A 55629-nucleotide genomic window follows, 5' to 3' on the forward strand; every position below is an offset into this window, starting at 1 on the left:
TGGAGCGCGAAGTCGAGCGCGATCTCCAGTCCCTGCTCCTTCGCCTGCTCGACGAACCAGGCGAAGTCCTCCAGCGTGCCCAACTCCGGGTGCACCGCGTCGTGCCCGCCCTCCGGCGAGCCGATCGCCCACGGCACGCCCACGTCGTCGGGCTCGACGGTCAGGGAGTTGTTGCGGCCCTTGCGGAAGGTCGTCCCGATCGGGTGGATCGGCGGCAGGTAGACCACGTCGAAGCCCATCGCGGCGATCGCGGGCAGCCGCCGGGCGGCGGTCCGGAAGGTCCCGTGCGGACGCTCCGGCGTCCCCTCCGAGCGGGGGAAGAACTCGTACCACGAGCCGTACAGGGCCCGTTCGCGCTCCACGAGCAGGGGCACCGGGGTGCCGGCGGACACGAACTCCCGGAAGGGGTGGCGGGTGAGAACCTCGTCCACTTCCGGTGCCAGCGCGGCCGCGTACCGCTCGGACACCGGCAGCGAGTCGTCGAGCAGCTTCCTCGCCGCCTCCCGCACGACCGCCCGCGCCGGTCCGCGCGGCACGCGGGCGGCGGCCCGTTCGTAGAGCCGGCCGCCCTCCTCGAGGACGAGACCCGTGTCGATGCCCGCCGGGATCTTGATCTCCGCGTGCCGTCGCCAGGTCGTCACGGGGTCGCTCCAGGCCTCCACCGTGTACGTCCAGCGGCCCACCTCGTCGAGCGTCACCTCGGCGCCCCAGCGGTCGGTGCCCGGAGCGAGTTCCCTCATCGGCGTCCACGGTCCACGGCGACCGTCCGGGCTCTTGAGGACCACGTTCGCGCCGATGGCGTCATGGCCCTCGCGAAACACCGTCGCGGTGATCGGGAACGTCTCCCCGCTCACGGACTTGGCCGGTCGCCTGCCGCACTCCACAAGCGGCTGGACGTCCCGCACCGGGATACGGCCGATCGCCTTCGTGGACCTCACGCTGCACCTCCGCTGTACCGAAACACGTGACTGGAAACGGCTTCTGCCGCCCGCTGCCGGACACCGGATGCCGGATGGCCGGGGGCGGGCGCTCCCTGCTAACGCTCGGCGGCCACACGCGGCACGGGTCGCGCCGACGTGAACCGCGCGACGCCGTTCCCGCGCTGTGGCCCGCCCCGCCGGGGCCGGGCGTCCACGGCCCCGCGCAGGTACTGCTCGGCGGCGTCCGCGGCCTCCCGCGCGCAACGCTTGCCCATCAGCACGCAGAGGGTGTAACCGCAGTCCTCGAAGGTGGCGCGCACCGCGCGGTCGCCCGGGCACGCGAGCATCGCGCGTTCCCAGGCGCGGTAACTGCGCAGACGTCTGGCTACTTCGGTCTTCGCTGGCAGCAGCATGGCGCTGTTCACCTTCCGGGAGTTCGAGAGGTACGTCGCCCCGCGACGAGCGGGTCGGCCCTGTAAGCAGAGGTGCGAAACCGTCAAACCTCCCGAGGCCTTCACTTATGGTGCACGGCCCACCACTCAACGTCCTGTTGGATCTTGGTCGTGGTGTGCTCGTGTTGCACGAATGGCGTAGCGGCCGCACTGTGGTTGTGACTCAGGAGCGATCAACGCTCACGCTTCGTGTTCGGGGTGCGGTCCGCGGACCGCGAACGAGCGGGAGCCTCGCCGGTGAGGAGCGAACGACGATGAAGACCGCAGTGCCCTGCTACTACCACCTCGACGTGGATGTGAGCCCGGAACGGGTCGGACAGGTCAGGCGCATACTGGCCGCGCACCTCCGGTACTGGGACCTGGAGACCCTCGTCGAGCCCGTCTGCCGCGGCGTCGAGATGCTGCTGAAGGCCATCGACGAGCACGCCACGGACAAGCACACGTCGATCGAGATGTGGTGGAACGGTCAGCACCTCATCACCGCCGTCGGGGGCGACGACCGGGACCTGCGCCCGGACCAGGACCTGCGCGGCTGCCTGGAACACATCGCCGCGATGAGCGACGGCTGGGGCTGCTGCGCCACCGACACCGGCAGCAAGGTCATCTGGTTCTCGCAGCGTGCCCGCGCCGGCGAACGCGTCCCGCTCGTGCCGACCACGCCGGAGCCGAAGCTGCGCGAGATGCTCCAGGTGCCGCGCGACCTGCCGGTGACGGCCCTGGCCACCCCGGCGGACGAGGCGGACGGCGTCCTGGAGGGCGCCCGGTGACCTCGCGGCCGAACCGCAGCGCAGGGGTGCCCGTGTGGAGCGGGCACCCCTACCCGCTGGGCGCCGACTTCGACGGCGAGGGCACCAACTTCGCGTTGTTCAGCGAGGTCGCCCAGCGCGTCGACCTCGTCCTCGTCGACGACGACGGCAGCAGTCGCAGCGTGACCCTGAACGAGGTCGACGGCTTCGTCTGGCACGCCTATCTGCCCGGCGTCGGCCCGGGGCAGCGCTACGGCTACCGGGTGCACGGGCCGTGGGACCCGGCCTCCGGGCACCGCTGCAACCCGGCCAAGCTGCTCCTCGATCCGTACGCACGGGCCGTGGACGGCCAGATCGACAACCACGCCTCCCTCTTCGAACGGGCGGGCGACCGCCCCGACCCGAAGGACAGCGCCGGGCACACCCTGCTCGGCGTGGTCACCGACCCGGCCTTCGACTGGGGCGACGACCGCTCACCGAGGCGCCCCTACGCCGACACCGTGATCTACGAGGCCCATGTGCGCGGCCTGACCCGCACCCACCCCGACGTCCCGCCCGAGTTGCGCGGCACCTACGCCGGCCTCGCGCACCCCGCGGTGACCGAGCACCTCACCTCGCTGGGCGTGACCGCGATCGAGCTGATGCCGGTGCACCAGTACGCCCAGGACGGCGTCCTGCGGGACCGGGGCCTGTCCAACTACTGGGGTTACAACACCATCGGCTTCTTCGCCCCGCACAACGCCTACGCCGCCCACGGCGTCCGGGGGCGACAGGTCGCCGAGTTCAAGGCGATGGTGAAGGCGCTGCACGCGGCCGGACTCGAGGTGATCCTCGACGTCGTCTACAACCACACCGCCGAGGGCAACGAGAAGGGCCCCACCCTCTCCTTCCGCGGCATCGACAACTGCTCGTACTACCGCCTGGTGGACGGCGACTGGTCGCACTACTACGACACCACCGGCACCGGCAACAGCCTGCTGATGCGCCACCCCTACGTCCTCCAGCTGATCATGGACTCGCTGCGGTACTGGGTGACCGAGATGCACGTCGACGGCTTCCGCTTCGACCTCGCGGCCACACTGGCCCGGCAGTTCCACGAGGTGTCCCGGCTGTCGGCGTTCTTCGACCTGATCCAGCAGGACCCCGTGATCAGCCGCGTGAAGCTGATCGCCGAACCGTGGGACGTCGGCGAGGGCGGCTACCAGGTCGGCAACTTCCCACCCCTGTGGTCGGAGTGGAACGGCCGCTACCGCGACGCGGTACGGGACTTCTGGCGCGCGGAACCGGGCTCGCTCGCCGAGTTCGCCTCACGTCTGACCGGCTCCTCCGACCTGTACGCGCACAGCAGGCGGCGACCGCGCGCCAGCGTCAACTTCGTGACCGCGCACGACGGGTTCACCCTGCGCGACCTCGTCTCGTACAACGACAAGCACAACGAGGCCAACGGCGAGGGCAACCGGGACGGCGAGAGCCACAACCGGTCCTGGAACTGCGGGGTCGAGGGCGAGACCGACGATCCGGACGTGCGGGAACTGCGCGCCCGTCAGCAGCGCAACCTCCTCGCCACGCTGCTGCTGTCGCAGGGCATCCCGATGCTCTGCCACGGCGACGAACTCGGACGCACCCAGCGCGGCAACAACAACGCCTACTGCCAGGACAACGAGGTCTCCTGGATCGACTGGCGGCTCACGGGGGAGCAGCGCGACCTGGTGGCCTTCACCCGGCACCTGGTCGCCCTGCGCGCCGCCCACCCCGTGCTGCGCCGGCGCCGTTTCTTCCGCGGCGAGACCGTGACGCACGCCGGCCAGCCGCTGCCCGACCTGGTGTGGCTGCTGCCGGACGCGCGCGAGATGAGCGACCGGGACTGGCAGCGCTCCGACGCGCACTGCGTCGGCGTCTTCCTCAACGGCGACGCCATCGCCGAACCCGACCCGCAGGGCCGGCCCGTCGTCGACGACTCCTTCCTGCTGCTGCTCAACAGCTACTGGGAGCCCGTCGTCTTCCGGCTGCCCGGCGCCGAGTACGGGGAGCGGTGGACGGTGTGCGTCGACACCGTGCAGTGCGACGGCGACCCGGACGAGACCGAGTACAAGGCGGGTGCCGCGGTGAGCGTCGAAGCCCGCAGCCTGGTCGTGCTCTCCCGTCCCCCGAAGCGCTCGGAGTGAACCCGGAGCGCTCGGAGGGACCCCGAAGCGCTCGCAGTGAGAAGGGCGCCGGAGCCCGGTGCGGGGACGGGCCGCGCTCAGCGGTCCCGGTGCGAGGTCACCGTGAACTGGGCGCCGTCCGGGTCCCGCAGCACCGCCTCGTCGACGGCCTTGCCCAGCACGCTGCCGCCGTGCCGCTCCGCGGCCCGCGCGCAGGCCGCGACGTCGGCGACGGCGAAGTGGACCTGCCAGTGGGGCCGGATCGTCGGGTCGGGTGCCGCCTCCAGCGCACCCGACTCGATCCGGGCCACGATGTCGCCCCGGCTGCGCAGGACGACCTCGCCGCCCTCGTAGTGGACCTCGCAGCAGCCGGGCCGGTCGGAGGCCCAGTCGAGGATCTCGCCGTAGAAGATCGCGGAGTCGAAGGCGTCACGGGTGTGCAGCCGTATGAAGGTCGGGGCGGCCTGCCGCCAGGTCTCCCAGTTGCTGTTCAGTGCCCCCTCCCAGACGCCGAAGGTCGCGCCGTCCCGGTCGGCCAGCAGTGCCGCCCGGCCGGGCGGCAGCGAGATGGGGCCCACGGCGACCGTGCCACCGCGTTCGCGCGCCCGGGACGCGGCCACGTCCGCGCTGGGCACCGCGAAGTACGGGGTCCAGGCGACCGCCATCTGCCACATCGCGGCGACGGCGGCGACCCCGGCGACCGGGACGTCACCGACCAGCGCGGTCCGGAAGTGGTCGCCGAGCGCGCCCCGGCGCCATTCCCAGCCGAGGACGGCCGTGTAGAAGTCCTGGGTGGCTTCCAGGTCGCGGCTGGTGAGGCTCACCCAGCAGGGTGCGCCGAACACGGAGTGCGTGGAGACGACCTCCTTCGCACGGCGGGCAGATGTCGGATGATCGTTCATGGCACTCGCGTCCTGCTCTCTCGGCGGCAGCCGGGGTCTTCCCCCAGTGTCCGGCCGGAACCGTCCACGGCGCCTGCCGAGAGACTCGGTGGCACGATGGAGGAGTGCCACGAGTACCGCGCGGATCCGGCGACGAAACGGACCGGATCTTCGAACTCCAGCGAGAGGTCGACCAGCTCAAGGAGGCCATCGCCTCCCACGCCGTGGTCGACCAGGCGATCGGTGTGGTCGTCGCCCTCGGACGGATGACTCCGGACGAGGGATGGACGGTCCTGCGGGAGGTCTCCCAGCACACGAACATCAAGCTGCGCAACGTCGCGGAGATGATCCTCGTCTGGGGGCGCACCGGGGACATTCCCGAGGTCATCCGTGTGGAGCTGGAGGACCTGATCGACCGCCACGGCCCCACACAGATCCCGGGCGCGCCCCCGTTGGACCGCGCGCGCCCGCGCCCTCAGTGAGCTTCGGGGGCGACCTCCTCGCGCAGCCGCGCGAAGCAGCCGCTCAGCAGCCGCGAGACGTGCATCTGGGAGATGCCGAGCTGCTCGGCGATGCTGCTCTGGGTCATCCCGCCGAAGAAACGCAGGTACAGGATGGTCCGTTCGCGCTCCGGCAGCGCCCGCAGACTGGGCGCCACGGCCACCCGGTCGACCACCGTGTCGAAGCCGGGGTCGGGGTCGCCGAGGGCGTCCTCCAGGGCGTAGCCGTCGGTGCCGGGCATCTCGGCCTCCAGCGACAGCGCCGTGAAGCACTCCAGCGCCTCCATCCCGGTGCGCACCTCGTCCTCGCTCAGCTGCGCGTGCTCGGCGATCTCGGCGACGGTGGGGGGCCGTCCCGGGGTGCTCTGGGACAGCTCCTTGGCGGCGTGCCGCACCCGGTTGCGCAGGTCCTGGACCCGGCGGGGCACGTGCAGCGTCCACATGTGGTCACGGAAGTGGCGCTTGATCTCGCCGGTGATGGTCGGCACCGCGTACGCCTCGAAGGCGCGGCCACGGTCCGGGTCGTAGTGGTCGACGGCCTTCACGAGCCCCAGGGCCGCCACCTGGTAGAGGTCCTCGAGGGCTTCGCCGCGCCCCCGGAAACGGACGGCGATCCGTTCGGCCATGGGCAGCCAGAGCCGGACCAGCTCGTCCCGGAGCGCCTGACGCTCCGGCCCGTCGGACAGTTGCGCGAGCCGAACGAAGGACTCGGCGGTGTCCGGGGCGTCGTCGTGGGGGTGCTGCTTGGTTCTGACGGTGGTACGCATCACGCGCGCCTCCCTCAGGAGGGTGCCGGGGGATGGACGGACACCGTGGGACGACGCGCTCGGACCTGGCGCAGAACACCCGGGGCCGGCCCTTTCGACGGATCCCACGGACGTGCCTCCTGTCCGAAGCACATTGCTGCACATGCCCACTGTGTGGGCTTCTGAAACAGTTACATAGTATTTGTCCACATTCTATGTCGCGGCCCGGGAAGTGGGACCCGCAAGGTGGGGGCTCGCGGGGAGAGGCCCATGCGGTCGTGCCCTCCTTGACCTCTCCTTGGTGCCATTACCTCTGCTACAGAGCTAATCTCGGTCGCGTGGACGAGGAGACCTTCCCGGAAGAACTGGCCGACGCGCTCGTCGGCGTCCAGCGACTGCTCAGGCGCCGGTTGCGCGCGGGGCTGACCGAGCCACGACTGCGGGGCGCCGGGGTCGAGTTGCTCCGCCTCGTCGAGGCCCGCCCCGGCATCGGTGTGTCGGACGCCGCCAAGGAGCTGTACCTCGCGGGCAACTCCGTGTCGACGCTCGTCAACCAGCTGGTCAGGGACGGCTACCTGGTCCGCGAGACCGACCCCGCCGACCGGCGTGCAGCGCTCCTGCTGCTCACCGGGGCGGCCGAGGCCCGGCTGCGGGACTGGAAGCAACGGCGCACCGCGCTCGTCGGCCGTCATCTCGCCCGTCTCGACGCGGCCGACCAGGAGGCGCTGCGCGCCGCGCTCCCCGCCCTGCGCACCCTCGCCGACCACCTGCACGAGGAAGCCGAGGAACCATGACCACCACCACCGACGACGCCGACGCCGTCGCCTGCACCCGGCTCACCTACGCCTTCGGGGACGCGAAAGCGGTCGACGGGCTCGACCTGACGGTCCGCGAGGGCGAGGTCTTCGGCCTGCTCGGCCCGAACGGCGCCGGCAAGACCACGGCGATCCGCTGCGTCACCACCCTCCTGCCGGTGCCCGCCGGCAGGGTCCGCGTCTTCGGCCACGACGCGGCCGAGGAGCGCATGGCCGTACGACGGCTGCTCGGCTACGTGCCACAGCAGCTGTCCGCCGACGCGGGCCTCACCGGCCGGGAGAACGTCTCCCTCTTCGCCCGCGTCTTCGACGTGCCGCGCCGCGAACGCGCCGAACGCGTCGCCCAGGCCCTGGCCGCCGTCGACCTCGCCGACGCCGCCGACCGGCTCGCCGGCACCTACTCCGGCGGCATGGTCCGCCGCCTGGAACTCGCGCAGGCACTGGTCAGCGCGCCGAGGCTGCTGATCCTCGACGAGCCGACCATCGGCCTCGACCCGATCGCCCGGACGAGTGTCTGGGAGCACATCACCGCCGTACGCGAGGCCACCGGCATGACCGTCCTGGTCACCACCCACTACATGGACGAGGCCGACCACTACTGCGACCGGGTCGGTCTGATGCACCACGGCCGCATCCGCGCCCTCGGCACCCCGTCCGACCTGCGCCGGGGTCTCGGCGCACGCCGCGGCGCAGCGGCCACGGACCCACTGCCGACCCTGGAGGACGTCTTCCGTGACGTCGCCGGCAGCGGCCTCGACGACCAGTCAGGAGACTTCCGCGATGTCCGAAGCACCCGCCGTACCGCTCAGCGCGTCGGCTGACCGCGCCCGCGAGCAGGGCATCGACCTGCTCCTGCGCCCGCCCGAGCCGCGCGCGGGCCGGCTGCTGCTGCCGGCCCGCGTCGCCGCGATGTGCGCCGTCGAACTGCAGAAGCTGCGCCACGACCGCACCGAGCTGTACACGCGGGCGGTGCAGCCGGCCCTGTGGCTGCTGATCTTCGGTCAGACCTTCACCCGGATCAAGGCGATCCCCACCGGCGGCATCCCCTACATCGACTACCTGGCGCCCGGCATCATCGCCCAGTCCGCGATGTTCATCGCCATCTTCTACGGCATCCAGATCATCTGGGAACGCGACGCCGGCGTCCTCAACAAGCTGCTCGTCACGCCCACTCCACGCTCCGCCCTCATCACCGGCAAGGCGTTCGCGGCCGGGGTGAAGTCGGTGATCCAGGCGGTCGTCGTGATCGTCATCGCCGCCCTGCTCGGCGTCGCGCTGACCTGGAACCCGCTCAAGCTGCTCGGCGTCGCCCTGATCGTCGTCCTCGGCTCGGCCTTCTTCGCCTGTCTGTCGATGACCATCGCCGGCATCGTCCTCAGCCGCGACCGGCTGATGGGCTTCGGCCAGGCGATCACGATGCCCCTGTTCTTCGGCTCCAACGCCCTCTACCCGGTCGACGTCATGCCGGGCTGGCTCCAGGCGGTCAGCAAGGTCAACCCCCTCAGCTACGAGGTGGACGCCCTGCGCGGCCTGCTCCTCGGCACACCGGCGCATCTCGCGCTCGACTTCGGGGTGCTGATCGCGGCCGCCGCGCTCGGTGTCACGGCGGCGTCCGCGCTCCTGGGACGGCTGGCCCGCTGATCTTGCCCGGACGTGCCGGCGGGACGTGATGTGCGGCACGCCCGCGAACCACCTCCGCGCGGCCGCGGGGCGGATTGTGCCTGCGCACGGCTTGATCAACGATCAAAAGGGGTGAATTCCCTGGCCACAGCGCATTCTGCTCATTTGACAGTGCACTGAGTACACGGATAGGAAGCAGCCCGTAGCAAGTCGAGAGGTGGACTGTGTACGAGCCGAACGTGGTCGGGGACTGGCAGGAGTACGACGAGCATGCCGGTCTGCGGGTCCGCGTCCACCGCCTGGAGCGCGCCGAGCCGCCGCGCGGGCGCGACGACGCGGCCGAGGGCCTGACGTACTTCCGCCTGCGGGTGACCGTCGAGAACCGCGGGGAGCGCAGCTTCGGCGTCCACCTCGAGGACGGGCAGATCGACGTGCGGATCGGGCCGGACGGGGAGAGCGCCTTCATCGACTGGCGCAACTCGCAGTTCATCGAGGGTTTCGACGTCTACCCGCTGCGCCGCGCCACCGCCGTCCTGTACGCCGCCGGACCGGAGGCCTCGCTCGGCCAGGTGGACGTCCAGGTCCAGCTGCGCCTGGACGACGAATGGGCCGGGCGCCGGATGTGGGTGGGCGGCGTCGACCTGCACGAGGGGGCGGCCGGCGCACCGGCCGGCACCGGCCGGGAGACCCTGGCCCGTCAGGTGAGCAACTTCCTGCGGGACCAGGCCGAAGAGGGCACCGCCTGACACCCCTCCCGCCCCGGCGTCCGTCGGCCGGGCGTCCGCCCCACGGCTGTCTGCCGTCTCAGTGCGGGATGCCGTCGATGATCTCGCGGGCGCCCTGACGCAGCAGCGCGACGGCCACCGACGTGCCGAGCGTGGCCGGGTCGAGACGGCCCGCCCACTCGTGGGCGTTCAGCCGGGTCTTGCCGTCCGGGGTGAACACACAGGCCCGCAGGGACAGTTCGCCGCCGCGGTCCACGCGCGCGAACCCGGCGATCGGGCTGTTGCAGTGACCTTGCAGCACGTGCAGGAACATGCGCTCCGCGGTGGCCTCCCGATGGGTGGCCGGGTCGCCGAGCCCGCTCACGGCGTCGATGAGGTCGGTGTCGCCCTCGCGGCACTGCAGGGCGAGGATGCCCGCGCCGATCGGCGGCATCATCGTCTCCGGCGACAGCACCTCGCTGATCACGTCCGGCCGGCCGATGCGCTCCAGCCCCGAGACCGCGAGCAGCAGCGCGTCCGCCTCGCCCGCCGCCAGCTTCTCCAGCCGCCGGTTGGCGTTGCCCCGGAACGGCACGCACTCCAGGTGCGGGTGGGTGGCGGCCAGTTGGGCGACCCGGCGGACCGAGGAGGTGCCGACGCGTGTTCCGGCCGGGAGTTCGTCGATGGTGAGCCCGCCGGGGTGTACGAGGGCGTCCCGGATGTCGTCCCGCTTCAGGAACGCGGCGAACACCGTGCCCGCGGGCAGCGGCCGGTCCGCCGGGACGTCCTTGACGCAGTGCACCGCGACATCCGCCTCGCCGGCCAGCAGCGCGGCGTCCACCTCCTTGGTGAACGCCCCCTTCCCCTCGACCTTGGACAGGTCGCCCATCCACTTGTCACCGGTCGTCCGCACGGGGACGACCTCGGTGCGCACACCGGGATGCAGGACGGCCAACTCGGCGCGGACGCGCTCCACTTGGGCCAGAGCCATGGGCGAGTCGCGGGAGACGATACGGATGAGTTCCGGGACGGACATGCGGGACACGATAGACCCTTGGCAGGGTCGTTGCCCGACGGTCGGGGTGAAGCGCGCCCTCTCCCGGACACGGGCCCCCAGCCGGTCGTGGAAGCGTGCTGGACGGCGAGTCCGGCCGTCCGGAGCAGGTCTCCGGGCCGGGGATGCCGTATCGGGGATGCCGTAATCGGGGACGCGTCGCTCATCGCACGGTTCCCTCGACGGTCGCCGCACTCCAGGCGGCGAGGCGGCCGGGGACGGGACCGGTGCCGTCCAGAACGTGCCGGGAGAAGGCGTTCCGCTCATGGGCCGGCAGCGTTTCCTCCCACACGCGGGGCGCGAGCCCCGAGCGGCCCGCCGCGGCCCTCCGCTGTCTCCGGCCGGGCCGGTGAAGACGGCGAGGTCCGCCATGTGGCCCTCGGCCCAGGTGCGGACCGGCACGCGGTCGCCGTCGCCGCCCGCGTGCACGCTCAGCGCGGTGAGGCGAGCGACCCCCGCTGCCGGCCGGACGCCAGATGGCCCGCGGCGATCCGCGGCACCGCCTCGGTGTCCCGTTCGGTGACCGCGGGGCCGGGCCCTCCAGGGCGTACACCGTCACCGGACGCCCGGCGGCTCCCGCGTCTCCAACGGCCGTCCGGCACGGTCGTGGTGGCCGTCGGACAGGGCGAGCAGCGCCTCCGCGTCCACCGGGTGCGGCAGTTCCCCGTGAAGGTCCATTCGGACCTCGTGGGCCATCGGGGCGAGGTCACACCAGGGGACGGCTGAGGTCGACCGCGCGTGACGCGGCGTCCAGCGCCCGCTGGTCCCCGACGTCCAGGGCCGTGTCGGTCAGCTTGATGACGTGTTCGTCGCCGTGGGCGAGGGCGCGGTCGACGACCTCCTCGGCGCTGAGGCGGGCGGGCGGCACGTAGTCGACCGGTTCCGCCGGCGCGTACATCGCGGTGACCGCCGCCGACGCCGTCCAGGCCGCGTGCAGACTCGGGGCCCACAGGCCGCGGGGGAGTGCGTCGAGGGTGCGCAGTACGGCGTTGGGGGCCGTCGCCGCGTGCACCAGCATCGTCTCCTCGCCGTGGCCGTGGGTGGTGTAGCGGTGCGTCGCGGCGCGGACCAGCTCGGTGAGGCGGGTGCGGGCGGTGTCCGGGTCGGTCACGTCCGCCGCCCACCCGGGCAGGGCGCGCACGACCGCCAGACGGTCCGGGAACGCCCGGCTGCGCGTGTGCACCGCGGGGACGGCGTCCAGGGACGCGGCCGCCGTCGGCGCGCCCGGCAGGACGGTGACACCGGAGACGGGGCGGTGCCGGGCGGCCCAGTACCCCAGGGCGTGGGCGAGTTCGGCGAGCCGGGGCGCGTTCTCCTCGGCTTCCAGGGCGCGTACGGCGTGGCCCACCCGGATCACCGGGTGCGTGGCGGCGCCGTACAGGCCGGGCAGCAGGCGGGGCCACCACGCGGCGAGGACGTCGCGCCACGGGTGGTCGGCGAGGGCGCGGGCGAAGAAGGCGACCCAGTCGGCGGCGCGGCGGATGTCGCCCAGCGCGTCCCGCCAGTCGGCGTCCGTGATCGGCGACACGGGGGCGGGGAACTCCTCGAGCCTGTCCTGGTAGCGGTCCAGCCAGCGGTGCACGGCACCGGCCCGGCCGCGGGCGGCGAGGGACTCGACCACCATGGGGGCGTGGTTGGAGAGCCGCCCCAGCCGTTCCGGTCCGCAGGCGTGGAGCCGTTCGAAGGCCTCGTCGAGCCGTCCGCTCGTGTCGTTCGTGGTCATGCACCGGACACTACGGTCCGGGTGACGCTCCGGGATCGGGCCCGGGGCCGAACCCGCGCACGGCTCGGGTCCTACGCCCCGGGACCGATCCCGGTCACCGGCTCAGGCGTTGGGGTCGAAGGCGATCCCGGACGGCTTCGCCGACGCGAGGTGGTTGCTGAACCGGGCGTCCTTGAGGCCGAAGTTGGCGCTGCCGAAGTCGTGGGCGCTCAACTTGTCGCGCAGGCCCGGCGGGTAGCCGTTCCAGCCGACCAGGGGCGGGTACTGCCAGGTGCGCTTGTGGTTCTCGGGGGGTTCGTCGCCCGAGTTGGCGAGACGGAAGCAGTGCGTGCTGATGCCGTCCTTGTGGTACACGATCTTCGCGTGCGTGCCGTCGAAGCGGACCTTGGACGCCGCGGTGATGGTGAAGGAGCCGTGGTTGGACGTCGAGACGTACTGCACCTGGTTGTTCTGCACCCAGATCACGACGTGTTCCCAGTCGTGCCGGTGCCCGCCGATGCTGCTGCCCGCCACCGCCTGGTCCTTCTCGAAGTAGAGGCCGTACATGTAGGCGCACCAGCCGTTGTTGCACTTGTAGCGCGAGTAGCTGTTGGTGTTGTCCAGGTCGGAGGCGTCCCGGCAGTTGCCGCTGAGCGAACCGGTCGGGTTCAGGCCGCCGTTGACCGTGCCGTCGGGGCCGATCGCGGGGGTGGAGTAGCAGCCGTCCGTGTCGTAGTCGAACGCGGGCTGGTACGTCCGCTCGGCGGCCTCGGCGTTGGCCGGCAGCGCCTGGGGCGGGGCGGCGAAGGCGACCGTGGGGAAGGCGACGACGAGCGCGGCGGCACCGGCGAGACCGGTGAGCCATCTCCTGCGGTGTGACATGGACTTCGGTGACGACACTGCGTCCTCCTCTGGGCTGCGGGCGCAGCCCAACGGCTGTGGGGGAAAAGGCGGTTCAGCTTCCCCGGTTTTCCGTTCCGCGCCAAGAGACCGCAGGCGTATCGGTGGTGAAACGCAACCCAATACTCGGCATGTGACGGAGCATCAGACGGGATTGTCCGGGATGTCGGCCGCGGATTCCTCGGGCGTGAGGTCGGTGCGCAGTCGCAGCCAGGACGGCTGGCGCAGCAGTCCGGCCCGGGTGCGCGTGCTGAAGCGGACCTCACCGACCAGCCGGGGCAGCACCCAGTGCGCGCCCGGCGCCGCCGGTACCGGGTCGAAGGGGCACACGTCGGTCGCGGCGGCCCTCAGCAGTGCCGCGAGTTCCGCGCGCTCCGCCTCGCTCCAGCCGGTGCCCACGCTGCCGACGTACCGCAGGGCGGAGCCGGCCCGCTGGCCCACCAGGACGGCGCCGGGCAGCCCGGTGAGCCGGCCCTTGCCGGGCAGCCAGCCGCCGACCAGGACGTCCACGCTGCGCATGTTGCGGATCTTGATCCAGGCCCGGGAGCGCACGCCGGGCTCGTACACGGAGTCCAGCCGCTTGCAGACGAGCCCCTCCAGACCGTGCGCGCGGGTCGCCTCGAGGGCCTCCCGCCCGTGCCCGACGAGCGCGCCCGGAGTCGACCAGTACGGCCCTTCCAGACCGAGTGCCTCCAGCCGGGCACGCCGCCGCAGATAGGGGAGCCGGACGAGGGAACGGCCGCCCAGGTGCATGACGTCGAACAGCACCAGGTGGACGGGCGCCGTCGCCGCGAGGCGCGCCGCCCTGACCGGCGCCTGGACCAGCCCCATCCGGGACTGGAGCAACTGGAAGTCGGCGCGGCCCTCCTCGTCCAGTGCGAGCACCTCCCCGTCCAGCACGGCGGGCGTCCGGCCCAGCGCGCCGCCCAGCGGACGCAGTTCGGGGTAGGCGGCGGTGATGGTCTCCCCCGAGCGGGCGCGCAGCACGATGCCGCCGTCCCCGGCGAGGTAGACCACCGCCCGCTGCCCGTCCTGCTTGGTCTCGTAGGCCCAGCGCGCGTCCTGTGCCGCGGGCGGGAGGGTGCCGGGGGTGGCGAGCATGGGGGCGATCAGCGGCAGGGTCACGGGTGAGTTGTCGACTGGCCGGCCCCGCTCCACGCGTGCCGTCCGGGGGTTTCCCCTGAACGGAGGGGAGGGGGCTCGGTCGCCGGAGGAGCCGGGGGCACCAGGGGGTGGCGGGGCGGATCCCCGGCGCGGGGCCGACGGCAACCGGACCGCGGGTCGCGCGGCCTCGGTGCTCCGCCGACAGCGGCGGTGCGGACTCGGCAGGCGGGCCGGTCACCGCCGCCGTCTTCCGTCCGGCGGGCCGGTCGCCGCCGCCGTCTTCCGCCCGGCGGCACCCGTCCGCTCGGCGCCGTCGCCCGTGTGGGTCGCCCAGCGTTGCCGTCCGCCCACCGTCGCCGTGCGCCCACCGTCGTCGTCCGGCCGGCATCGCCGGTCGTCAGGCGTACGGCTTCCTGTGCGGACACGACGACCGGAGCCGGTGGCGCCGTGGGACTTCCGGGTTCAGCCGAGCCAGGCGACGCGTCACCGCGTCACCGCGTCGGCGCCGTTCTCACCGGCGTGCTCGTCGTCCACGGCCACGCCGTACACGGCCTCGCGGACGCCGATGGGAGGGAGGCGGGAGAAGCGGGTCATGCGCCCAGCAGGCGCGTCAGGCCGTCGGCCAGGCCGACCTGCCAGCAGGCGTAGTCGTCGCCGCCGTTGAACTCCGTGTACGTGACCCGGTGGCCGGCCCCGCGCAGCACCTCGTACAGGGCGCGGCCGTGCTCGACCGTCGGACCCTCTTGCAGGCCGACCTCCAGGTGGACCGCCACCGGCCCCGGGCCGGACGCGGCGTACCGGGAGACGAGCCAGGGCACGCCGAACACCGGGGGTTCGGGGCCCCGGGGCGGCGGCAGACCCGGCCGCCACCACAGGGACGGGGACTGGGCGAGGACGTTGCCGAAGCGCTCCGGCCGCCGGTGCGCGGCGTGCAGCGCCGTGATCGCGCCCAGGTTCTGGCCCGCGACGACCGTGCGCGCCGGGTCGGTGGTCAGCGGCCAGCGCCCCGCCGCCCAGGGCAGCAGTTCGTCCGCGAGGAAGGACACGAACGGCTCGCGCGCGCCGAGTTCGCGCCAGCGGGTGTCGCGGTCCACGGCGTCCGGCGCCAGCACGGCCAGCGGCGGCAGCGCCCCGTCGGCGACCAGCGCGTCCAGCGTGCCGCCGAGACCGAGCCGCCCGAACCACATGTCGCCGTCGCACAGCACCAGCACCCGCAACGGTGCCCGGTCCGGGCGGTCGTGCCCCGGCGGCAGGTAGACCCAGGTGTCGCGGTCGCCGCCGAGCACCGGGGAGCCCACCCGGTGCCGCTCCACCCGCCCCGCCGGTCCGTCGCCGGGCCGGTCGGCCCACGGCTGCGGCGGGGCGTCGGGCAGGGCGAGGACCGAGCCGTCCCCCGCTCCCCAACGATCCGGTACCCGGCGTGGGTTGAGCGGGTCCGCGGCGGCGTGCGCCGACAGCGACCGCAGCCGCTGCTGGAGCGCGGCCGGGTCCGCGGGCGGCTCCTTGGCCGAGACGTCGGCCACCAGGCGGTAGGAGCCGCGGTGGTCCGCCCGCAGCCGCAGCCCCAGGTGCCAGACGTCGGTGCCGGGCACCCGCTCCAGGAGCGAGTCGGCCAGACGGTCGCGGTCGACGAGGCGGTTGGCGTGCAGCAGCACCTGCCGGGTGGCCCGGTGCCCGCGCCACAGGAAGGTGACCGCGCGATGGGCCGGCCACCCGTCGAGCTCCTCGACGAGCGGGGTGCCCAGCTGCTCGACGTCGGTCCAGAACTCGGCCGACAGCGCCGCGCGCCGCGCGTCGTCGGCGCACTCCAGGTCTTCCAGGAGCCGTGCGATCCGCGGGCCGGTGACGCGCACGGGCCGTACGGCGTGGTCGGAGGCGTCCCGGCGTGCGGGGCGGGTCTCCAAGGCGGACATCTCTCCCCCTCCGGACTGTCGGCGGCGGTGCGGAAGGCAGCGCGCCGAGGCAGTCGGGCAGACGAACAGAAGCGGCGACAAAATCGCCGACAAGTGAAGTTAGGTGAGCCTAAGCTAAGCACATGTCCGCTGGGGTGCGTCCCCATCTCGGGGGGGAAACGGCCGGTGTCCCCGGTTCCGCCCGCCTCGACGTGCTGCCCGCCGCCTTCCCTGCCGCAACTTACTTGACTTACGCAACAAGATGGTAGCGTGGGGTACATGGCCAACGAACCGCTCCCCGCCGCCACCGCCTCCCCGGAAGTGATCGAGATCGAGCGAGCGCTCAACCGGATCACCTACCTGAGCACCCGCGCTCGCCGGCACGACCGGCTGATGGCGCTGGCCGGCGTCCCGCTGGACCGCGCCGCCGTGGCCCTTCTGCGGCAGGTCGCCGACTCCGAACCGCTGCGGCCGGGGGAGCTGGCCCAGCGGCTGGGCGTGGAGGCCTCGCACGTGACGCGCACGGTGCAGCAGTTGCAGAAGTCCGGCCACGTCACCCGGGTGCCCGACCCCGACGACGGCCGGGCCCAGCGGATCCGGCTCACCGACGCCGGCCGCGCCGCGGTCGACCGCATCCGGGACGCGGGCGCCCGCGGGATGCAGATGGCCCTGTCCGAGTGGTCCCCCGAGGAACTGCGCCAGCTCGCCACGCTCTTCCACCGCATGGTCGACGACTTCCTCTCCCACGCCGTCGACGAGGAGACCGAACAGCCGGCCGGAGCGCCCGCCGACCCCGCCTGACGTCAGGTCCGCTCCAGCGCCCGCCCGGCGGGAACGGGCTCCCGCAGCCCCCGCAGCAGCAGCCAGGCCACCACGGGCGGTACGACGAGGGGGGCCGACCCCACCCGCAGGGACGTGGCGTCCGCGAGCGCACCGAGGCCCGGAGCCACGACACCTCCGACGCTCACCGCCAGCCCCAGGGTGACACCGCTCGCGGTGCCCGTGCGCCGGGGTAGACAGTCCTGGCCCAGCGTCACGTGCAGCGAGAACGGCACGTACAGCCCGGCCGAGGCGAGCCCCACGAACACGTACAGGGCCGGACCCGGCACGCACACCACTCCGGCCACCGCGAACACCGTCACCAGGTACGACCGGCGCACGACCACCAGCCGCCCGTACCGTCCGGCCAGCCGGCTCTCGGCCGGCGTCCCCACCGCGCCGCCCGCGTAGAACACGCACAGGGCGACCGTGCCGGCCACCGCCCCGCCGCCGGCACGCTCACGGACGTACAGCGCGACGAACGCGCTCAGGCCGACGAAGACGATCGACCGGCACACCACGGCACCCGACAGGCGCAGGAACGCCGGCCAGTCGTCGGCGCCCGCCCGCTCGGCCGCGGCGGCGCCCGCGGTACGCACGCCCGGCGAGCGCACCGCGGCCGCGCACAGCACCGCCCCCGCCAGTGCGGGCACGACCAGCAGCCACGTGGCCCGCAGACCTCCGCCGCCGACCACCGCCGAGACGAGCAGGGGAGCGAGCGCGAAACCCACGTTGCCGCCGAGCGCGAACCAGCCCATCGCCGTGTGGCCGCCCGCGACGGCACGCGCCGCCCGCGCGGCCTGCGGATGGTGGGCGGCGACACCGGCCCCGGACACGGCCACCGCCGCCAGCGTGAGCGCGTACGAGCCGCCCACCCCGCTCACCGCGACGCCCGCCCCGGCGGCCAGCGCGCTCAGCGGCAGCAGCCACGGCAGCGCCCACCGGTCGGTGACCACCCCGAACAGCGGCTGCGCCACCGACGACAGCAGCGAGGCCGCCAGGACGTTGCCGGAGGCGGCGGCGTAGGAGTAGGCGCGCTCGGCGACGAAGCTCACCGTGAGGTCCCACCGGCGGTGCGGGCCGGGCCAGTTGCGAGGCCCCGCCGCGGGAGCGCTTCCTACCCTCCAGTAGGATCGCGCGCCAGGCCGTCAGAGGAGGAACCGTGTCCCGGTCCGAAGGCTCACCCCTGCTGCTCGCGGGCCTGCTGGCCGGCGCGGGCATCGCCCACTTCGCCGCGCCCCGCACCTTCGACGCGATCGTGCCGCGCGCGCTGCCCGGCTCGCCCCGGACCTGGACGTACGCCAGCGGCGTCGCCGAGCTGGCCCTGGCGGCGGGCGTGACGCTGCCGCGGACCCGGAAGGCGGCCGCGCTGGCCACGGCGGCGTTCTTCGTCGGCGTCTTCCCCGCCAACGTCAAGATGGCGCTGGACTGGCGGCACCGGCCCACCCCGCTCCGGGCCGCCGCGATCGGCCGGCTGCCCCTGCAGGTGCCCCTCGTGCTGTGGGCCCGCAGCGTCGCCGAGCACGCCGGGACCACGGAGGGACGCGCGTGAGCCAGGCACTGCGGGCCGGTGACCCGGTCGAGGACTTCGCACTGCCGGACGAGAGCGGGACGGTGCGCCGCCTCACCGAACTGCTCGCCGAGGGGCCGGTGGTCCTCTTCTTCTACCCCGCCGCCCTGACCCCCGGCTGCACTGCGGAGGCCTGCCACTTCCGCGACCTGGCCGCCGAGTTCGCCGCCGTGGGCGCCCAACCCGTCGGCATCAGCGGCGACTCCGTCGACCGCCAGCAGGAGTTCGCCGGCCGCCACACCCTCGGCATGCCGCTGCTGTCCGACGCCGACGGCGCGGTGCGGGAACGGTTCGGCGTGCGGCGCGGCTTCTCCCTGGCCCCCACCAAGCGGGTCACCTTCGTCATCGGGCAGGACCGCACCGTCCTGGAGGTCGTCCGCAGCGAGCTGCGCATGAACACCCACGCCGACCGCGCCCTCGAGGTGCTGCGCGCCCACCGCTCCTGAACGTTTCGCTCCCCGTCCGCCCGCCGCCCCTGACGCTCCAGGCCCCGTCCCGCCGCGGTTGATGCGGCGGGACAAAGGGACCATTCTGGACGACATGGACCAAGTCGTCGCTGCGGCTGTCATCGATGCCCAGGGCGTCGTGACGGGCTGGAGCGAAGGTGCCCGACTGCTGACGGGCCATACGGCCGAGGAGGCGGTGGGCAGGCCGGCCGCAGAACTGCTCGCCGATGCCGTTCCGGCACGCATGGACGGGGCCTGGACCGGCCCCGTCGTCGTCCGGCACCGCGACGGCCACCCGGTCACCGTCACCGTGACCGCCTGCCCGGTCACCGGTCCCGGCGGCGAGCCCGTCGGCCTGACCCTCACCGCCGTACCGCGCCCGGCCACGGAGCCCACCCTCGCCGGAAGCGCCTTCCAGCAGGCCTCCATGTCCATGTCGGTCTTCGACATCCGCCAGCGCTATCTGCGCCTGAACGACGCCGCCTGCAAGGTCATGGGCGTACCCGAGGAGGTCCTGCTCGGCCGGCACTACCCGGAGACCGTGGAGGACGCCAAGCACAGCCGCGGCTTCAACTACCACCTGCGCCAGGTCGCCGAGACCGGCCGCCCGGTCCGCTACGAGAGCTTCACCGGCGCCCCGTCCCTCAACCGGGAGCACGCCTGGAGCATCGAGATGTGGCCCCTGCGCGACACCGACGGAGAGGTCGGCGCCGTTGCCCTGGCGGCTTTCGACAGCAGCGAGCAGTACTGGGCCCGTCGGCGCCTGGCCCTGTTGAACGAGGCCGCGGCCTGCATCGGCACCTCCCTCGACGTGGTGCGCACCGCCGAGGAACTCGTCGAACTCCTCGTGCCGAAGTTCGCAGACTTCGCCAGCGTCGACCTGCTCGACTGGGTCCTCGGCGCCGACGAGCCGCCCGCCGTGTCCGACGACGGGATCGTGCTGCGCCGCGTCGCCCACGGCTCCGTCACCGAGGGCACCCCCGAGGCAGGCGTCCACCTGGGCGACCTGGACGCCTACCCGGCGTACAGCCCGCCGGCCCGCGCCCTGCGGGAGGGGCGGGCCGTCCTCAGCCAGGCGGGCGAGCCGGACTTCGTGCGCTGGATCGCCGAGCGCGACACCCGCACCCCCGAGGGCCGCCGCCACCGCCTCGGCGTCCACTCCCTGGTCGCGGTGCCGCTGCGGGCCCGCGGCACCACCCTCGGCGTCGCCGTCTGCATCCGCATCACCGACCCGGACGACTACGAGCCCGACGACGCCCTCTTCGCCGAGGAACTCGCCAGCCGCGCCGCCGTCTGCGTCGACAACGCGCGCCGCTTCGCCCGCGAACGCACCACCGCCCTCGCCCTCCAGCACAGCCTGCTGCCGCGCGGCCTGCCCGGACAGGCGGCCGTCGAGGTCGCCCACCGCTACCTGCCCAGCGGCTCCACCGCGGGCATCGGCGGCGACTGGTTCGACGTCATCCCGCTCTCCGGCAGCCGGGTCGCCCTCGTCGTCGGCGACGTCGTGGGGCACGGCATCCCGTCCACGGCGACCATGGGCCGCCTGTGCATGGCCGTACGCACCCTCGCCGACGTGGACCTGCCGCCCGACGAACTCCTCACCCACCTCGACGACCTCGTCACCCACCTCGCTTCCCACGACGGCGGCGACGACGTCGCGGAACTCGGCGCCACCTGCCTCTACGCCGTCTACGACCCCGTCACCCGCCGCCTCATCCTCGCCGCCGCCGGCCATCCGGCACCGGCCCTCGTCCTGCCCGACGGCACCGCACGCCTCGTCCCGGTGACCCCCGGACCCCCGCTCGGCGTCGGCGGGCTGCCCTTCGAGGCGGTCGAGCTGGAACTGCCCGAGGACACGGTCGTCGCCCTCTACACCGACGGCCTGGTCGAGGACCGCGACCGCGACGTCGACCGCGCCACCGCCGAACTGTGCAACGCGCTGACCGCGCCCGCCGCCACCCTCGACGCCCTCTGCGACACCGTGCTCAAGGCCGTCCTGCCGGAGGAGCCCGGCGACGACGTCGCCCTCCTGCTGGCCCGCACCCGCGCACTCGGCACCGAACAGGTCGCCACCTGGGACGTGGACCGCGACCCCGCGCACGTGGCCACCGCCCGGCAGGCCGCCACGGACCGACTCGCCGCCTGGGGACTGGAGGAGGCGGCGTTCGTCACCGAACTCGTCGTCAGCGAACTCGTCACCAACGCCATCCGCTACGGCGAACCCCCCATCACACTCCGGCTGATCCGGGACCGCACCCTCATCTGCGAGGTGTCCGACGGGAGTTCCACCTCCCCGCATCTGCGCCGCGCCCACTACGACGACGAAGGAGGGCGCGGTCTTCTCCTCGTGGCGCAGCTCACCCAGCGCTGGGGCAGCCGGCAGACGACCCGCGGCAAGACGATCTGGTGCGAGCAGGCCCTGCCGCCGCCCCTGTGACCACTCACCTCACGCACGTGACGGCAGCACGTCCAGCACGCCGAAACCGCGGCCGAGGCGCGCACAGCGGGGCTGGGCGGGCTCCCGGAGGCCGTGGTGGTGTCGGCCCCGGGGCCGGGCGGCGTCGCGTGTGCCGGGGCCGGGCCGGCGAGGCGAAGGGGACCGGCCCGCTTCCGCCGTGGACAACGGACGAACGACCCCGTCCATGACTTCCGCTCGAACACCCACCAGCCGGAGAACTGCCGCCGTCGCCCAGCGTGGCCGCCATCGGCCGGGCCGCCCGCTCCTGCCCCGGGACGAGCGTCGCCCAGCGACCGGCGCTCCCCGTCGATGGCTGAGGAGCGGACCGGTCACCGCCGCTCACTCCCCGGCGGCCACCTGGGCGAGCGTCCGCCCACTCCGCACGGAGCGCGCCCGGCGCGGATCCGGAGCCCCGTGCCCACGCCCACCGCCCGACTTCACCAGCAGCCACGCCTCCTCGCCCCGGAACCGGGTGAGGGCATACGTGCCGCGCAGCTTCGACCCGTGCAGCCGGAACGACACATGGCCCCGCCGCAGTGCCTCCCCGAAGTCGACCGGCCGCCCCTCGGCATCGTGACTCAACGGCTCGTACGTCCCCCGGTCCCACACGATGACGGTCCCACCCCCGTACTCGCCCTTCGGGATGACTCCCTCGAACTCCTCGTACTCCAGCGGATGGTCCTCCGTCGGCACGGCCAGCCGCTTGTCCTTCGGCCGCGCGGAGGGACCCTTCGGCACCGACCACGACTTCAGCACGTCGCCCACCTGGAGCCGGAAGTCGAAGTGCAGCGTGCTCGCGTCATGGATCTGCACGACGAACCGCGGCTCGCGACCGAGGGCCTCCCCGCTCCCCTCCGGCTCACCGGTCCGCCCGAAGTCGCGCTTCCCGCGATACTCCCCCAACCGCTCCCGTTCACCCACCGGACCCTCCTTCCCGAGCGTCCCGGGTACCCCGCCGGGCGGCACGCCCCACGCGGGGGCGGCCGCCTCGGAGCTCGCCACGGAACCCGCCTCAGAACTCCTCGTGCGCCTGCGGGTCCCCGCCCAGCCGCCGGTGCGCCCGGTCCGTGAGCGCGCGCGTCTGGGCCGGGTCCAGCTCGAAGCCGAAGACGTCGAGGTTGGCGCGTTGGCGGTCCGGGTCGGACGACTTCGGGATGGGCACCGCGCCGAGCTGGAGGTGCCAGCGCAGGACGACCTGGGCCGGGGTGACCCCGTGGGCCTTCGCGACGGAGGCGACGGCCGGATCGTGCAGGAGCGCCGAGCCGCGGCCCAGGGGGCTCCAGCTCTCCGTGACGATGCCCTTCGCCTCGTGGAAGGCGCGCAGGTCGTCCTGCGGGAAGAACGGGTGCAGCTCGATCTGGTTGACGGAGGGGAGGACGCCGGTCTCCTTCTCCAGCCGCTCGATGTGCTCGGCGGTGAAGTTCGAGACACCGATCGAGCGGACCAGGCCGTCCTCACGGAGCTTGATCATGGCCCGCCAGGAGTCGACGTACCTGTCGACGCGGGGGAGCGGCCAGTGGATCAGGTAGAGGTCCACGTGGTCGAGGCCGAGGCGGCGGCGGGATTCCTCGAAGGAGGCGAGGGTCTCGTCGTAGCCGTGGTGGCGGCCCGGGAGCTTCGTGGTCACGACGATCTCCTCGCGGGGCACGCCGGCGCGGGCCACCCCGCGGCCGACGCCGGTCTCGTTGCGGTAGTTCGTCGCCGTGTCGATCAGGCGGTAGCCCAGGCCGAGCGCCGCGGCCACCGCCTCCTCCGCCTGGACGTCGTTCATCGGCCAGGTGCCGAGACCGAGGGCCGGCAGCTTCGTTCCGTCATTGAGGGTGTGCACCGGGATGTTGATCACGTCGGACCTTCCCTGGACTGTGTCGTCCTCCCAGCGTCAAGGATGGGGTGAGGAGGGATCAACCGGACCGCTGGGGGACGAAGGCGGCGGGGCCCCGCCCCCTCGCGCCACCGGCCCCCTCGCACAACCGGCCCTGTCGCCACGCCGCCGATTCGCTGTCACGATCTTCCCTGAGCCGTACCCGACGACGAGTGGAGCGCCGATGACGACGGACAGCTGGACGACCGACCTCGACCGGCGGGCCACCGAGGCCGCGCGGGCGGCCGGCGTGGAGGTGAACCCGGTCGCCGGGCACATCGGCGCCGAGATCACGGGCGTCGACCTGACCGACGGCCTCGACGACGAGCAGGTCGCCGCGATCCGGGCGACGGTGCTGCGCTGGAAGGTGGTGTTCTTCCGCGGGCAGCGCCTCGACCACGCGGGACACGTGGCGTTCGCCCGACGGTTCGGCGAACCCGTGGTGCTGCGCAAGCGCGGCAGCGCCTCCCCGCCCGACGTCCCCGAGATCGAGACCACCGCCGACCGGCTGGAACTCGGCGGCCGGTTCGGCATGGAGCACGACGAGTGGCTACGGCGCCGCCGCCACACCCTGCTGCGCGGCTGGCACTGCGACCACGGCGCCCGCATCGACCCGCCGGCCGCGACCATCCTGCGCGCCGAGACCGTACCGCCCTACGGCGGCGACACCACCTGGTCCAACCTGGCGGCCGCCTACGCCGGACTCTCCGCCCCCGTACGGGAGTTCGTGGACGGGCTGCGCGCCGAACACCGCCTGGGCGTCGGCTACCAGCCCCGCCCCGGCGACGACGCGTACGTCCGCCACCTCCTCGACCACCAGGTGGCCTCCGTCCACCCGCTGGTCCGGGTCCACCCGGAGACGGGGGAGCGGGTGCTGTACGTCAACGGCTACTACGTCGAGCAGATCACCGACCTCTCCCGCGCGGAGAGCGCGGCGATCCTGGAGATGCTCCTCGACCAGGCCACCCGGCCCGAGTACACCGTCCGCTTCCGCTGGGAGCCGGGCAGCGTCGCCTTCTGGGACAACCGGGCCACCATCCACCTCGCCCCCGGCGACAACGCCCACCTGGGCTTTCCCCGCACCATGCACCGGGTGATGCTCGCCGGTGACGTGCCCGTCGGCGTGGACGGCAAGCCGTCGGAGCCGGTGACCGGGACCGAGCCGGGACGCTGGTGAGGCCGCCCCGGGGGTGAGCGGCAGTGGTCAAACGGGGTCCGCGCGGGTCACGAACGGGCGGCCGTCCTCCGGCAGGAACACGACGGACTCACGGGCGCCGTGGACCACGCGCGCCAGCCCCGGGCGGCCGTCCGCGCGCGCCACGGCCTCGCTCGGTTCACCGCCCTCACCGATCCGGTCGAGCCGCACGTAGTGCCGTGGCGGGGTCCCGGCCGGTCCGTTGATCCACAGCCGCACGTCGGCCCCTTGGCGCAGCGCCGCCGGCAGCTCGTCGCGCAGCCGACCGGGAACCGTGCCCGGTGGAGCGGGCGTTCCTGGACGCAGGGCTCGGTGGGTGCTCGCGCCGCCGACTCCCGGCAGCGCGGGCAGGCCGTGTCCCGGGCCGGGGCGAACGGACCCCGGTACCCGCCGTGAGCCGGTCCCGCGGAATGCGGGAATCTGAGGGCAGGGACGCGCGCGGAAGTGAATCCCGAGCCCCGCTGACCGAAGGCGGCGCGGACGTCAGTCTCCCGCCCCGGGCCGCCAGCCCAGCGCCGGGCCCAGCTTCGTCGCCATGTCGGTGAGGATCTGTACGTAGTCCTCGTACTCGAAGGTGAACGGCAGCGCGAACGCCACCTCGTCCACCTCGCGGAACGCGGCGTGCGCGTGCAGCCGTTCGGCGATCTCGTCCGAGGTGCCGACCAGGTCGGGCGCGAACAGCAGCCGCGCCGGACCCTGCGGGGACGTCGTGCGCGGCAGCCGCTCGGCGGCGAACTCCTGGTACTTCGACCGCTGTTCGGGCGAGGCGGAGTCGGTGGGGATGACGACCAGGCCCTGGGAGACGCGGGCGGCCTCCCCGTCGGGGTGGGCGGCGCGGAAGGCGCGGATGTGGGACAGCTGGATGCCGGCGAAGTCCCCGGCACCGTCCGGTCCTTCGGCCTTGACGACACTGCTGGTGAGGAAGTTCATGGAGTGTTCCCCGGCCCACCGCGCCGAACTCGCGCTGCCGCCGCCGTACCACATACGGCGGCCCAGGCCGGGGGAGTGCGGCTGCACACGGTCGGAGAACACTTCGAACCCGACGACCCCGCCGAAGTCGGTGGCGGGCTCGCCCCGTACCAGGTCCAGCAGCCGCCGCACGCGCCCGTACCCGAAGTCCTCGGCGTCGGCCGAGTCCGGGTACAGGGCGTCCTTCACCTGGTCGTAGCGCATCGGCGGGCCGACGCTCACCCCCGGGTTGAGCCGGCCCCCGGACAGGATGTCCACGGTCGCCAGGTCCTCCGCCAGCCGCAGCGGATTCTCCCAGCCCAGCGGCGTCACCGCGGTGCCCAGCTCGATACGGCTCGTGCGCTGCGAGGCCGCCGCGAGGACGGCGACGGGGGAGGAGATGCCGTACTGGAGGTGCCGGTGGCGCACCCACGCGCTGTCGAAGCCGAGGCGCTCGCCCAGCTCGATGATCTCCAGCGTGGTCTCGTGCCCGCGGCGCGGATCGGCCTCGTCGAACAGGCCGATGGTGAGGAAGCCCAGTGTGCGCAGCGGGCGTGGGGCGGACGGCATGGGCTCCTCCATCGTCGACGGCGTGTGTCCCGCCGTCCTGCGGTCGCGGGGGCGCGTCCGGTCAGACCAGCGGGATGGTGACCTCGTCCTCGACGGGCGGGTCCAGTTCCTGCGCGCGGTTGCCGGTGGCCGCGTAGCAGCGCAGCCGGACGGATTGCGGACTCACGTCCAGGCGCAGGAAGCACTTGAAGAACGGCGGACTGTACGTCGCCGAGCTGGGCGAGAACAGCTGCGTGTAGATCTTGCGCACGGGCAGGCGGAAGCGCGCGCCGCGGTCGGGGCGGCGGCCGGCCCCCAGCAGAGTGGCGACCAGCCGGATCCGCCGCGTGAGCCGGACCTCCCCGCCCGGTGTCCGGGTCGGCGGGATGCCCAGACGCTCGGCGATCACGGCCGTGGCCTCGGCCTCGGTGAGGGTGAAGAAGCGGCGCAGTCGCAGCCGGCGGCCGTACAGGCGGCTGTAGAAGGCGAGGGAGTCGCCGCGCAGCGGATAGCAGCGGAAGTCCGCCTCGGTCACACCGGCGACGTCGACGCGCGCAATGGTGTGCGTGGCGTGCATGAACGCGCCGCCGCCGCCCGAGACGACGTACTGGAGGGTGCGTCCGTCCGCCAGACGCACCGGATACCGCTGGTAGTTGTGGATGTCGCCGCCGATCGCCGCGACATAGTGGTGCTCCGGGTCGCGCACGATCTCGTCGACGGTGCCGCCGCCCTCGACGGGGCACGGGTGGTGCTCGCCGTCCACGTACAAGGGCGAGCCGGTGATCAGTATCTTCGGGCGTGGCCCGCTCGACACCTCGCGCAGCCACGCGCCCTGTTCGGCGTCCAGCGTGCCCAGCAGGCCGGTGTCGATGCCTATGATCCGCACCGGCCCGGAGTCGATCGCCCAGTACGGGCCCGGCTGCACGGCCCGCTGGCACTCGGCCGAGCGCAACGCCCGTGCCTCGGCGAGGCGTTCACCATCGCCCGGGCGGGGCCGGTGCCACAGCAGCGAGCGTAGCCAGGCCCGGGTGAGCGGGCGCGGGGCGGGTTCGGCGGGCAGCGGCGGGGCGTCGTCGCAGAAGACGCGCATGAACCCGCCGAGGCCCTCGTACCAGTCGTGGTTGCCGGGTATCGCGTAGATCGGCGCCGGGTAGTCCCGGTACGGCCGGAAGAACTTGCCGCCGTAGTCGTCCGCGCTGCCGACGGGATAGATCACGTCGCTGGCCAGGACGGCGAACCGGGTGTCCTGACCGACCTTCAGAAGGCCGGGCACCACCGCGTACTGCGGATCGTCACCCTCACCCGTGTCCCCGACGACCAGGAACGAGAAGCGGTCCGGGTCCGAGCGCCGGATCACCTTGTCCGCGGGTGCCCCGGCCGCCGCCCGCTGCGCCACCCAGCGTCCGCGCGTACGTCCCGTGGGGTCCCCGAACCAGGACGCCAGCACACCGTTGCGCGCCGCCCACAGCATCCTGGGGTCCAGCCACGAGATCTTCTCGACCCCGCCCGGCATGAGCTGTCGGTACGCGCCTGGCTCGGCGTCGCCCCAGCCGGCGCCTTCGGCGGTATCACGTGAGGAGTTGGGCACCGGTGCACCGTAGCAATGATCCTCAAGGGTGCCCGGGCGGGGGTTGACCAGCCGTACCGCCACGACCGACTCGGCTGCCCTTCCCCCCACGGGCCGACGTCCCGCACGCGGGCTCCCTCCGGGTGCGGGACGTCGCCGTGGTCAGTTCAGCGGGTCGAGCGTCAGGTAGGCCTGGCGGGGAGCGCCGTCGTGGACGAGCGACTCGTGGTGGCCGACGTCGTCGAAGGCGAACGCGTACGCCTTACCGTCGGCCATCTGCGCGTGGATCTTGCGGGCGTAGTGGTTGGTCACCACGTCCTGGTAGAAGGCGGCCGACGAGGCGTCCGGCTGGTTGGGGTTGACCAGGAGCGTGGAGCGGTTGAAACCGGCGCACAGGGTGCGGGAGATCGGCCCGCGCACGGCGTCGTTGGGCGCGTCCAGCAGCCGGTGACAGCCGAAGACGCTGTCGGCGTCCGGTTTCTGGAAGCTGGTGACGACGGCTCCGGCCCCGTTGGTGAAGTTCATGACGCCGCCCGAGACCCGGCCGTAGTACTTCGTGCCCGGCTGGTCGGCGAACGGGGTCACCGTCAGGGTCGTCGTCGCGTACTTCTGCCAGACGCGGTTGACGTAGTCGTCCATCACCGACCGCGGCAGGGCCCCGGTCTCCACGCCGTACAGCGGTGCGAGCGCCCTGAGGACGGTGCCGTCGGAGCGCGTCTGGATCAGGTTCGCCCAGCCGCCGGGCTGCCCGCGCAGCGCGTTGAAGAAGCCGTTGTAGCCGCCCGGCTTCAGCCGGCCGGTGCTGACCGTGCTCCCGTCGGAGCGCTGGACACCGACCGCGTACGGCGCCGAGAACATGTCGACCTGGGTGCTGTTCAGCCACAGGCCGGAGTCGTTGAGCGTGTACTCCGACCAGTTGAAGAGGATGTCGCGGTTCGGGTCGCTCGGATTCTGCACGGCCGGCTGCACCAGCCCGCCGGTGGTCAGTCTGAACACCAGCTTCTTCCCGTACGAGAAGTAGATCCGGCCCGAGAACTTGGGGATGCGGATGGTCGTGGACTGGCCGGCGACCGGTCCCGGGATCGAGGCGTCGGGCGCCGGTGTGGGCGGGTTGCCGCCCGCGGGCCACGCGTGGAACACACCGTTCGCGTCGGCCCAGCCCTGCTGACCGGTCGTCAGGAGCGTGCCGAGGTTGTAGACGTACAGGGGCTCGCCGCGGCCCGAGTGGTTGGTGATCTTCAGCGGGATGGTGTCGGGAACCGCGGCCTGCGCCGGGGGTCCCAGGGTGAGCAACGTGCCGACCAGCGCCGCGGCTGCCGCCGCTGCCGCCAGCCGGGACCTGAGTGTGCGGAGCACTCTCCACCTCCGTGCGGGTAGGCCTGTGGGGTTGGTCCGTACCTTGTTGAGAGCGCTCTCAAAGTCCCATCAGGTTATGGACATGTCAATCACTTGCGCACGAAGAGGCGCCCGCGGCGCTCACACCGCGGGCGCCCGGGAGGGGCGGCCTCAGAAGGTGCGCTTCAGCAGGTCCAGCAGCGCCGCCCAGTGCCGCTCCGCGGCCTCCTCGTGGTACGCGGCGGTGTCGGCCTGGGTGAAGCCGTGGTGGGCACCCTCGTAGACCTCGCAGCGGTGGCGGACACCGGCCGAGGTCAGTGCCTCCTCCAGGCGCCTGATCTGCTCGGGCGGCAGGGACGGGTCGTCGTCGGCGTGCCCGAAGTACAGCTCGGCGGTGACGCGGTCGGCCACCAGGTGCGGGCTCTCCGGTGCGTCCGTCGCGAGCCGCCCGCCGTGGAAACCTGCCGCCGCCGCGACCCGGTCCGGGTACGTGCCCGCGGTCAGCAGGGCGAGCCGGGCGCCCATGCAGTAACCGGTGAGCGCGACCGGGCCGTCCACGACGAGCGGGCTCTCGGCCAGCCAGCCGAGGTACGCGCCGGCGTCGCGCGCCGCCAGTTCGTTGGTCAGGGACTGCATGACCGGGCTCAGCTTCTCGAAGATCTCCGGACGCGCCGAGGGGTCGATGAACTCGGGCAACTCCACGACCGGCGCGCGCCCGTGACGGTAGAACACGTTGGGCACCAGCACCGTGTAGCCGGCCTCGGCGAGCCGGTCGGCCATCGCCCGCAGATGAGGGCGCAGCCCGAACGCGTCCTGGTACAGCAGCACGCCCGGACGGGGCGACCCGTCACCGGGATGGGCGAGGTAGGCGTCCGCGACGCCGTCCTCGGTGGGGATGTCCACGGCGGTTCCCTGTACGGAGGTCATGGGGTGCCTCTCTGCGTGGTTCACGGGGCGAGCGGGGGCCGCCCGGCGGGGGCAGCCGGGCCGGCCGGTGACCATGGTTGCACCCACCATCCAACCGGCCGCCAGGGCCCCCGGCGGGCATACCGTCCCTTTACTCGAACCGCGAGGTGTCACCCGCCCCGTGCCGGACGATCTCCGCCTCGCCGCCCGAGAAGTCGATGACCGTGGTCGGCTCGGTGCCGCAGTCCCCGGAGTCGAGCACCCCGTCCACCACGTGGTCGAGCCGGTCCTTGATCTCCCACCCCTGGGTCATCGGCTCCTCCTCGCCGGGCAGCAACAAGGTGCTGGACAGGAGCGGTTCACCGAGTTCGGCGAGCAGGGACTGGGTGACGACATGGTCGGGGATGCGCACGCCCACCGTCTTCTTCTTCGGGTGCTGGAGCATGCGCGGCACCTCCTTCGTCGCCGGGAGGATGAAGGTGTAACTGCCGGGCGTCGTCGCCTTGATCGCCCGGAACACGTCGTTGTCCACCCGCACGAACTGCCCGAGCTGCGAGAAGTCCTGGCAGACGAGGGTGAAGTGGTGCCGGTCGTCCAGCTCGCGGATGGCCCGGATCCGGTCGACGCCGTCCCGGCTGCCGATCCGGCAGCCGAGCGCGTAGCAGGAGTCCGTCGGATACGCGATGAGTGCGTCGGCCCGAATGGCGGCCGCGACCTGGGCGATGGTCCGCGGCTGGGGGTTCTCGGGGTGCACGTCGTAGTACTTCGCCATTCGCCGAGCTTATGCCGTGGCGTGGGGCCGCGCGTCGCGGGGCGGGCGCCACGTCCCCGCACTTCGACGACCGCCCGTCCGGCTATGACGCTCGTCGGCCGTGTGGGCTTGCCGACCGGGTGGCCTTGCCGGCCGCGTGCGCTTGTCGACGCCGTGGCTCTTCCGGTCGCGTGCGGTTGCCGGCTGCGTGCGGTTGCCGGTCGTCGGGCGTCTGTCCGGCTACGGCGCTCGCGCGCGGCGTGCGCTTTCCGGCGCGTGGCCTTGCTGGCCGCGTGCGGTTGCCGGCTGCGTGCGGTTGTCGGCTGCGTTCGGTTGACGGCGGTCGGGCGTCTCTCCGGCTACGACGCTCGCCCGTCGCGTGCGCTACCGGCGCGTGGCCTTGCTGGCCGCGTGCGCCTGTCGGACGCGTGGCTCCTCCGGTCGCGTGCGGTTGACGGCGGTCAGGCGTCTGTCCGGCTATGACGCTCGCGCGCCGCGTGCGCTTACCGGCCGCGGGGCCTTGCCGGCCGCCGGCTGCCTATGCGGCCCACGGTGCCCACGGTGCCCCGGTGTCGATGGCGCGCTCGGGGTTGCTCACGGCGCTCACGGCCACGGCGCTCACGACGCCCCGGCCCTTCGGCGGCCTTGCGGGGATTGGTGTACGGCCGGGCCGGGGCGGGGTCGACGATGCGGGGACGTCGGCTCGGCCATGCCCGGCCCGCACCGGGGCGTGGTGTGCCAGGGCGGCCGGCCGGCTTCCGCGGGGCCGCGAGCCGTGCACCGTGCCGGGGGCCGGGACGCCCCACCCGGCGGGGGCTCGTGCGCGGAGCCGGGCGTGGTCACTCGTCTTCCGGTCGGGGAGTCGCCGCGGCCCGGGGGGCTCCCAGGAGGTGCGCCCAGCTGTCGGCGAGCAGGCCCAGTGCCGTCGCGGGGTCCGTCTCCCAGCCGTGCCGCATCCAGCGCCGTGCCAGCTGGTCGAGCTGGGTCAGTGCCAGGAAGCCGCGCAGGCGCCGGGAGGGCGGATCGAAGCGCCCGGCCTGTTCCAGGCCGGTCACGATGTCCGCGACGACCGTCTCGAACCAGTGGTCGACCAGCTCGCGCAGCTCCGGCTCGACCACGGCCGCCTCGTGCGCGGCCAGGACGTACGGACGGATCCTGGGCCACTGCCGCGAGCTGTCGCGCAGCCAGGCCTCGATGCCGTCCCGGTCGCCCTCGCGCACGACCGCGACAAGACCCCGCGCCCGGGAGCCGGACGGCTCCGGGGCGCCGCGCTCCAGAAGCTCGTCGAGCTCGGTGACGAGGGCCTTCATCAGGGCCGCCCGCGACGGGAAGTACGCGTAGAACGTGACCCGTGTGGTGCCCGCGGCCTTGGCGATGTCGTCGACCGTGGTCCCCGCGTAGCCCCGCGTCTCGAACAGTTCCAGGGCCGTCGACAGCAGCAGCCGGCGGGTCATCGCCTTCTGTGCGGCGCGTAGGTTGGCCACGGCAGGCGCTCTTCCTGTCGACTGCGAAGGGGCCGCTGACCTGCGAGGTCGCGCCCCGGCTGGACGCCCACATCGTACGGTACGCCGTCCTGCCGGCACCCGGTCCGACCGGCGCCGGAGGAGGTGGGTGCGCCGACGGCCCACCGTGGCCCGCCGGCCCGGGTGAGGTAACGTCCCCGACCGATATGACTGTTAGGCCCGACCGGGGCCGCGAGGGACGAGGAGAGCGCCGACATGGCTGGCCGGGACGACGAGAACCGCCACACGGGCGTGACGGACGCCGCCGGGCCGACGTGGGCCCAGGAACTCCTCGACCACCTGCGCCCCACCGGACGCGACGTCCGCAAGATCGCCGACTGGCTCGCCGCCACCGTCGACGCGACCGTCTCCCTGCACGACGACACCGGCACCCCGCTCGCCGGACCGTCCACCTCCCCCGACGAGAACCTGGTGGCCGACATCGTCAGCGGACGCATCGCCTCCGCCGCCTGGGAGGGCGACGGCCGCCATCTGAGACTGATGCGGGTCGAGCTCCCGCCACCCGCCAAGGCGGGCGTTCTCACCGTCTCCCGCACGGCCCCCTTCGACCGGCGCGCCTTCGAGGTCGTCACCCACACCGCGGCCGCCCTCGGACTCCTGCTGCGCGCCGAGCACACCGCCGTGACCGGATACCGCCTCGCCCGCGCCACCTCCGACCTGCGCCTGGCCATCCTCCAACTGCTCATGGTCGAGGACACCGTCGCCGCCCGCCGCGTCGCCGCCGGCCTGTGGCCCGGCCTCCTCGACGCCGACACCGCCTGCGTCTACGTCGTGGAGAGCACCCCCAAGGACCGCGACCGGCTCGCCGAGGCCTGCCTCCGCGTGACCCGCGACCAGGCCCTGGTCGTCCGCTGCCCCGCCGTGGACTCCCACGTCATCGTCGTCACCCCGCACGACACCGCCGGCAGCGAACTGCGCGGACTGTGCGACCGGCACCCCGACACCTTCCTCGGCGGCAGCGCCCCGCAGAGCCTCGCCCACACCGCCAACGCCTACGGACAGGCCGTCAGCGCCCTCGCCGTCGCCCGCTTCCGTCCCGACAAGGCGGCCGTGTACGCCGAACGCACCCACCCCGAGCGCCTGATGGACCCCGCCCAGCTGCGGGCGTGGACGACCCGCCTGCTGCGCCCCCTCGACATGCTCCCGCACCACACCCGTGCCGAACTCCTCGCCACCACCCGGCTCGGCCTGGAGTTCACCGCCGTCAACACGGCCAAGGTCCTCGGCGTCAGCCGCAACACCGTCCGCGCCCGCATGGAACGCGTCGAGACCCTCCTCGGCACGGACTTCTCCGACCTCACCGTCCGTGCCACCGTCCACCTGGCGCTCAACACCCAGATCGGCATCGCCGAGGACCGCACCGGCCCCGCCGCGGCCCCCGCCCGCCTCGACGACCTGCTCACCGGACCCGCGCTGCGTTCCTGGGCGGACCACCTGCTGGCGCGCCTGGACACCGACAGCCGCCACCTGCGCCGCACCCTGCGCACCTGGATCGCCGCCGGCGGCAACGCCGAACGCGCCGCGAACCTCCTCGGCGTGCACGCCCAGACCGTCCGCGAGCACGTCCGCAGCGCCGAACCCGTCCTCGAACGCCAGCTCCTGGCCGGCGGCAGCGACCTCTACGAGGTCGTCCTCGCCCATCTGGCCACCGGTGACCTCGACCGACCCGCCCTCCCCCCGGCGGAATCGGGCCTTCCGGACTCACCTGTGCACAGGTGAGTCCTCCGGCCCGGTGAGCGGGCATCGGCACGATTCACAAGCCGTGTGCCGGGCACGTAAGTTCGTCGCGTCGCGGGGGCACGACCGGAACGGGGGACCGGTCGGGCTCCCGCGGAGCCCGGTCACCCCCGCGTGCGCACCGGGATCTCCTGCCAGCCGAAGGCGATGAACGACGGCACCTGCCGCAGCTCCTCGGCCGCGCCGTCCAGCCGCAGGTCCGGGAACCGGTCGAACAACGCGGGCAGCGCCGTCAGCGCCTCCATCCGCGCCAGCGGAGCCCCGATGCACCGGTGCACACCGATCCCGAACGCCAGATGGTCGTCCGCGCCCCGGGTCGCGTCGAACACGTCCGCGTCCGGCCCGTAGTGCGCCGGATCCAGGCCCGCCGCCGCGTACGTCGTGACGATGGCGTCCCCGGCCGGGATCGTCACGTCCCCCACCTTCAGGTCGCCGACGGCGAACCGCAGCGGCAGCGAGGCGATCGACGGGTGCACCCGCAGCGTCTCGTCCACCACCGCGTCCCAGCCGATCTCGCCCCGCCGCACGGCCGCCAGCTGCTCCGGCCGGTCCAGCAGGGCGACCACCGCGTTCCCGATGAGGTTGACGGTCGTCTCGAACCCGGCCCCGATGACCAGCAGCAGCGTGTACAGCAGTTCCTCGTCGCTGAGCCGGTCCCCGTCCTCGTCGCGCACCCGGATCAGCTCGGTCGTCATGTCGTCGCCGGGATGCTCGATCTTGTGGGCGATGAGCCCGCCCAGCACCGTGCCGATCCGCTCCTGCACGGACGCGGCGCGTTCCGGGCTCGGGTCGGAGGTGTCCATGATGGCCGCGATGAGCAGGCCCGTGGCGTCCCGCATCTCCTCGGGCACCCCGAACAGTTCGCAGATGATCCGCATCGGCAGCGGGTGCGCGAACCCCGCCTTCAGATCGACCGCCGCACCGCCCGCGGACTCGTCGTCGAGCGCGTCCAGCAGCTCCGCGGTGACCGACTCCACCCGCTCGCGCAGCGCCTCGGTGCGCCGGTGGGTGAAGCTCGGCGCCACCAGCTTGCGCAGCCGCGTGTGGTCGGCGCCGTAGGTGGAGAGCATGTTGACCACGCCGACCCAGCCCAGGATCCAGCCCCAGGAGGGGTGTTCGCCGATCTGCGGCCACAGCCGCCAGTGCCGGCGCGGGTCCTTGCTGACCTGCGGGTCGAGGATCAGCTCCTTGAGGGTGTCGTAGCCGGTGGGCGCCCAGGCCGGGATGCCCCCGGGCAGCTCCACGGGCACGATCGGGCCGAGGGCGCGCAGCCGGGCGCTCTCGCCGGGGATGTCGGCGCCGAACGGGTCGAGGGCTATGCGATCGGTCACGGTCACGGCTTGACTCCTGGCTGGTCGGGGGAGCGGGGGCTGAAACGGACGGGAAGCGCGGTCAGTGAGCGGTGGAACGGGCCCGGCCGCCAGGTCAGCCGCTCGCGGGGCAGGACCGGATCGAGGTCTGGCAGCCACTGGGTGAGCTGCTCGATCGCCTCGGTGACCAGCAGCAGCGTGTGCTGCCTGACCGGGCAGGCGTGCGGGCCCGCGCCCCAGGACAGGTGGGAGGCGTCGTTCGGGTGCCGGCCGCCGGTGACCTCCCGCTCGGCGCCGGGGGCGCCTTCCCCGCCGTGCGGGCCCCCGGGGACCCCGAGCGCCCCGTACGACACCACCACCGGCACCGCGTCCCGCAGCCGCACCCCGTGGAAGGCGACCGGCCTGCGCGCGTAGTAGATGCCGTAGTTGGCCAGCGGCGTCTCGTGGTGCAGCACCTCGACCACCGCGTCCATGACCGGCCGGGCACCGCTGGTGAGGGTGGAGTAGTAGGCCGGGTTGCCGAGAATCCGGGACAGCGTGTTGGACAGCAGGTTCGCCGTCGGCTCGTACCCGGCACCCAGGGTGAGGAACACCTGCCAGGTGACCTCCTCGCGGGTCAGCCCGGCCGGATGGTCGAGGAGCCGGCTCGGCAGGTCGTCGCCGGGCCGCTCGGCCTTGGCCGCGATCAACTCCAGGACGTACCGGCCGTACTCGGCCTCGCCCTCCGCCGCCTGGGACCCGCCCTCCATCATCTTGCCCAGGCCCTCGTTGAGCCGGTCGCCGTAGCTGTCCGGCAGCCCGAACAGGTCGTTGAAGACCAGCGCCATCAGCGGCCGTGAGAAGTCCCCGACGAGGTCGGCCCCGCCGCGCGGCCCGACCCGGCCGACCAGCAGACGCACCGCCCGGTGCACGCGCGCCCGCAGGTCGTGCGGCTCCACCAGGTCGAACACGTCGATGAGGGTGGCGCGGTAGCGGACGTGGGCGGCCCCGTCGGCGAACAGCGCGTTGGGCCGCCACCGCATCATGCCGAGCACCGGGGAGTCGGCGGGCACGGTCTCCTCCCACGCGCGCGGGTCGTGCGAGAACGTCTCCGTGTCGCGCAGCACGTCCAGCGCGGCCCGCCGGTCGGTCACCACGTACGCCGGCACACCGGGCGCCAACTCGGCCCACCCGACGGCACCCCGGGCCCGCAGGGCCGCGTAGTAGCGGTGCGGATCCGCGGCGAAACCGTCCTCCCACAGCCGCACGGGCGCCGACCGGGTGACGTCGTCCTGCTCCGCGGGACAGGCGGTCATCGCGCCCCCACCGGGTCACCGTGGATCAGGTGGTCGACCAGAGCGAGCAGCGCGTCGATCGAGGAGTCCGCGTCCCGCGCGTCGCACGTCACCATGGGCGTGCCCGCCTCCAGGTCCAGGGCCCGCCGCAGCTGCTCCTCGCCGTAGTGGCGGGGCGCGTCCGGGAAGGCGTTGAAGGCGACCGCGTACGGCAGCCCGCTCTCCTCCACCAGCCCCAGCACGTCGAACGACGCGTCCAGCCGACGGCTGTCCACCAGGACCAGCGCGCCGAGCGCCCCGTAGGCGATGTCGTCCCACAGCGGCCGGAACCGCTCCTGACCGGGCGTGCCGAACAGGTACAGCACCACCCCGCCGGACAGGCTGATCCGGCCGAAGTCGATCGCCACGGTCGTCGTCGCCTTCTCCCGCACCCCGGCCAGGTCGTCCACCTGCGCGGACGCCTCGCTGAGGTGCTCCTCGGTGTGCAGCGGCCGGATCTCGGACACCGAGTCGATCAAGGTCGTCTTGCCCACCCCGAACGGACCCGCGACCAGGATCTTCACCAGGTCGCGGGCGGTGTCGGGCAGGTGGATCGCGTCGGGTGTGCCGACGCTAGGCGTGCTTGAGGGCGCGGAGGCCATCGGCCACTCTCTTCAGCAGGTCGGGGTCGAACCGTTCGGCGGGCGGGATCGGCGCGCGGGTGAGGACCAGGTCCCGGTCGGCGAGGCCGGCCGCCAGGACGCGCACTGCGGAGACGGGCAGCCTGAGCAGCGCCGCCGCCTCCACCACCGCCAGCGAGCCGCCCTCCAGGGCGTCCAGCAGGGCGAGTTCGGCGGCGGGCAGCCCGGGCGGCACGGGCTCGCCGCTGCGGGCGAGCACCGACAGCCGCTCCAGGTGGGGACGGCTGGGCCGGGCCACCCCGCCGGTCGACAGGTACGCGGGAACCAGGGGACGGCCGGCCGGGCGGCCGGTCATGCCGGAGCGTTGTCGTCGGCTCCTCGGGGCGCGGCCGCCATGGCCTTCTCGCCGAGCCGCGCCACCTGGGAGTGCACCCGGTGCGCCAGCAGGTCCAGGCGCGCCTCGGTGTCCCCGTACGCGGCCACGCAGGTGCCGTGGTCCGTCGGCACGATCAGCACGTAGCCGTGGTCGGACTCGATGACGACCTGGCGCACCTCCGCCCGGTCCCGGTCGGCGAACGCGGCCGCCGCCGTCCGGCACGCACCCTGCACGGTGCTGGTGATGGCGGCCACCCGCTCGGCGGACGGCTGCGACAGCGCGTCGGTGTACCCGGTCACGAGCCCGTCGCGGGTCAGCATGACGGCGGCCACCACGTGCGGCACCTGCAGGATCGGTTCCAGCACCCATGCCGTGTCGCCCGTGTTGCGGCTGGTCATCGAGCCGCTCCCCCTTCGTTGTCGGTGTGGTCGGTGTCGTGGGCCGCCGGTGCGGGACCCTCGGGTGCGGCCTCGGCGCCGGAGCGGGCCGCCGCGGTGCCGGACTGCAGTGCGCCCAGTGCGGCCGCGGCCTCCTCCGGCCGGCGCGCGGGCCGCGGCGGCGCGGACTGCTCCGGTGCGGCGGCGGCCCGGGGACGGCGGCGGCGCTGCGGCAGCCCGTCGGCGTCACGGGGTGTGTGGTGCCGGGGCGCGTCCGGGGCGGGGTCCTCCGTGCCGTACGCGTGGGAGGCGGCCGCGGTGGTGCCCGGGGCGGGAGGCACCGGTACGGCAGGTACCGGTACGGCAGGTACCGCCGGTACGGTCTTGCGGGTCGTGCGGGGGGCGCTCGCCGCCGGTGGCCGGTCGGCCGGGTCGAGGTCGGTGAGCAGGTGGCTGTCGACCCGCAGCACCGCGCGTACACCGCCGTACGGGGAGGCCGAGGAGACGTCGACGCCGAGGTCGAACCGGCGGGTCAGACGGCCGATCGCGGCCAGTCCCATGCGCGGCGGGTCGCCGAGCTCGGTCAGCAGGATGGGGGCGCTGCCGGCCACCAGACGCTGGGCGCGGTCGCGTTCGTCCTGGGTCATGCCGAGGCCCGCGTCGTCGATGGTCACGCAGACGCCGTGGTGGACGTGTTCCAGGCTCACCACGACGTCGGTGTCCGGCGCGGAGTGCCGCAGGGCGTTGTCGAGGAGTTCGGCGACGATGATGGCGACGGGTTCCACCGCGTGCGAGACCAGGGCCGTGCCGGGCTCCAGATGGTTGTGGACCTTGACCCGGTGGTAGCCCGCGAGCCGGGCCTGGCCGCCGGTGACCGCGTCCACCAGGTGCGACTCCTCGCGCGCCAGCCCCACCCAGGCCCCGCACACCACCGCGGCGACCTGGGCGCGGCGCAGCGACTGCTCGTTCTCGTGGTCGAGCTGGAAGAGGGTCTGGGTCAACTCCGGGTCGTCGTAACGCTGTTGCAGACCGCGCAGGGCGTCCTGGAGCCGGTACAGGGCGGCCTGGATCTCCCGGGTGGCGCCGCGCAGCCCGGCCTGCGCGGCCGCGTCGACCCGGGTGCGCTGCTCGGCCACCTCGGACCGCACCGCCATCAGCACGTTCTCCAGGGCGATGCCGAGCGGCGTGCCGAAGGTCAGCGGCTGGAGCGGGCCGGGCACGTCCAGGTGGGGATGGGCGACCTGGCGGGCCGCGGCGGGCACCCGCCGGGCCGCCAGATACTCGACCTCCGCCGTGAACGCCCTGGAGGAGCCCTCGAGCTGGGTGCGCAGCGCGGCGATCTCCGCACGCTGCCGGGTCTGTTGCCGTCGTAACCGCAGCAGCCCGCCGCCGAGGGCGAGCGCGGACAGTGTGCCGGCGGCGAGTCCGCCGGCCACCAGGTCCGGTAATTCGATCATCGATTCGGTTCCAGGAAGGGTCGGGCGTTCCGGGGAGCAGAAGGGCAGGGGTGGGTCCGAGGTGTTCGGACCGGGCACCCGCAGCACAGTACACACCGTCATCGATCGATCTCGCACGGTCGAGTGAGACTTCGCGCCGAAAGTGCTCGGTATCTGTTCGCTTCTGCGTCGACTGTCTGAATTGCCATCGTGCGCACGCGAGTTGATGTGAGCTGCGCGTCCCGGCCGCCGTGAATATGATCATAGGGTCGGCCGACTGCTGCGGACGGGGGCTGCCCGTCCGGCCCCCTCTTCGCCCGTCCGGCCGACGGTCCCGGCTGCCCTGCGCCGATCCGCGCCCGGCTCGTCGCCCAGTGGCCGGCGCGCGGCCGGACGTTCCGTCCCGGCCGGACGCGCAGTCCGTGTCCTTCGCCGTCCTCTCCCGGCGCGCGCGCGTGAGGGTGGCGGGATCCGCGGCCCGTGACGGACTACACGCCGCCCGGCGGAGTCATCACGGCCAGCGTGCCGTTGGCCTGACGCAACGCCAGCTCCAGCCTGGCGGGCGAGTGCAGCGCACCGGTCCCGTCCGGTGGCACCAGCCACTCCAGGAACCGTGCCGACCGGTACGGCGGAGGCACCGCGACCCAGGTGCCCCGGCTCGCGTGCCGCAGCCCGGCGCCGATCCACCGGCTGCCCGGATCGGGTGGCAGGAAGAAGCCCACCCGGTGGGCCGCCGTGTCCACGAGGGTCGGCCCCGGTACCGGCAGCGAAGGCTGCCACAGCAGGTCCAGGGTGAGCAGGCCCAGCCGGTCGGGCACGCTGAGCACGTCCCAGTACCGGCCCGCCTCCAGCAGCACGATCCCGTTGCCCTGGTCCCACTCCCGCTTGCAGACCCGTGGGTCCGTCGCGGCGGCGGCGAGCCACTCCACGCTCCGCCCCCACATCACATCGCTCATGTCCGCTCCGTATGAGATCCGCCCGGGCCCGGGCGCACCTGCATGCTGGTGCATATTTCTACGTGGCGGGAGGGGTGGCGAACCCTGGCGTTTCGGTCTGGTTCGTTCGAGCCCCGTATCCCTGTTCGGTCGGCGACCTCGGACGGGAGCGCCCGGAGCGGTGTGCCCCGGGGCGCGATGGGTACCCGGCGAGCGAGCCAAGGACGCAAGGATCACGCTGGAAGGAGGCCCGCATGGCCACTGGCACCGAAACCGGCGACGTGACCGGCACCCGGGACAAGGACTACAACCTCATCTGGTACGTGGAGGCGTGTCTGAGCAACGCGCTGCGGCTGGAGACCTACATCCAGGACGCCGAACGCGCCAAGGACACCGAGGTCGCGGACCTGTTCCGCAAGGCCCAGGCCGACAGCCGCAAGGGCGCCGAACTGGGCAAGGATCTGCTGCGCACGCGCCTGAGCGGCGGCTGAGCCGCGCCACGCGAGGGGCCCGGACACCGTGGGACGGCCACGGCGTCCGGGCCCGTCCGGCTGTCCCGGGCCGGGTCGGCCGTCCGGGCCGGTTCGTGGTGTCCGGGCACCTTCGGGTGTCCGGGCCGGTTCGGACGTCAGGGTCTGTTCGGAGGTGAGTCCGTCCGCACGGTCCCGGACGGACTCACCTCCGGCTCGTGCCGCCCTGCGGCACGGACAGGGGCGGCTCGGCCCGGCGCAGCTCGGCCAGCAACTCGTTCTGGCCGGCGAGGAGTTCGGTCAGGATGCGGCGGGCCGCCCGCAGCAGCTCGGCCACGTCACCGCCGGCGAGCGCGTAGCTGACCGTCGAGCCCTCCCGGATCGACACCACGGTCCCGGAACGGCGCAACACGGCCAACTGCTGCGACGGATCGCAGTGTGCGCGGGATGCGGCGGGGTCATGTCGTCGTGGCCGTGGCGGCTCAGGTACTCCGCCTGCGCGTGGGCGCCGCTTGCGGTCGGCCGGACGAGCGGGCAGGGTTCGGTGCCGTGGCCACCTTGCTGATCGTCCATCACACCCCCTCGCCGAACTGCCAGGCGATGTTCGAAGCGGTCGTCTCCGGTGCGACCGACCCCGAGATCGAAGGGGTCCGCGTGGTCCGCAGGGCCGCCCTCGCCGCCACGGCCTCCGACGTCCTGGACGCCGACGGCTATCTGCTGGGCACCCCGGCGAACCTCGGCTACATGTCCGGCGCCCTCAAGCACTTCTTCGACCAGGTGTACTACCCCTGCCTCGACACCACCCGCGGCCGCCCCTTCGCCTACTACGTCCACGGCGGCAACGACGTCACCGGCGCCGTCCGCGGGATCGAGGCCATCACCACGGGCCTGGGCTGGCGGCGCACCGCCGACCCCGTGACCGTCACCGGGGAACCCGGCAAGGCGGATCTGGAGGCCTGCTGGGAGCTGGGCGCGACGACGGCCGCGGGCCTGATGGACTGAGAGCCCCGGCGCCCGGCGCCCGGACCTCGCCCCGGCCACCTGTCCCGGCTCACAACGTCCGTCCCGCCTCACCTGTCCCCGCGCACGCACCTCCCGGCTCGCCCGTCCCGGCTCATCCGCGCCGGCTCAGTCCCACAGCGGGTAGCTCATGACCTTGGCGAACTGCTCCGGCCGCTCCGCCGGGTACTCCAAGCTGATCCGCCCGTAGCGCTGGACCTGCGGGTCCTTGCTCCAGGAGCGCGGCTTGTCGAGCCGTACGACGACCGCGTACGAGTGGAAGGTGCCCGCGGCGCAGTACGGCTTGCAGTCGTTGACGACGTTGACACCCTTGGCCCTCGCCGAGTCCGCGCGCCAGTGGTCCCACTTCAGCGAGAGGAGACGGCTGTTTCCGTCGCCGCAGGCCAGGATGAAGTCGGCAGGCCGCGTCTGCGGGTGCCAGAGGCAGTCGACCAGGACGGGAACCGCGGTCTGCCGCGCGGTGGTCCCTTCAGCCCGCTGCCCGGGCGGCGATGTGGCGGGTGCGGCCGAGGCCGTACCGATCGCCGCGGTGAGTCCCAGCGCGGCACACAGCAGAGCCGCCGTCCTCGTGGTGTGTCCGCGCATGTCCGCTCCCGCCAGCCAGTGTCGCAGCCCGGTTCTGTACCGACGCTACGACGACGTGCGGACGCTGACCACTCGAACGGGCCAGAGCCGCTGCAGAGCGCCTGAGCGGGTCGCCGTTTTTCCCGTCCCGGCGGGTACCTGCGGACGGTGCGCAGGACGGCCGAGCGGGCCGCCCTCCGGTGCGGCGCGGGCCCGCCGGTGCCGGGGATCACGGCCGACGGCGTGACAGCGATCACGGCCGACGGCGTGCCCGAGCGTCCGGAGGCGCAGGCGGGCGCCGTCGATCGGACAGGTGTGCCCCTGGGGCAGCCAGGCGTCCCCCTGGCGCGCGGCCGGGACCTCGGCCCGGTGCGGAAACGTCGCGGCCCGGTGCGGCCCGGTGCGGCCACCCGGTTGTCAGTGGTGGGTGCCAAGCTGCTGGTCATGGACGAGGCTGACTTCATGCGGGGCCGGGTCTACGGCGCCGACCACGACGACGCGAGCCCCCGCCCGGACCGCGCCTACGCGGAGCTCGTGGGCGGTCCCCTGGACGGCCTGCTGCTGGACGTCACGGACACCTCCGACGGCGACCCGTCGGAGGTGTCCCTGACCACGGAGCTGGGCCGGTACGGCCCCGGCGGCCGGGCCCTGTACGTGCGCCGTCCCGCGGACGGCCGCCGGTTCGACTGGCGGGGGGACGCCCCAGGGGTTCTCTGACGGCTGCTTGTCCGATCGCACGAAGATGGCCACGGCGGGGTTACCTCTTCGCGCCGGGCTTGATAGGAAACCTTCCTGTCAGTCGCGCCACAGAGTCACCTCCACCACCCCCCACTCCTCATCCGGAGCCACTGTGATGTACACCTCGCGCGCGGCGGAGGACCCCACCGCCGCGTCCCGCCGCACGGTCCTCGCCCTCCTCGCCGCGTTGGCGGCGACGCCGCTGATCGCCTCCCCGGCGGCCGTCGCCGCGCCCCGCGCCACCCGGGACCTCGACAACCCGGCGAAGAAGGAGATCGCCATGAAACTGGTGTCGAGTGCGGAGAACTCCTCGCTCGACTGGAAGGCCCAGTACCAGTACATCGAGGACATCGGCGACGGCCGGGGCTACACCGCCGGCATCGTCGGCTTCTGCTCCGGCACCGGCGACATGCTGGACCTGGTGCAGCTCTACGCCGACCGCCGGCCCGGCAACGTCCTCGCCCGGTACCTGCCCGCCCTGCGCGCGGTGAACGGCACCGACTCCCACGCGGGCCTCGACCCCGACTTCCCCGAGGACTGGCGCGAAGCCGCGCGGGACACGGCCTTCCAGCGGGCGCAGAACGACGAACGCGACCGCGTCTACTTCGACCCGGCCCTCCGTCGGGCCAAGGCGGACGGCCTGCGGACCCTGGGCCAGTTCACGTACTTCGACGCCATCGTCATGCACGGCGACGGCGACGACGCCACCAGCTTCCGCGCCATCCGCAGGCGCGCCCTGAACAAGGCGAAGCCGCCGACGCAGGGCGGCGACGAGACGACGTACCTGCACGCCTTCCTCGACGCCCGGGTCTGGGCGATGAAACAGGAGGAGGCACACAGCGACACCAGCCGGGTCGACACCGCGCAGCGCGTCTTCCTGCGCAAGGGCAACCTCGACCTGGACCCGCCCCTGGACTGGAAGGTGTACGGCGACAGTTACCACATCGACTGAGGGGTGCCCCCGGTCGATCGGCCGCACACGCGCGGACCGCCGCGGAACCGTCCGACGGCGTCCGCGTGTGCGTCAGTGGTGTGCCTGGGGCATAGGGGGCCGGTTCGGGGGTAGGCGGGCGGCCATGAACGGGGTAGTGAAGGCGGTCCGGATGGAACCAGTCCCGCCCGACGACAGGTCCTGCGGGGCCGGCGCGGGTCCTGTCGAGACGACGGTGGCCCTGGACGGCGAGGCCGGCTGCATCGCCGGGGCCCGGCATCTGACGGGTGATTTCCTCACGCGCGTCCAGCGTGAGCACGGTGTGCCGGTGTCGGCACGGACCCTGGACGTGGCGCAGCTCGTGGTGAGCGAACTGGTCACCAACGCGCTCCGCCACGCCCCGGGCCCGGTGCTGTTGCAGCTGCGTGTCGCCGGTGCCGCGGTGGAGATCGCGGTCTGGGACAGCGAGCCGGCGCTGCCGGTGCCGCGCGGGGCGGACCCGACGCGGGTGGGCCAGCACGGTCTGGAGATCGTCATGGCCGTGGCCCAGGACTTCGCCGTCGTCAGCGAACCGGTCGGCAAGCGGATCGTCGCCCGCCTCGGTCTGCTCGACGGGCTGTGAGCGGGCACCCGGTCAGTGAGGGGCGGCGCCGCCCTCGTCGACCACGACGCGGAACGTCGCCGCGCCCAGGGCGAGCACTCCGTCGGACAACGGCGTGCAGCGCACCCCGCCCTTGCCGCGCAACGCGCGTTGCGCGCCCGGCCCGACGGTGACGTCCATCCACGCGCAGGGCCGCGCCGGGCGGTGCACGGCGAACGTCACGGGACCGTGCGCGCCGTCGAGGACGATCGTGGAGCCGGTGTAGGAGTCGATGTCCACGCCCCGCAGCAGGACGTTCCGGCGCGTGTGCCGGAGGTCGGCGGTCGGGGCGATGTCCAGCGGGAGGTTCTCGGCGGCCATGAGGGTCACCGCCGCGTCCCGGTGCGCCGGCCGGCCGAAGTAGCGGTCGCCGACCAGCCCGAGACCACCGCGGACCCGCACCGACTCCACCAGCTCGCCGCCCGGGCCGTCCGCCGGCCCGTCCGCGGGACGCCCGGCGAACCGGTGCACGGGCGAGACCAGCAGCTGCACGACCTCCACCTCGATCACGGGTTCCACCCTAGGCCCCCGCGGGACGGGCAGGGCAGCGGCCGCCGACGGACGCGACCGCTGCCCGCCCGGCGGTCAGGGCTGCCGGCGGATACCGGCGCAGTTCGAGGCGGCGGGCTTGCCGTCGAGCCGGTCGGTCAGCCAGGAGATCGCCGCGCCCTGGTCGGCGAGCAGCGGAGCGAAGTGGTTGAGCAGGGAGCGGCCGAGCGGCAGCAGCACGACCGGCTTGTAGGTGACGTCGGCTCCCTTGGCACACCAGGCCACGGCGAGCTCCCGCGTCTGCGCGTGCGGCACGAGGTCGTCGGCGGTGCCCGTCGCCACCCGCACCGGGGACGCCGGCCTGAGCGTGCCGATGCGCTGCTCGGCCAGGAACGCCTTCAGCGTCGGCTCGGTCTCGATGATGTCGCCGAGTGAGCGGCCGTCCGTGGTCCAGGCGGTGCTGCGCGCCGAGTTGTAGGCGAGGAGGGCGTCGCCCACGCACATGGTGGACAGATCCTCGAGGGCCGCCTTGCCGGCCGCGTTGAGGTGCGCGTCGGCGATGGGCTTCAGGGCGGGATCCGACTGGACGAATCCGTTGACCGACCAGCCGAGCGCGCCGGCCAGGTCACCGCCGTCGATGGCCTCGGTGACGGCGGCCAGGTCCGCGGGCGCGGCGCCCGTGTAGGTCCCGGCGAGCGGCACGTCGGGCGCGTACGAGGGCTGGAGTTCGGCGGCGGCAGCCGTGGCCCCGCCCCCTTGGCTGTAGCCGAACAGCCCCACGCGGGAGTCGTGCGTGAGCGACGTCCCGTCGAGGGCCCGGGCCGCCCGTACGGCGTCCAGCACGGCGTGCGCCTCGTCGACCCGGTTGACGTAGGTGTGCAGCCGGTCCGTCGTGCCCAGCCCGGCGTAGTCGGTGACCACGACGGCGATGCCCCGGGCCAGGAGCCGGTAGATCGCCAGGTTCTCGTAACCGACGGACAGCGTCTGCCCGTTGAGGAGGAGGGGCCGTTCGAGGCCGAGGGAGGCGGCGCACTGGTCGCCCTGGCCCATGGTGCCGGGTGCCAGCGCGACCAGCGGCCGCGGTCCGCTGCCCTTCCAGGCGGCCGCCGGCTCGATGTAGGCGCCGGTGACGGCCATGGGCTGCCCGGTGGAGTCCGTGGACTTGTACATCAGCCGGGTCGCTCTGCCGGGGAGCGGACCGTCGACGCCCGGCAGGCTCAGGGCGAGGGGAAGCCGCTCGGTGCGGACCAGGGCACCGTCGGCGGCGGGCAGTGAGGCGGGCGGAGTGTAGAACGCCGGGATGGTGACACCGCGCGACACCACGGCGTCGGTGTCCGGTGCCGCGGCGGCCGGGACGGCCGGCGTACCGAGGCAGGCGGCTGCCGTGACGGCGGCGGCCAGCAGGCGGGTGGGGGCGGGCATGGCGGACCTCCTGGGGAAGAAGGGAGGCCGAGCCTTCCTCTGCGGCTCGGGTGACTCACGGCCCGGTGAGGACGGACCGCTCGGCACGGAGCCCCGGTCGTCCACCGCTGCCCCGTACCGCTTGCAAAGCGCTCGCTCTTAGACGAACTGTCAGGAGACGGTAGCCGCCCTGGCGTTACCCGCGGTACCCGCCGGTAGGTTACGGTTCAGTAATATGGATGGCGCGCTCACCCGGTGATCGAGTGGTGACCGCCCCGGCGCGGGCGTACGGTCGAACGGTGGACACGACAGTGGACGCCACCGTTCACTGACCACTTCCCGGGCCCGCCGCGCAGCGGGCGACACGCCATGAGCAGCACTCCGCAGCCGGCTTCCGCGACCCAGACCTCCACCCGGCGACAGGGCGGTGGCGGACACGCGATGGCGCTGCTGGTCATCGCCTCCTGCCAGCTCATGGTGGTCCTCGACATCACCATCGTGAACATCGCGCTGCCCCACATCCAGCGCTCCCTGGACTTCTCCACCACCAGCCTGTCGTGGGTGGTCAACGCCTACACCCTCACCTTCGGCGGACTGCTGCTGCTCGGCGGCCGGGCCGGCGACATCCTCGGCCGACGGCGCGTCTTCGTCTTCGGCGTCCTGCTGTTCGTCCTCGCCTCCCTCCTCGGCGGCTTCGCCCAGGGACCCGGCCAACTCCTGGCCGCCCGCGCCCTCCAGGGCGTCGGCGGAGCCATCGCCTCCCCGACCGCCCTCGCCCTGATCAGCACCACCTTCCGCGAAGGACCCGCACGCAACCGGGCGTTCGGGGTGTTCGCCGCGGTGTCGGCGGGCGGCGGCGCGATCGGCCTGCTCGCCGGCGGCATGCTCGTCGAGTGGCTGAACTGGCGCTGGGTCTTCTTCGTCAACGTCCCGATCGGCCTGCTCATCGCCCTGGCGACACCCCGCTGGATCAAGGAGTCCGAACGCCTCCCCGGCCACTTCGACCTCACCGGCGCGCTGACCTCCACGGCGGGCATGGTCATGCTGGTGTACGGCTTCATCCGGGCCGCCCAGGACGGCTGGCGCGACGCCCTGACGCTCGCCTCGTTCGCCGGGGCCGTCGTCGTCCTGGGGCTGTTCGTCCTGGTCGAGCGGCGTTCCAGGCAGCCGATCACACCGCTGCACATGTTCGGCGACCGCAACCGCGCGGGCACCTACGGCATCATGCTGTGCCTCGCCGCCGCGATCTTCGGCATGTTCTTCTTCCTCACGCTCTTCGTGCAGAACGTGCTGGACTTCAGCCCGTTGCAGGCCGGGCTCGCCTTCCTGCCGGTCAGCGCCGTCATCGCGGTCGGCGCCGGCCTGGCCTCCCGCTTCCTGCCGGCCTACGGCCCCAAGCCCTTCATGGTGGTCGGCGCGATCCTCGCCGCGTCGGGCCTGGCCTGGCTGACCCTGACCGACGTGCACTCCACGTACGCGGGCAGCGTCCTCGGCCCCATACTCGTCTTCAGCCTGGGCATGGGCATGGAGTTCGTCTCCCTGACCCTGATGGCGCTCTCCAACGTCCTCACGCAGGAGACCGGCGCGGCCTCCGGCCTCCTCAACACCACCCAGCAGGTGGGTGGTTCGATCGGTCTGTCCATCCTGGTCACGATGTTCGGCACGGCCAGCGGCAACGAGGCGGAGAAGCAGGTCGCCGGCTTCCTGGCGCAGGCGACCCCCGCCGAACGCCTGCGCTTCCAGCGCACCGGCGAACTCCCGTCGCCCTGGTCCGACGAGGTCCTCACCGCGGGCGTCTCGGTGGCCTTCGTCATGGCGGCCGTCTTCGCCCTGCTCGCGGCACTGATCGCCGTCCTGGTGATCCAGGTGCGCCCCTCGGACATCGAACGCCTCAAGGGCGGGGCCGCACCCGGAGGCAGGTGACCGGTCTCCGGACGTCCCGGGCAGCCCCGGGCCTCCGTGGCTTCGGGGCTCCGGGTTAAGGTCCGCACATGCTTCAGCGAGACGTGGGGATCCTGCACCCCGGTGCGATGGGAGCGAGCGTCGCGGCGCAGGCCGTGGCCGCCGGGGCCAGGGTCTGGTGGCTGACCGCAGGCCGGTCGGCGGCGACCCGGCAGCGGGCCGCCGAGCTGGGACTGCGCTCCGCGGCGAACCTGCGGGAGCTGGCCGGGACGTGCGACACCGTCCTCAGCGTCTGCCCTCCCGCCGCCGCCCTCGACGTCGCCGGACAGGTGGCGGCGGCAGGCTTCCGGGGCCTGTACGTCGACGCCAACGCCGTCAGCCCGCAGCGCATGGCCGACATCACCCGGCTGTTCGAGGACGGCGGAACGACGGTGGTGGACGGAGGCATCACGGGACCGCCGCCGCGCGAGACCGGAACGACCCGCCTGTACCTGTCGGGCGACGCCACGGCCGTCGCCCGCGTCGCCGCCCTCTTCGAGGGCACCGCGCTCGCCGCGGTCGCCCTGGACGGCCCGATCGGCCGGGCGTCGGCCCTCAAGCTGGCCTTCGCCGCCTACAACAAGATCTCGTACGCCCTGGCCGCCCAGGCCTGCGCCCTGGCCGACGGCCACGGGGTCCTGGACGACCTGCTCGACCTGGCGGCCGACGCCCTGCCCGGCACCCCGCTGGCCGGCACGGAGCGACTGGCCGGCGCCGGGCCGCGAGCATGGCGATGGGAGCCGGAGACGCGGGAGATCGCCCGTGCCTGGCGGGAAGCCGGCCTGCCGACCGCCTTCGCCGAGGCCGCCGCGGAGACGTTCGCGCGCTGGGAGGGCCACAAGGACGACCGGACGGTGACCGGCGCGCGCCTGATCGCCGATCTGCGCCGGGCCGACGGCGGCCCCGCCACATGAGCCGGCGGAACCAGCGGAACCACCGGTGTCCCGCCGGGCACCGGTGGTTCCGCCGATCCGCCCGTGGCGTCAGTCGTCCAGCGCGGTCAGTACCTCGCCGAGGTCGACGAACTTGAAGTTCGTCGCGGCGCGGTCCTCGGCGTCACCGGCGTCGTCGTGGCCGTCCTGGACGACGAGCAGACCGTGGGGGTACCTGCTCCCCAGCGGCGCGTCGAGCGCCGCGGCGCCGTCGCACTCCTCCGAGCCGTCGGGCCCCGTCGCCGTCGGGCCGACGCGGAAGCCGGCCTCGTACTCGTTGTCGTCGTCGAGCTCACGGTCGTAGGCGGCGAAGGTGTTGTCCCCCTGGCTGGAGGCCAGCAGGTAACCGTCCCCGTCGGCCTGCGAGACCAGCGTCAGGCCCTCGACGTCCGCGGCGAGCCGGGTGCCGCCGTAGCCCGGGTCGTTCCCGCTCACGCACTCCTCGGTGGCCTCGTCGTACGTGCCGGGCACGCCGTACTCCCGCACCTTGTCGAGGAGTCGGGGGGTACCGGTGAGGGTGGCGGGGACGCGCCAGATGCCGATGTCCTCCTGCCCGGCGTAGAGGGTGCCGTTCGCCGGGTCGACCACCATGCCCTCGACCTGGGGCAGTTCGCCTGGCTCCGCGCACGGCGACCAGGAGCTGCCGTCGGGCAGGCGGAAGGACGAGGGCAGGTTCAGGGTGCGGACCTTGCGGTAGCCGACCCTGCCGTCGGCGGTCGGGGTCAGTTCGAGCAGGGCGATCGTGGTGCGCTCACGCCGACTCACCAGTGCGTAGGTGCGGCCGGTCGCCCTGTCGGTCCAGGTGGCGAGACCGTAGGCGGTGCGCTGCTCGTTGATCTCGGCCTGGTCCGCGGAGAAGACCGGCCCGGCGGCCGCGTCGGTGACGTCCGTGAGGGGGCGACCGGGGGAGCGGGGGTCGATGCGGTAGACGCGCAGGCGGTCGTTGCCACGGTCGGTGGTGACCGCCACGTCGGCCGGCCCCGTGGAGAGTCTCATGCCCTGCACGAGGTCGACGTTGTTGAAGCGGCCCGGCGCGTCCTCGGGCCCCGGTCCGGCAGGGGCGGCGATCGCCTGCACGAGCCGGGCGTCGAGGTCGTAGACCCGCAGCCCGCCCTCCTTCGCGGTGGCGACGACGAGACTCGCCTCGGGGCGGGCGGCGTTGCGCCAGATCGCGGGGTCGTCCGCGTCCGAGTTGCCGCCCTCCTCGTCGTCGAAGAGAGCCGGGGTCTCGACGCGGGGCAGGACGGCCGGCAGGACGTCGTCGTCCTCCGCGGACGCGGGGAGCGCGGCGGTGAGGGCGAGTGACGCCGTGAGGACCGAGACGGCGAGCGATCTCGCAAGAGGTCTGGCCACGTCGACTTCCTTCCGTAGCGGGCTTCCTGGGCGGGCATGACAACGTGGTGATCTTGGTCGCCGGGGCGAACACCGAAGCGGCCGGCGGATGAAGGGAAGGCACCGTCGAGCGGAACAACTGCCGGTGCCCGGGAGGGGTTCCCGTCACCGCCGGTGTGCTGAGGACGGGTCGCCACCGTTCGGCGGCCCCCCGGGCCCGACCGGATCACCGAGAGCCCGGAGGCTCGAGTGACTCCGGCTCATCATCCCCCGGGGGCGCATGAACGTGACGTACTCGCACCGTGATCGGCGCCCACTCCCGACCGCCCTTGGCGCCAACCCCCGACCGCCGTTCGTCCGAGGCGGTGCACGGTGGATGTGTTTGCCGTCGGAGCGAGAGGCAAAGCGATGTCCATGAGTGAACCGAACACGCAACCGAACGAGGAAAACGAATCCAGGCGGGCGACCGCTGCCAAGGCCCGGAAGGCCGCGGACAAGGCGACCGCTCCCGCCTCACGAGCCGCCAAGAGCGGAGCGGCGAAGGCCGGTGACGCCACGTCAGCGGCGAAGTCCGCGGCCGGGCGCACCGCCGAGGTGACGACGGGCGCCGCGCACAGCGCCGCCCGCGGCGTCGAGGCGGGCCGCCAGGCGATCATCGCCACCTCGGGGCAGGTCGCGGCCACGGCCAAGACGGCCTGGACGGTCATCGCCGCCCGCAAGGTGGTCGCCGCCGGCGTGGGCGCCGGGCTGACCGCGCTGACCGCCGCCTCCTACGCGGCGGGCCGCCGGTCCGGACGCCACACGCACGGTCCCCTCACCCGGCTCACCGGCGGACGCATCTGACGGGCCATCCGACGGGCCTCCGGCGCCGGCGTGCCGCCGGACGGCCCGTCTCCCGGGAACCCCGCCCGGCGGCGGGGTGCGCGCCCTTCCCGTCCGACGACGGCGACGGCGCGCGACCTGCCCGCGGTCGTGACGCCGTCCGCCGCCGTCACCCCGCCCGCGCGCCGACCGCCGACGTCGCCCGGTGACGATGAGTCCGGCGCGCCCGGGCACCCGCCCCAGTGATCATCCCGAGGTCTCCGACGGGGAGGACAGCATCACCGTGACCGCACCCACCCGCCCTCCGCTGCCTCGGCGACCGGTACGCCGGCGCCGTTTCGACCTGCGGTCCACGGCCTTCTTCTTCGCTCTCCTCGCCCTGCTCATCAGCCTCGGAGGGCTGGCCGTCCGCACCGCGGCGGCCGCCGCGGAACGCCACCCCGCCTGGGCCGCGGCCCTGCTCCTGCTGACCGCGGCCGCCGTGGCCGCCGGTCACCGGGGCCGACGGCGCTGGTCGGCCCGCAGGCTCGTGCGGCGCGCCACCGAGACCCTCGAGGAAGCGGCCGAGACCGCTGCCGACGCGCTGGACACCGCCCCACCCGGGCCCCACGGGAACGACGTCAACGGCGTCAACGGTGGGGCGTGGGACGCCGTACCCGAGGGACCGCACAACGCCGGCCCAACGGCGGCCACCGTCCCCCTCCGCGACCACCTCACCTACGACGAGACGCTCGTCGTCACCCCGGATCCGGGCCCGGCGCAGCCGCCCGCCGGCGCCACCGTCATCGGCGTCGGGGCCTTGGAGGAACTGGAACCGGCGGCGTTCGAGGAGGCGATAGCCGACCTGTGCGTCCGCGACGGCTGCGCGGACGTGGAGGTCGTGGGCGGGGCGGGTGACCTGGGCGCCGACGTCCTGGCGGTGGCGCCGGACGGGCGCCGAGTCGTCATCCAGTGCAAGCGCTACGCCGACGGCCACAAGGTCGGCTCCCAGGACATGCAGCGCTTCGGCGGCACCTGCTTCACCGTCCACGCGGCCGATGTCGCCGTCGTGGTCACGACCAGCGACTTCACGGCACCCGCCGCCGAGTACGCCGAGCAGTGCGGCATCGTGTGCGTGGACGCCGAACGCCTGGGGGAGTGGCGGTCCGGCACGGGCCCACGGCCCTGGGAGCCGCGCCACGCCGAGGACCGCACCGACGGCTGAGCCGGGAATGTCGATGATTGTTCTGGTTCGTCCGCCGGTGGAGTGGGCACTTGGCGGTGAGCGAACGGCGAGCGAGGGAGGTTGCTGTGGCGGTTCGGCATCGTCTGGTGAAGACGGACCCGCGGACTGTGTGGTCCGTCCTGGCGGACGGCAGTCGCTACGCGGACTGGGTGGTGGGGACGTCGGCGTCGCATCCGGTGCGCGGCCAGTGGCCGCAGACGGGTGCGGCGATCGAGTACGAAATCCGGCTGGGGCCCGCCCGCCTCACCAACACCACGGTCGTACGGCGCTGCGAGGAGGGCACCGGACTGGAACTGGAGGCGCGGGCGGGTGCGCTCGGCACCGCCAGAATCGCCCTCGAACTACGCCCCTGGGGCGAGCACTGCCTGGTCATCGTGGACGAGCACCCGTTGCAGGGGGCGGCCGGAGCGCTGCACAACGTGGCCGTGGAAGCGCTGATCCAGATCCGGCACCGCGCCATGCTGGCCCGGCTGGCCCGGGTGTGCGAGGACGAGGCCGCCGCCCGCCGCGACGGGAGCGGCCGGCCCCCGTCCACGCCGTCCGAGGCGGCGGGGCAGGGCGTCGGCGGAGGCGGCGATGCCTGACGCCGTCGTGATCGGCGCCGGACCCAACGGGCTGGTGGCGGCCAACATCCTCGCCGACGCGGGCTGGAGCGTGGAGGTCCTGGAGGAACAGCCCGAGCCGGGAGGCGCGGTCCGCCACGACCGGGGTGTCGACCCCGACTTCGTCAACGATCTCTTCAGCTCGTTCTACCCGCTGGCCGCCGCCTCCCCGGTGCTGTCCGCCCTGCGCCTGGAGGACCACGGCCTGCGGTGGGGGCACGCGCCCCGCGTCCTCGCGCATCCGCTGCTCGACGGCCGGTGCGCGGTCCTGGACCGCAGGGTCGACGTCACCGCCGACTCCCTCGACGCCTTCCACCCCGGGGACGGCGCCGCCTGGCGGCGTCTGCACGCCGTGTGGGAACGCGTGCGCCCCGACCTCCTCGACGCCCTGTTCACGCCCTTCCCGCCGCTCAAGGCGACGGCCCGACTCGCCGTCCGGCTGCGGGGCGCGGGCGGGCTGCGGCTGGCGCGGACTCTCGTCCTGCCGGTACGGCGCATGGGCGACGAGGAGTTCGGGGGCGAGGGCGGCAGGCTCCTCCTGGCGGGCAACGCGTTGCACGCCGACCTCGCCCCCGAGGCCGCGGGCAGCGGGGGCTTCGGCTGGCTGATGTCCATGCTCGGCCAGACGTACGGCTTCCCGGTGCCGGTCGGCGGCGCGGGCGCCCTCACCGCGGCCCTGGTGCACCGGCTGCGCTCGCTCGGGGGCACCCTGCACTGCGGGCGGCGGGTCGGCCGGATCCTCGTCCGGGACGGACGGGCCGTCGGCGTACGCACCACCGACGGCGAGACGGTGGCCGCGCGCCGTGCCGTCCTCGCGGACGTGTCCGTCCCCGCGCTCTACGGCGAACTGGTCGAACCGGAGCACCTGCCCTCCCAGCTGCTGGCCGACCTCGAACGGTTCCAGTGGGACTTCGGCACCTTCAAGGTCGACTGGGCCCTCGACGGCCCCGTGCCCTGGCGGGCCGAGCGGGCCGCGCAGGCCGGAACGGTCCATCTGGCCGACGGCCTCGACGAGCTGACCCGCTTCGCGTCCCAGATCGCCATGCGTCAGATCCCCGACCGTCCGTTCGCGCTGTTCGGCCAGATGACGACGGCGGACGCCTCCCGCTCCCCGCGCGGCACCGAGTCGGCCTGGGCGTACACCCACGTGCCCCACCACGTCGCCTCCGACGCCGGGGACGAGGGTCTCACCGGCACCTGGGACGACCGGGAGCGGAACGTGATGGCCGACCGCGTCGAACGCCAGGTCGAACGATTCGCGCCGGGCTTCCGGACGCTGATCCGCGCCCGCCGCGTCCTCGCCCCGCCCACCCTCCAGGAACTGGACGCCAACCTCTGGGGAGGCGCCATCAACGGCGGCACCACGGCCCTCCACCAGCAACTCGTCTTCCGGCCGGTGCCGGGCACCGGGCGACCCGAGACACCCGTGCGCGGGCTGTTCCTCGCCTCCGCCGGCGCCCATCCGGGCGGCGGCGTGCACGGGGCCCCGGGCGCCAACGCCGCCCGTGCGGCCCTGCGGCGGCACCGGGCCCCGGGGCTGGTCGGGATGCAACGCGTCCTCACCCGCCGGGACCGCGGCGGAGACAGACCACCGCCCGTCGGCTGACCCGGCAGGGACACCGGTGGGCGATCACCGCAGGGACCGAAGGAGTACGCCGTGGCAGACAGCCCTCTTCGGAACCGGACCGTCGTCGTGACGGGCGCCGCCCGTGGACTGGGCGCGGCGCAGGCCCGTGCCCTCGCCCGGCGTGGAGCCCGGCTGGCCCTGCTCGGCCACGAGAGACCCGCGCTGGAGGCCGTCGCGGCCTCACTGCCCACCCCGGCCCTGGCCATCGCGACCGACATCACCGACGAACCGGCCCTCGAGCGCGCGGCCGCGACGGTCCGCGAGCGACTGGGTCCGCCGTCGGCCGTCGTCGCGAACGCGGGCATCTCCGAAGGGGGGCCGCTCGCCGCGGCGGACATGGCCTCCTGGCGGCGGGTCGTCGAGGTGAACCTCGTGGGCAGCGCCCTGACGGCCCGGACCTTCCTGCCCGACCTCCACCGGACGGCGGGCTACTTCCTCCAGATCGCCTCCCTCGCGTCGATCGGCGCCGCCCCGATGATGAGCGCCTACTGCGCCTCCAAAGCCGGCGTCGAGGCATTCGCCCACTCGCTGCGGGCGGAGGTCGTCCACCACGGTGTGGCGGTGGGCATCGCCTATCTGAGCTGGACCGACACCGACATGATCCGGGACGCCGACCAGTACCCGGTGCTGCGTGAACTGCGCGCACAGATGCCGCCGCCCGCCCGGCGCGTCCACTCGGCGGAGGCCGTCGCGGAGCGGCTGGCGCGCGCGGTGGAACAGCG

Annotated in this window: 56 protein-coding genes and 1 pseudogene (1 of these 57 only partly in view); 25 read left to right on the forward strand and 32 right to left on the reverse strand. The window is 73.5% G+C overall.

The genetic code is table 11. The features are described 5' to 3' along the window. On the reverse strand, nt 1-938 hold a 938-nt coding region (locus ACF1A1_RS33570), incomplete at its 3' end, for a maltotransferase domain-containing protein (RefSeq protein WP_392005012.1). A 98-nt stretch (nt 939-1036) separates the two neighbouring features. Beyond that, nucleotides 1037-1333 (reverse strand): DUF5133 domain-containing protein, encoded by a 297-nt coding sequence (locus ACF1A1_RS33575; RefSeq protein WP_392005014.1) that lies wholly within the window; start codon nt 1331-1333, stop codon nt 1037-1039. 293 nt (nt 1334-1626) lie between these two features. Here ACF1A1_RS33575 and ACF1A1_RS33580 point away from each other — a divergent pair, with 293 nt between their 5' ends. Further along, a complete protein-coding gene (locus tag ACF1A1_RS33580) occupies nt 1627-2139 on the forward strand; it encodes a pep a2 (RefSeq protein WP_392005016.1) in 513 nt (170 codons plus the stop codon). Then, entirely contained in the window at nt 2136-4283 is a 2148-nt protein-coding gene (gene glgX, locus ACF1A1_RS33585) for a glycogen debranching protein GlgX (protein WP_392005018.1), read from the forward strand. The genes ACF1A1_RS33580 and glgX overlap by 4 nt, the downstream gene beginning before the upstream one ends. Before the next feature lie 77 nt (nt 4284-4360). On the opposite strand, the gene ACF1A1_RS33590 is transcribed toward glgX, so the two are convergent. After that, on the reverse strand, nt 4361-5164 hold the full coding sequence (locus tag ACF1A1_RS33590; protein WP_392005020.1) for a VOC family protein: 804 nt from the start codon (nt 5162-5164) through the stop codon (nt 4361-4363). Nucleotides 5165-5268: 104 nt separating this feature from the next. Here ACF1A1_RS33590 and ACF1A1_RS33595 point away from each other — a divergent pair, with 104 nt between their 5' ends. Beyond that, on the forward strand, nt 5269-5625 hold the full coding sequence (locus ACF1A1_RS33595; protein ID WP_392005022.1) for an ANTAR domain-containing protein: 357 nt from the start codon (nt 5269-5271) through the stop codon (nt 5623-5625). Here ACF1A1_RS33595 and ACF1A1_RS33600 read toward each other — a convergent pair. Next, on the reverse strand, nt 5619-6410 hold the full coding sequence (locus ACF1A1_RS33600) for an RNA polymerase sigma factor SigF (RefSeq protein ID WP_392005024.1): 792 nt from the start codon (nt 6408-6410) through the stop codon (nt 5619-5621). The two genes, ACF1A1_RS33595 and ACF1A1_RS33600, sit on opposite strands and share 7 nt — an antisense overlap. 317 nt (nt 6411-6727) lie before the next feature. Between ACF1A1_RS33600 and ACF1A1_RS33605 the strand changes: the two genes are divergently transcribed. From ACF1A1_RS33605 to ACF1A1_RS33620, 4 genes are all read left to right on the forward strand, one after another. Further along, entirely contained in the window at nt 6728-7183 is a 456-nt protein-coding gene (locus tag ACF1A1_RS33605; protein WP_392005026.1) for a MarR family winged helix-turn-helix transcriptional regulator, read from the forward strand. Then, nucleotides 7180-8025, forward strand: coding sequence for an ABC transporter ATP-binding protein (locus ACF1A1_RS33610; RefSeq protein WP_392005027.1), 846 nt, complete (start codon nt 7180-7182; stop codon nt 8023-8025). The genes ACF1A1_RS33605 and ACF1A1_RS33610 overlap by 4 nt, the downstream gene beginning before the upstream one ends. Continuing rightward, a complete protein-coding gene (locus tag ACF1A1_RS33615; RefSeq protein ID WP_392005029.1) occupies nt 7985-8845 on the forward strand; it encodes an ABC transporter permease in 861 nt (286 codons plus the stop codon). Before ACF1A1_RS33610 ends, ACF1A1_RS33615 begins: the two co-directional genes overlap by 41 nt. Before the next feature lie 203 nt (nt 8846-9048). Further along, nucleotides 9049-9570, forward strand: a complete 522-nt coding sequence (locus ACF1A1_RS33620) for a hypothetical protein (RefSeq protein WP_392005031.1) — start codon at nt 9049-9051, stop codon at nt 9568-9570. A gap of 58 nt (nt 9571-9628) precedes the next feature. On the opposite strand, the gene hemC is transcribed toward ACF1A1_RS33620, so the two are convergent. From hemC to fes, 6 genes are all read right to left on the reverse strand, one after another. Continuing rightward, the gene (gene hemC / locus ACF1A1_RS33625) at nt 9629-10564 is read right to left on the reverse strand and encodes a hydroxymethylbilane synthase (protein WP_392005033.1); all 936 of its coding nucleotides are present in this window, start codon (nt 10562-10564) and stop codon (nt 9629-9631) included. Between the two features lie 573 nt (nt 10565-11137). After that, nucleotides 11138-11260, reverse strand: a complete 123-nt coding sequence (locus ACF1A1_RS33630; protein WP_392005035.1) for a hypothetical protein — start codon at nt 11258-11260, stop codon at nt 11138-11140. A gap of 28 nt (nt 11261-11288) precedes the next feature. Then, nucleotides 11289-12305 (reverse strand): questin oxidase family protein, encoded by a 1017-nt coding sequence (locus ACF1A1_RS33635; RefSeq protein WP_392005037.1) that lies wholly within the window; start codon nt 12303-12305, stop codon nt 11289-11291. A gap of 102 nt (nt 12306-12407) precedes the next feature. Continuing rightward, nucleotides 12408-13166: an NPP1 family protein gene (locus ACF1A1_RS33640; RefSeq protein WP_392005302.1), complete on the reverse strand. Its 759-nt coding sequence runs from the start codon at nt 13164-13166 to the stop codon at nt 12408-12410. Nucleotides 13167-13328: 162 nt separating this feature from the next. After that, entirely contained in the window at nt 13329-14285 is a 957-nt protein-coding gene (locus ACF1A1_RS33645) for an ATP-dependent DNA ligase (protein WP_392005304.1), read from the reverse strand. Nucleotides 14286-14878: 593 nt separating this feature from the next. After that, nucleotides 14879-16201: an enterochelin esterase gene (gene fes, locus ACF1A1_RS33650; RefSeq protein WP_392005039.1), complete on the reverse strand. Its 1323-nt coding sequence runs from the start codon at nt 16199-16201 to the stop codon at nt 14879-14881. 258 nt (nt 16202-16459) lie between these two features. Here fes and ACF1A1_RS33655 point away from each other — a divergent pair, with 258 nt between their 5' ends. Then, nucleotides 16460-16981, forward strand: a complete 522-nt coding sequence (locus tag ACF1A1_RS33655) for a MarR family winged helix-turn-helix transcriptional regulator (protein ID WP_392005041.1) — start codon at nt 16460-16462, stop codon at nt 16979-16981. 2 nt (nt 16982-16983) lie between these two features. Here the strand turns inward: ACF1A1_RS33655 and ACF1A1_RS33660 are convergent, their stop codons facing one another. Next, entirely contained in the window at nt 16984-18054 is a 1071-nt protein-coding gene (locus ACF1A1_RS33660; RefSeq protein ID WP_392005043.1) for an MFS transporter, read from the reverse strand. A 107-nt stretch (nt 18055-18161) separates the two neighbouring features. Here ACF1A1_RS33660 and ACF1A1_RS33665 point away from each other — a divergent pair, with 107 nt between their 5' ends. From ACF1A1_RS33665 to ACF1A1_RS33675, 3 genes are all read left to right on the forward strand, one after another. Then, on the forward strand, nt 18162-18551 hold the full coding sequence (locus tag ACF1A1_RS33665; protein WP_392005045.1) for a DoxX family protein: 390 nt from the start codon (nt 18162-18164) through the stop codon (nt 18549-18551). Beyond that, entirely contained in the window at nt 18548-19015 is a 468-nt protein-coding gene (locus ACF1A1_RS33670; protein WP_392005047.1) for a peroxiredoxin, read from the forward strand. The genes ACF1A1_RS33665 and ACF1A1_RS33670 overlap by 4 nt, the downstream gene beginning before the upstream one ends. A 94-nt stretch (nt 19016-19109) precedes the next feature. Next, the gene (locus tag ACF1A1_RS33675) at nt 19110-21452 is read left to right on the forward strand and encodes a SpoIIE family protein phosphatase (RefSeq protein WP_392005048.1); all 2343 of its coding nucleotides are present in this window, start codon (nt 19110-19112) and stop codon (nt 21450-21452) included. A gap of 360 nt (nt 21453-21812) precedes the next feature. Here the strand turns inward: ACF1A1_RS33675 and ACF1A1_RS33680 are convergent, their stop codons facing one another. Next, a complete protein-coding gene (locus ACF1A1_RS33680) occupies nt 21813-22394 on the reverse strand; it encodes a DNA polymerase ligase N-terminal domain-containing protein (RefSeq protein WP_392005050.1) in 582 nt (193 codons plus the stop codon). A gap of 91 nt (nt 22395-22485) precedes the next feature. Beyond that, the gene (locus tag ACF1A1_RS33685) at nt 22486-23316 is read right to left on the reverse strand and encodes an aldo/keto reductase (RefSeq protein WP_392005052.1); all 831 of its coding nucleotides are present in this window, start codon (nt 23314-23316) and stop codon (nt 22486-22488) included. A gap of 202 nt (nt 23317-23518) precedes the next feature. Between ACF1A1_RS33685 and ACF1A1_RS33690 the strand changes: the two genes are divergently transcribed. Next, nucleotides 23519-24511, forward strand: a complete 993-nt coding sequence (locus ACF1A1_RS33690; protein ID WP_392005054.1) for a TauD/TfdA dioxygenase family protein — start codon at nt 23519-23521, stop codon at nt 24509-24511. A 27-nt stretch (nt 24512-24538) separates the two neighbouring features. Here the strand turns inward: ACF1A1_RS33690 and ACF1A1_RS33695 are convergent, their stop codons facing one another. From ACF1A1_RS33695 to ACF1A1_RS33725, 7 genes are all read right to left on the reverse strand, one after another. Beyond that, nucleotides 24539-24748, reverse strand: coding sequence for a hypothetical protein (locus ACF1A1_RS33695; protein WP_392005056.1), 210 nt, complete (start codon nt 24746-24748; stop codon nt 24539-24541). A gap of 264 nt (nt 24749-25012) precedes the next feature. After that, nucleotides 25013-26047, reverse strand: a complete 1035-nt coding sequence (locus tag ACF1A1_RS33700; RefSeq protein ID WP_392005058.1) for an LLM class flavin-dependent oxidoreductase — start codon at nt 26045-26047, stop codon at nt 25013-25015. A gap of 61 nt (nt 26048-26108) precedes the next feature. Then, the gene (locus tag ACF1A1_RS33705) at nt 26109-27614 is read right to left on the reverse strand and encodes a metallophosphoesterase family protein (protein WP_392005060.1); all 1506 of its coding nucleotides are present in this window, start codon (nt 27612-27614) and stop codon (nt 26109-26111) included. 141 nt (nt 27615-27755) lie between these two features. Beyond that, complete coding sequence (locus tag ACF1A1_RS33710; protein ID WP_392005062.1) at nt 27756-28949, reverse strand: glycoside hydrolase family 64 protein; 1194 nt, start codon at nt 28947-28949, stop codon at nt 27756-27758. Nucleotides 28950-29099: 150 nt separating this feature from the next. Further along, the gene (locus tag ACF1A1_RS33715) at nt 29100-29855 is read right to left on the reverse strand and encodes a dienelactone hydrolase family protein (RefSeq protein ID WP_392005064.1); all 756 of its coding nucleotides are present in this window, start codon (nt 29853-29855) and stop codon (nt 29100-29102) included. Between the two features lie 130 nt (nt 29856-29985). Continuing rightward, a complete protein-coding gene (locus ACF1A1_RS33720; RefSeq protein ID WP_392005066.1) occupies nt 29986-30606 on the reverse strand; it encodes an L-threonylcarbamoyladenylate synthase in 621 nt (206 codons plus the stop codon). 818 nt (nt 30607-31424) lie between these two features. After that, a complete protein-coding gene (locus ACF1A1_RS33725) occupies nt 31425-32069 on the reverse strand; it encodes a TetR/AcrR family transcriptional regulator (RefSeq protein WP_392005068.1) in 645 nt (214 codons plus the stop codon). Between the two features lie 234 nt (nt 32070-32303). On the opposite strand from ACF1A1_RS33725, the gene ACF1A1_RS33730 reads away from it, so the two are divergent. Next, nucleotides 32304-33827 carry a helix-turn-helix domain-containing protein gene (locus ACF1A1_RS33730; protein ID WP_392005070.1) on the forward strand — a complete coding sequence of 508 codons (1524 nt, stop codon included), beginning with the start codon at nt 32304-32306 and terminating at the stop codon, nt 33825-33827. 122 nt (nt 33828-33949) lie between these two features. On the opposite strand, the gene ACF1A1_RS33735 is transcribed toward ACF1A1_RS33730, so the two are convergent. The 7 genes from ACF1A1_RS33735 to ACF1A1_RS33765 all read right to left on the reverse strand — a co-directional run bounded on the left by ACF1A1_RS33735 (nt 33950) and on the right by ACF1A1_RS33765 (nt 40194). Further along, the gene (locus ACF1A1_RS33735) at nt 33950-35182 is read right to left on the reverse strand and encodes a cytochrome P450 (RefSeq protein ID WP_392005071.1); all 1233 of its coding nucleotides are present in this window, start codon (nt 35180-35182) and stop codon (nt 33950-33952) included. Beyond that, nucleotides 35179-36450 carry a cytochrome P450 gene (locus tag ACF1A1_RS33740; RefSeq protein ID WP_392005073.1) on the reverse strand — a complete coding sequence of 424 codons (1272 nt, stop codon included), beginning with the start codon at nt 36448-36450 and terminating at the stop codon, nt 35179-35181. The genes ACF1A1_RS33735 and ACF1A1_RS33740 overlap by 4 nt, the downstream gene beginning before the upstream one ends. Next, on the reverse strand, nt 36447-37070 hold the full coding sequence (locus ACF1A1_RS33745; RefSeq protein ID WP_392005075.1) for an ATP/GTP-binding protein: 624 nt from the start codon (nt 37068-37070) through the stop codon (nt 36447-36449). Before ACF1A1_RS33745 ends, ACF1A1_RS33740 begins: the two co-directional genes overlap by 4 nt. Continuing rightward, nucleotides 37042-37404 (reverse strand): DUF742 domain-containing protein, encoded by a 363-nt coding sequence (locus ACF1A1_RS33750; RefSeq protein ID WP_392005077.1) that lies wholly within the window; start codon nt 37402-37404, stop codon nt 37042-37044. The genes ACF1A1_RS33745 and ACF1A1_RS33750 overlap by 29 nt, the downstream gene beginning before the upstream one ends. Beyond that, on the reverse strand, nt 37401-37823 hold the full coding sequence (locus ACF1A1_RS33755) for a roadblock/LC7 domain-containing protein (protein ID WP_392005079.1): 423 nt from the start codon (nt 37821-37823) through the stop codon (nt 37401-37403). The genes ACF1A1_RS33750 and ACF1A1_RS33755 overlap by 4 nt, the downstream gene beginning before the upstream one ends. Next, nucleotides 37820-39259, reverse strand: coding sequence for a sensor histidine kinase (locus ACF1A1_RS33760; RefSeq protein WP_392005081.1), 1440 nt, complete (start codon nt 39257-39259; stop codon nt 37820-37822). The genes ACF1A1_RS33755 and ACF1A1_RS33760 overlap by 4 nt, the downstream gene beginning before the upstream one ends. Before the next feature lie 467 nt (nt 39260-39726). Next, the gene (locus ACF1A1_RS33765) at nt 39727-40194 is read right to left on the reverse strand and encodes a hypothetical protein (RefSeq protein ID WP_392005083.1); all 468 of its coding nucleotides are present in this window, start codon (nt 40192-40194) and stop codon (nt 39727-39729) included. Nucleotides 40195-40427: 233 nt separating this feature from the next. On the opposite strand from ACF1A1_RS33765, the gene ACF1A1_RS33770 reads away from it, so the two are divergent. Next, nucleotides 40428-40664, forward strand: coding sequence for a hypothetical protein (locus ACF1A1_RS33770; RefSeq protein WP_392005085.1), 237 nt, complete (start codon nt 40428-40430; stop codon nt 40662-40664). A gap of 184 nt (nt 40665-40848) precedes the next feature. Here the strand turns inward: ACF1A1_RS33770 and ACF1A1_RS33775 are convergent. Continuing rightward, nucleotides 40849-41070 (reverse strand): annotated as a pseudogene (locus ACF1A1_RS33775) (transcriptional regulator); the annotation flags it as partial. 122 nt (nt 41071-41192) lie between these two features. Here ACF1A1_RS33775 and ACF1A1_RS33780 point away from each other — a divergent pair. Then, entirely contained in the window at nt 41193-41645 is a 453-nt protein-coding gene (locus ACF1A1_RS33780; protein WP_392005087.1) for a flavodoxin family protein, read from the forward strand. Between the two features lie 126 nt (nt 41646-41771). On the opposite strand, the gene ACF1A1_RS33785 is transcribed toward ACF1A1_RS33780, so the two are convergent. Then, nucleotides 41772-42248: a hypothetical protein gene (locus ACF1A1_RS33785; RefSeq protein WP_392005089.1), complete on the reverse strand. Its 477-nt coding sequence runs from the start codon at nt 42246-42248 to the stop codon at nt 41772-41774. Between the two features lie 423 nt (nt 42249-42671). Here ACF1A1_RS33785 and ACF1A1_RS33790 point away from each other — a divergent pair, with 423 nt between their 5' ends. The 3 genes from ACF1A1_RS33790 to ACF1A1_RS33800 all read left to right on the forward strand — a co-directional run bounded on the left by ACF1A1_RS33790 (nt 42672) and on the right by ACF1A1_RS33800 (nt 44518). Further along, nucleotides 42672-42944 (forward strand): hypothetical protein, encoded by a 273-nt coding sequence (locus tag ACF1A1_RS33790; protein WP_392005306.1) that lies wholly within the window; start codon nt 42672-42674, stop codon nt 42942-42944. Between the two features lie 136 nt (nt 42945-43080). Further along, nucleotides 43081-43917 carry a chitosanase gene (locus ACF1A1_RS33795; RefSeq protein WP_392005091.1) on the forward strand — a complete coding sequence of 279 codons (837 nt, stop codon included), beginning with the start codon at nt 43081-43083 and terminating at the stop codon, nt 43915-43917. A gap of 151 nt (nt 43918-44068) precedes the next feature. After that, a complete protein-coding gene (locus ACF1A1_RS33800; RefSeq protein WP_392005093.1) occupies nt 44069-44518 on the forward strand; it encodes an ATP-binding protein in 450 nt (149 codons plus the stop codon). A gap of 12 nt (nt 44519-44530) precedes the next feature. On the opposite strand, the gene ACF1A1_RS33805 is transcribed toward ACF1A1_RS33800, so the two are convergent. Continuing rightward, a complete protein-coding gene (locus ACF1A1_RS33805; RefSeq protein ID WP_392005095.1) occupies nt 44531-45046 on the reverse strand; it encodes a molybdenum cofactor biosysynthesis protein in 516 nt (171 codons plus the stop codon). A 75-nt stretch (nt 45047-45121) separates the two neighbouring features. Continuing rightward, on the reverse strand, nt 45122-46447 hold the full coding sequence (locus ACF1A1_RS33810; RefSeq protein ID WP_392005097.1) for an alpha/beta fold hydrolase: 1326 nt from the start codon (nt 46445-46447) through the stop codon (nt 45122-45124). A 348-nt stretch (nt 46448-46795) separates the two neighbouring features. Here ACF1A1_RS33810 and ACF1A1_RS33815 point away from each other — a divergent pair, with 348 nt between their 5' ends. Together ACF1A1_RS33815 and ACF1A1_RS33820 are read left to right on the forward strand one after the other, a co-directional pair. Then, nucleotides 46796-48349, forward strand: a complete 1554-nt coding sequence (locus tag ACF1A1_RS33815; protein ID WP_392005099.1) for an MFS transporter — start codon at nt 46796-46798, stop codon at nt 48347-48349. A 68-nt stretch (nt 48350-48417) separates the two neighbouring features. Continuing rightward, nucleotides 48418-49281 (forward strand): DUF1932 domain-containing protein, encoded by an 864-nt coding sequence (locus ACF1A1_RS33820; protein ID WP_392005101.1) that lies wholly within the window; start codon nt 48418-48420, stop codon nt 49279-49281. Nucleotides 49282-49350: 69 nt separating this feature from the next. Here the strand turns inward: ACF1A1_RS33820 and ACF1A1_RS33825 are convergent, their stop codons facing one another. After that, on the reverse strand, nt 49351-50652 hold the full coding sequence (locus tag ACF1A1_RS33825; protein WP_392005103.1) for a phytase: 1302 nt from the start codon (nt 50650-50652) through the stop codon (nt 49351-49353). 387 nt (nt 50653-51039) lie between these two features. On the opposite strand from ACF1A1_RS33825, the gene ACF1A1_RS33830 reads away from it, so the two are divergent. The 5 genes from ACF1A1_RS33830 to ACF1A1_RS33850 all read left to right on the forward strand — a co-directional run. Beyond that, a complete protein-coding gene (locus ACF1A1_RS33830) occupies nt 51040-51474 on the forward strand; it encodes a hypothetical protein (protein WP_392005104.1) in 435 nt (144 codons plus the stop codon). Between the two features lie 262 nt (nt 51475-51736). Then, nucleotides 51737-52657 (forward strand): restriction endonuclease, encoded by a 921-nt coding sequence (locus ACF1A1_RS33835; RefSeq protein WP_392005106.1) that lies wholly within the window; start codon nt 51737-51739, stop codon nt 52655-52657. Nucleotides 52658-52743: 86 nt separating this feature from the next. After that, a complete protein-coding gene (locus ACF1A1_RS33840) occupies nt 52744-53262 on the forward strand; it encodes an SRPBCC family protein (RefSeq protein ID WP_392005108.1) in 519 nt (172 codons plus the stop codon). Further along, a complete protein-coding gene (locus ACF1A1_RS33845; protein ID WP_392005109.1) occupies nt 53255-54886 on the forward strand; it encodes a phytoene desaturase family protein in 1632 nt (543 codons plus the stop codon). The genes ACF1A1_RS33840 and ACF1A1_RS33845 overlap by 8 nt, the downstream gene beginning before the upstream one ends. Before the next feature lie 51 nt (nt 54887-54937). Beyond that, nucleotides 54938-55629, forward strand: partial view of an SDR family oxidoreductase gene (locus ACF1A1_RS33850; protein ID WP_392005111.1) — the 5' portion only. The gene runs 187 nt beyond the window's last position; 692 of the gene's 879 nt are visible here — the first part of the coding sequence; it begins with the start codon at nt 54938-54940; its stop codon lies beyond the right edge, outside the window.

This window comes from Streptomyces sp. NPDC014995 (assembly GCF_043080745.1).
In the GTDB taxonomy this organism is placed as follows: Bacteria; Actinomycetota; Actinomycetes; order Streptomycetales; family Streptomycetaceae; genus Streptomyces.

Excerpts from the sequence above, each read along its gene's own strand:
- ACF1A1_RS33720 (WP_392005066.1), bottom strand. The coding sequence starts at position 30,606 with ATGGCGAAGTACTACGACGTGCACCCCGAGAACCCCCAGCCGCGGACC.
- ACF1A1_RS33755 (WP_392005079.1), bottom strand. The coding sequence starts at position 37,823 with ATGACCAGCCGCAACACGGGCGACACGGCATGGGTGCTGGAACCGATC.
- ACF1A1_RS33690 (WP_392005054.1), top strand. The coding sequence starts at position 23,519 with ATGACGACGGACAGCTGGACGACCGACCTCGACCGGCGGGCCACCGAG.
- ACF1A1_RS33750 (WP_392005077.1), bottom strand. The coding sequence starts at position 37,404 with ATGACCGGCCGCCCGGCCGGCCGTCCCCTGGTTCCCGCGTACCTGTCG.
- ACF1A1_RS33645 (WP_392005304.1), bottom strand. The coding sequence starts at position 14,285 with ATGCTCGCCACCCCCGGCACCCTCCCGCCCGCGGCACAGGACGCGCGC.
- ACF1A1_RS33635 (WP_392005037.1), bottom strand. The coding sequence starts at position 12,305 with ATGACCACGAACGACACGAGCGGACGGCTCGACGAGGCCTTCGAACGG.
- ACF1A1_RS33815 (WP_392005099.1), top strand. The coding sequence starts at position 46,796 with ATGAGCAGCACTCCGCAGCCGGCTTCCGCGACCCAGACCTCCACCCGG.
- ACF1A1_RS33730 (WP_392005070.1), top strand. The coding sequence starts at position 32,304 with ATGGCTGGCCGGGACGACGAGAACCGCCACACGGGCGTGACGGACGCC.
- ACF1A1_RS33610 (WP_392005027.1), top strand. The coding sequence starts at position 7,180 with ATGACCACCACCACCGACGACGCCGACGCCGTCGCCTGCACCCGGCTC.
- ACF1A1_RS33790 (WP_392005306.1), top strand. The coding sequence starts at position 42,672 with ATGGACGAGGCTGACTTCATGCGGGGCCGGGTCTACGGCGCCGACCAC.
- ACF1A1_RS33795 (WP_392005091.1), top strand. The coding sequence starts at position 43,081 with ATGTACACCTCGCGCGCGGCGGAGGACCCCACCGCCGCGTCCCGCCGC.
- ACF1A1_RS33770 (WP_392005085.1), top strand. The coding sequence starts at position 40,428 with ATGGCCACTGGCACCGAAACCGGCGACGTGACCGGCACCCGGGACAAG.
- ACF1A1_RS33575 (WP_392005014.1), bottom strand. The coding sequence starts at position 1,333 with ATGCTGCTGCCAGCGAAGACCGAAGTAGCCAGACGTCTGCGCAGTTAC.
- ACF1A1_RS33810 (WP_392005097.1), bottom strand. The coding sequence starts at position 46,447 with ATGCCCGCCCCCACCCGCCTGCTGGCCGCCGCCGTCACGGCAGCCGCC.
- ACF1A1_RS33630 (WP_392005035.1), bottom strand. The coding sequence starts at position 11,260 with ATGGACCTTCACGGGGAACTGCCGCACCCGGTGGACGCGGAGGCGCTG.
- ACF1A1_RS33715 (WP_392005064.1), bottom strand. The coding sequence starts at position 29,855 with ATGACCTCCGTACAGGGAACCGCCGTGGACATCCCCACCGAGGACGGC.
- fes (WP_392005039.1), bottom strand. The coding sequence starts at position 16,201 with ATGTCCGCCTTGGAGACCCGCCCCGCACGCCGGGACGCCTCCGACCAC.
- ACF1A1_RS33820 (WP_392005101.1), top strand. The coding sequence starts at position 48,418 with ATGCTTCAGCGAGACGTGGGGATCCTGCACCCCGGTGCGATGGGAGCG.
- ACF1A1_RS33600 (WP_392005024.1), bottom strand. The coding sequence starts at position 6,410 with ATGCGTACCACCGTCAGAACCAAGCAGCACCCCCACGACGACGCCCCG.
- ACF1A1_RS33615 (WP_392005029.1), top strand. The coding sequence starts at position 7,985 with ATGTCCGAAGCACCCGCCGTACCGCTCAGCGCGTCGGCTGACCGCGCC.
- ACF1A1_RS33745 (WP_392005075.1), bottom strand. The coding sequence starts at position 37,070 with ATGGCCTCCGCGCCCTCAAGCACGCCTAGCGTCGGCACACCCGACGCG.
- ACF1A1_RS33800 (WP_392005093.1), top strand. The coding sequence starts at position 44,069 with ATGGAACCAGTCCCGCCCGACGACAGGTCCTGCGGGGCCGGCGCGGGT.
- ACF1A1_RS33640 (WP_392005302.1), bottom strand. The coding sequence starts at position 13,166 with ATGTCACACCGCAGGAGATGGCTCACCGGTCTCGCCGGTGCCGCCGCG.
- ACF1A1_RS33675 (WP_392005048.1), top strand. The coding sequence starts at position 19,110 with ATGGACCAAGTCGTCGCTGCGGCTGTCATCGATGCCCAGGGCGTCGTG.
- hemC (WP_392005033.1), bottom strand. The coding sequence starts at position 10,564 with ATGTCCGTCCCGGAACTCATCCGTATCGTCTCCCGCGACTCGCCCATG.
- ACF1A1_RS33590 (WP_392005020.1), bottom strand. The coding sequence starts at position 5,164 with ATGAACGATCATCCGACATCTGCCCGCCGTGCGAAGGAGGTCGTCTCC.
- ACF1A1_RS33830 (WP_392005104.1), top strand. The coding sequence starts at position 51,040 with ATGTCCATGAGTGAACCGAACACGCAACCGAACGAGGAAAACGAATCC.
- ACF1A1_RS33760 (WP_392005081.1), bottom strand. The coding sequence starts at position 39,259 with ATGATCGAATTACCGGACCTGGTGGCCGGCGGACTCGCCGCCGGCACA.
- ACF1A1_RS33765 (WP_392005083.1), bottom strand. The coding sequence starts at position 40,194 with ATGAGCGATGTGATGTGGGGGCGGAGCGTGGAGTGGCTCGCCGCCGCC.
- ACF1A1_RS33655 (WP_392005041.1), top strand. The coding sequence starts at position 16,460 with ATGGCCAACGAACCGCTCCCCGCCGCCACCGCCTCCCCGGAAGTGATC.
- ACF1A1_RS33580 (WP_392005016.1), top strand. The coding sequence starts at position 1,627 with ATGAAGACCGCAGTGCCCTGCTACTACCACCTCGACGTGGATGTGAGC.
- ACF1A1_RS33740 (WP_392005073.1), bottom strand. The coding sequence starts at position 36,450 with ATGACCGCCTGTCCCGCGGAGCAGGACGACGTCACCCGGTCGGCGCCC.
- ACF1A1_RS33700 (WP_392005058.1), bottom strand. The coding sequence starts at position 26,047 with ATGCCGTCCGCCCCACGCCCGCTGCGCACACTGGGCTTCCTCACCATC.
- ACF1A1_RS33845 (WP_392005109.1), top strand. The coding sequence starts at position 53,255 with ATGCCTGACGCCGTCGTGATCGGCGCCGGACCCAACGGGCTGGTGGCG.
- ACF1A1_RS33785 (WP_392005089.1), bottom strand. The coding sequence starts at position 42,248 with ATGCGCGGACACACCACGAGGACGGCGGCTCTGCTGTGTGCCGCGCTG.